The 56,789-nt window shown below is 61.0% G+C and carries 54 protein-coding genes and 2 pseudogenes (2 of these 56 only partly in view); 41 read left to right on the forward strand and 15 right to left on the reverse strand.

What is annotated here, in order from left to right; genetic code table 11:
* Nucleotides 1-1,239, reverse strand: partial view of a dipeptide ABC transporter ATP-binding protein gene (locus SJY36_RS03585; RefSeq protein ID WP_386173023.1) — the 5' portion only. 537 nt of this gene lie to the left of the window's left edge; the window shows 1,239 of its 1,776 coding nt (coding positions 1-1,239); its start codon is at nt 1,237-1,239; the stop codon falls past the left edge of the window.
* 160 nt (nt 1,240-1,399) lie between these two features.
* Here SJY36_RS03585 and SJY36_RS03590 point away from each other — a divergent pair, with 160 nt between their 5' ends.
* The 11 genes from SJY36_RS03590 (at nt 1,400) to SJY36_RS03640 (ending at nt 13,053) form a co-directional block, all read left to right on the forward strand.
* On the forward strand, nt 1,400-1,894 hold the full coding sequence (locus tag SJY36_RS03590; RefSeq protein WP_289084718.1) for a class I SAM-dependent methyltransferase: 495 nt from the start codon (nt 1,400-1,402) through the stop codon (nt 1,892-1,894).
* 165 nt (nt 1,895-2,059) lie between these two features.
* Nucleotides 2,060-3,115, forward strand: coding sequence for a C4-dicarboxylate TRAP transporter substrate-binding protein (locus SJY36_RS03595; protein ID WP_386173025.1), 1,056 nt, complete (start codon nt 2,060-2,062; stop codon nt 3,113-3,115).
* A gap of 27 nt (nt 3,116-3,142) precedes the next feature.
* Nucleotides 3,143-3,676, forward strand: a complete 534-nt coding sequence (locus SJY36_RS03600; protein WP_005851926.1) for a TRAP transporter small permease — start codon at nt 3,143-3,145, stop codon at nt 3,674-3,676.
* Nucleotides 3,676-5,016, forward strand: coding sequence for a TRAP transporter large permease (locus tag SJY36_RS03605; RefSeq protein WP_005851928.1), 1,341 nt, complete (start codon nt 3,676-3,678; stop codon nt 5,014-5,016). The genes SJY36_RS03600 and SJY36_RS03605 overlap by 1 nt, the downstream gene beginning before the upstream one ends.
* Nucleotides 5,013-5,789: an IclR family transcriptional regulator gene (locus SJY36_RS03610; RefSeq protein WP_009826240.1), complete on the forward strand. Its 777-nt coding sequence runs from the start codon at nt 5,013-5,015 to the stop codon at nt 5,787-5,789. The genes SJY36_RS03605 and SJY36_RS03610 overlap by 4 nt, the downstream gene beginning before the upstream one ends.
* Before the next feature lie 28 nt (nt 5,790-5,817).
* The gene (locus SJY36_RS03615; protein WP_386173028.1) at nt 5,818-7,914 is read left to right on the forward strand and encodes an FAD-dependent oxidoreductase; all 2,097 of its coding nucleotides are present in this window, start codon (nt 5,818-5,820) and stop codon (nt 7,912-7,914) included.
* Nucleotides 7,915-7,960: 46 nt separating this feature from the next.
* Nucleotides 7,961-9,166: an acyl-CoA dehydrogenase family protein gene (locus tag SJY36_RS03620; RefSeq protein WP_386173030.1), complete on the forward strand. Its 1,206-nt coding sequence runs from the start codon at nt 7,961-7,963 to the stop codon at nt 9,164-9,166.
* A complete protein-coding gene (locus SJY36_RS03625) occupies nt 9,163-10,296 on the forward strand; it encodes an acyl-CoA dehydrogenase family protein (protein ID WP_074635252.1) in 1,134 nt (377 codons plus the stop codon). The genes SJY36_RS03620 and SJY36_RS03625 overlap by 4 nt, the downstream gene beginning before the upstream one ends.
* Nucleotides 10,247-10,705, forward strand: a complete 459-nt coding sequence (locus tag SJY36_RS03630; protein WP_386173032.1) for a PaaI family thioesterase — start codon at nt 10,247-10,249, stop codon at nt 10,703-10,705. Before SJY36_RS03625 ends, SJY36_RS03630 begins: the two co-directional genes overlap by 50 nt.
* A complete protein-coding gene (locus SJY36_RS03635; RefSeq protein WP_037943576.1) occupies nt 10,702-11,475 on the forward strand; it encodes an oxepin-CoA hydrolase, alternative type in 774 nt (257 codons plus the stop codon). The genes SJY36_RS03630 and SJY36_RS03635 overlap by 4 nt, the downstream gene beginning before the upstream one ends.
* Nucleotides 11,476-11,559: 84 nt before the next feature.
* Complete coding sequence (locus tag SJY36_RS03640) at nt 11,560-13,053, forward strand: class I adenylate-forming enzyme family protein (protein ID WP_386173035.1); 1,494 nt, start codon at nt 11,560-11,562, stop codon at nt 13,051-13,053.
* A 97-nt stretch (nt 13,054-13,150) separates the two neighbouring features.
* Here SJY36_RS03640 and rpe read toward each other — a convergent pair whose 3' ends face one another.
* Nucleotides 13,151-13,840 carry a ribulose-phosphate 3-epimerase gene (rpe, locus tag SJY36_RS03645; RefSeq protein WP_386173037.1) on the reverse strand — a complete coding sequence of 230 codons (690 nt, stop codon included), beginning with the start codon at nt 13,838-13,840 and terminating at the stop codon, nt 13,151-13,153.
* A 241-nt stretch (nt 13,841-14,081) separates the two neighbouring features.
* Here rpe and SJY36_RS03650 point away from each other — a divergent pair, with 241 nt between their 5' ends.
* From SJY36_RS03650 to SJY36_RS03670, 5 genes are all read left to right on the forward strand, one after another.
* Entirely contained in the window at nt 14,082-15,101 is a 1,020-nt protein-coding gene (locus SJY36_RS03650; RefSeq protein WP_278425085.1) for an ABC transporter substrate-binding protein, read from the forward strand.
* Between the two features lie 69 nt (nt 15,102-15,170).
* On the forward strand, nt 15,171-15,938 hold the full coding sequence (locus SJY36_RS03655; protein WP_386173040.1) for an ABC transporter ATP-binding protein: 768 nt from the start codon (nt 15,171-15,173) through the stop codon (nt 15,936-15,938).
* Nucleotides 15,931-16,737, forward strand: coding sequence for an ABC transporter permease (locus SJY36_RS03660; protein WP_174226599.1), 807 nt, complete (start codon nt 15,931-15,933; stop codon nt 16,735-16,737). The genes SJY36_RS03655 and SJY36_RS03660 overlap by 8 nt, the downstream gene beginning before the upstream one ends.
* Before the next feature lie 67 nt (nt 16,738-16,804).
* A complete protein-coding gene (locus SJY36_RS03665) occupies nt 16,805-17,020 on the forward strand; it encodes a DUF2945 domain-containing protein (RefSeq protein WP_037963490.1) in 216 nt (71 codons plus the stop codon).
* Nucleotides 17,021-17,023: 3 nt separating this feature from the next.
* The gene (locus SJY36_RS03670; RefSeq protein WP_386173043.1) at nt 17,024-17,989 is read left to right on the forward strand and encodes a DNA topoisomerase IB; all 966 of its coding nucleotides are present in this window, start codon (nt 17,024-17,026) and stop codon (nt 17,987-17,989) included.
* A 7-nt stretch (nt 17,990-17,996) separates the two neighbouring features.
* On the opposite strand, the gene SJY36_RS03675 is transcribed toward SJY36_RS03670, so the two are convergent.
* Together SJY36_RS03675 and SJY36_RS03680 are read right to left on the reverse strand one after the other, a co-directional pair.
* Nucleotides 17,997-18,314: a helix-turn-helix transcriptional regulator gene (locus tag SJY36_RS03675; protein WP_180829268.1), complete on the reverse strand. Its 318-nt coding sequence runs from the start codon at nt 18,312-18,314 to the stop codon at nt 17,997-17,999.
* Between the two features lie 84 nt (nt 18,315-18,398).
* Entirely contained in the window at nt 18,399-18,785 is a 387-nt protein-coding gene (locus SJY36_RS03680; protein ID WP_386173045.1) for a hypothetical protein, read from the reverse strand.
* Between the two features lie 71 nt (nt 18,786-18,856).
* Between SJY36_RS03680 and SJY36_RS03685 the strand changes: the two genes are divergently transcribed.
* The 15 genes and pseudogenes from SJY36_RS03685 to SJY36_RS03755 all read left to right on the forward strand — a co-directional run bounded on the left by SJY36_RS03685 (nt 18,857) and on the right by SJY36_RS03755 (nt 33,137).
* Nucleotides 18,857-19,597, forward strand: coding sequence for a cytochrome c biogenesis CcdA family protein (locus SJY36_RS03685; RefSeq protein WP_037943593.1), 741 nt, complete (start codon nt 18,857-18,859; stop codon nt 19,595-19,597).
* An 18-nt stretch (nt 19,598-19,615) separates the two neighbouring features.
* On the forward strand, nt 19,616-20,188 hold the full coding sequence (locus SJY36_RS03690) for a SoxW family protein (protein WP_386173047.1): 573 nt from the start codon (nt 19,616-19,618) through the stop codon (nt 20,186-20,188).
* Between the two features lie 119 nt (nt 20,189-20,307).
* Nucleotides 20,308-20,784 carry a sulfur oxidation c-type cytochrome SoxX gene (gene soxX / locus SJY36_RS03695; protein WP_074635260.1) on the forward strand — a complete coding sequence of 159 codons (477 nt, stop codon included), beginning with the start codon at nt 20,308-20,310 and terminating at the stop codon, nt 20,782-20,784.
* 38 nt (nt 20,785-20,822) lie between these two features.
* Nucleotides 20,823-21,242 (forward strand): thiosulfate oxidation carrier protein SoxY, encoded by a 420-nt coding sequence (soxY, locus tag SJY36_RS03700; protein WP_180828840.1) that lies wholly within the window; start codon nt 20,823-20,825, stop codon nt 21,240-21,242.
* Between the two features lie 18 nt (nt 21,243-21,260).
* Nucleotides 21,261-21,590, forward strand: coding sequence for a thiosulfate oxidation carrier complex protein SoxZ (soxZ, locus tag SJY36_RS03705; RefSeq protein WP_005851964.1), 330 nt, complete (start codon nt 21,261-21,263; stop codon nt 21,588-21,590).
* Nucleotides 21,591-21,617: 27 nt separating this feature from the next.
* Nucleotides 21,618-22,473, forward strand: a pseudogene (gene soxA / locus SJY36_RS03710) (sulfur oxidation c-type cytochrome SoxA).
* Between the two features lie 96 nt (nt 22,474-22,569).
* Nucleotides 22,570-24,273: a thiosulfohydrolase SoxB gene (soxB, locus tag SJY36_RS03715; RefSeq protein WP_386173050.1), complete on the forward strand. Its 1,704-nt coding sequence runs from the start codon at nt 22,570-22,572 to the stop codon at nt 24,271-24,273.
* A gap of 24 nt (nt 24,274-24,297) precedes the next feature.
* Nucleotides 24,298-25,560, forward strand: a complete 1,263-nt coding sequence (gene soxC, locus SJY36_RS03720; RefSeq protein WP_386173052.1) for a sulfite dehydrogenase — start codon at nt 24,298-24,300, stop codon at nt 25,558-25,560.
* On the forward strand, nt 25,544-26,569 hold the full coding sequence (locus SJY36_RS03725; protein ID WP_386173054.1) for a c-type cytochrome: 1,026 nt from the start codon (nt 25,544-25,546) through the stop codon (nt 26,567-26,569). Before soxC ends, SJY36_RS03725 begins: the two co-directional genes overlap by 17 nt.
* 72 nt (nt 26,570-26,641) lie before the next feature.
* Nucleotides 26,642-27,079: a DUF302 domain-containing protein gene (locus SJY36_RS03730; RefSeq protein WP_317937755.1), complete on the forward strand. Its 438-nt coding sequence runs from the start codon at nt 26,642-26,644 to the stop codon at nt 27,077-27,079.
* A gap of 183 nt (nt 27,080-27,262) precedes the next feature.
* Nucleotides 27,263-28,147 carry an MBL fold metallo-hydrolase gene (locus SJY36_RS03735; protein ID WP_386173056.1) on the forward strand — a complete coding sequence of 295 codons (885 nt, stop codon included), beginning with the start codon at nt 27,263-27,265 and terminating at the stop codon, nt 28,145-28,147.
* Nucleotides 28,148-28,151: 4 nt separating this feature from the next.
* Complete coding sequence (locus SJY36_RS03740; RefSeq protein WP_386173058.1) at nt 28,152-29,879, forward strand: SulP family inorganic anion transporter; 1,728 nt, start codon at nt 28,152-28,154, stop codon at nt 29,877-29,879.
* 101 nt (nt 29,880-29,980) lie between these two features.
* The gene (locus SJY36_RS03745; protein ID WP_386173060.1) at nt 29,981-31,339 is read left to right on the forward strand and encodes a class I adenylate-forming enzyme family protein; all 1,359 of its coding nucleotides are present in this window, start codon (nt 29,981-29,983) and stop codon (nt 31,337-31,339) included.
* Between the two features lie 31 nt (nt 31,340-31,370).
* Nucleotides 31,371-31,550 (forward strand): hypothetical protein, encoded by a 180-nt coding sequence (locus SJY36_RS03750; protein WP_386173062.1) that lies wholly within the window; start codon nt 31,371-31,373, stop codon nt 31,548-31,550.
* Nucleotides 31,551-31,591: 41 nt separating this feature from the next.
* Nucleotides 31,592-33,137: pseudogene (locus SJY36_RS03755) on the forward strand (acetolactate synthase large subunit).
* Nucleotides 33,138-33,220: 83 nt separating this feature from the next.
* On the opposite strand, the gene SJY36_RS03760 reads toward SJY36_RS03755, so the two are convergent.
* The 5 genes from SJY36_RS03760 to SJY36_RS03780 all read right to left on the reverse strand — a co-directional run bounded on the left by SJY36_RS03760 (nt 33,221) and on the right by SJY36_RS03780 (nt 40,546).
* The gene (locus tag SJY36_RS03760; protein ID WP_386173064.1) at nt 33,221-35,659 is read right to left on the reverse strand and encodes a mechanosensitive ion channel domain-containing protein; all 2,439 of its coding nucleotides are present in this window, start codon (nt 35,657-35,659) and stop codon (nt 33,221-33,223) included.
* 161 nt (nt 35,660-35,820) lie between these two features.
* A complete protein-coding gene (locus SJY36_RS03765; RefSeq protein WP_386173066.1) occupies nt 35,821-37,077 on the reverse strand; it encodes an OpgC family protein in 1,257 nt (418 codons plus the stop codon).
* Entirely contained in the window at nt 37,052-38,830 is a 1,779-nt protein-coding gene (mdoH, locus tag SJY36_RS03770) for a glucans biosynthesis glucosyltransferase MdoH (RefSeq protein ID WP_386173068.1), read from the reverse strand. Before mdoH ends, SJY36_RS03765 begins: the two co-directional genes overlap by 26 nt.
* Nucleotides 38,823-38,987 (reverse strand): hypothetical protein, encoded by a 165-nt coding sequence (locus SJY36_RS03775; RefSeq protein ID WP_162840121.1) that lies wholly within the window; start codon nt 38,985-38,987, stop codon nt 38,823-38,825. The genes mdoH and SJY36_RS03775 overlap by 8 nt, the downstream gene beginning before the upstream one ends.
* Complete coding sequence (locus SJY36_RS03780) at nt 38,984-40,546, reverse strand: glucan biosynthesis protein (protein WP_386173070.1); 1,563 nt, start codon at nt 40,544-40,546, stop codon at nt 38,984-38,986. The genes SJY36_RS03775 and SJY36_RS03780 overlap by 4 nt, the downstream gene beginning before the upstream one ends.
* A gap of 361 nt (nt 40,547-40,907) precedes the next feature.
* Here SJY36_RS03780 and nhaC point away from each other — a divergent pair, with 361 nt between their 5' ends.
* Nucleotides 40,908-42,401, forward strand: coding sequence for a Na+/H+ antiporter NhaC (gene nhaC, locus SJY36_RS03785; RefSeq protein WP_039912237.1), 1,494 nt, complete (start codon nt 40,908-40,910; stop codon nt 42,399-42,401).
* A 66-nt stretch (nt 42,402-42,467) separates the two neighbouring features.
* Here the strand turns inward: nhaC and SJY36_RS03790 are convergent, their stop codons facing one another.
* The 4 genes from SJY36_RS03790 to doeA all read right to left on the reverse strand — a co-directional run bounded on the left by SJY36_RS03790 (nt 42,468) and on the right by doeA (nt 47,787).
* Nucleotides 42,468-44,075: a class I adenylate-forming enzyme family protein gene (locus SJY36_RS03790; protein WP_386173072.1), complete on the reverse strand. Its 1,608-nt coding sequence runs from the start codon at nt 44,073-44,075 to the stop codon at nt 42,468-42,470.
* A 138-nt stretch (nt 44,076-44,213) separates the two neighbouring features.
* Nucleotides 44,214-45,587 (reverse strand): aspartate aminotransferase family protein, encoded by a 1,374-nt coding sequence (locus SJY36_RS03795; protein WP_386173074.1) that lies wholly within the window; start codon nt 45,585-45,587, stop codon nt 44,214-44,216.
* A 27-nt stretch (nt 45,588-45,614) separates the two neighbouring features.
* Nucleotides 45,615-46,607 carry a N(2)-acetyl-L-2,4-diaminobutanoate deacetylase DoeB gene (gene doeB / locus SJY36_RS03800; RefSeq protein WP_386173076.1) on the reverse strand — a complete coding sequence of 331 codons (993 nt, stop codon included), beginning with the start codon at nt 46,605-46,607 and terminating at the stop codon, nt 45,615-45,617.
* Nucleotides 46,608-46,611: 4 nt separating this feature from the next.
* Nucleotides 46,612-47,787, reverse strand: coding sequence for an ectoine hydrolase DoeA (gene doeA, locus SJY36_RS03805; RefSeq protein WP_005852001.1), 1,176 nt, complete (start codon nt 47,785-47,787; stop codon nt 46,612-46,614).
* Nucleotides 47,788-47,905: 118 nt separating this feature from the next.
* Between doeA and SJY36_RS03810 the strand changes: the two genes are divergently transcribed.
* Nucleotides 47,906-48,361: an Lrp/AsnC family transcriptional regulator gene (locus SJY36_RS03810; RefSeq protein ID WP_005852003.1), complete on the forward strand. Its 456-nt coding sequence runs from the start codon at nt 47,906-47,908 to the stop codon at nt 48,359-48,361.
* A gap of 21 nt (nt 48,362-48,382) precedes the next feature.
* On the opposite strand, the gene SJY36_RS03815 is transcribed toward SJY36_RS03810, so the two are convergent.
* The gene (locus SJY36_RS03815) at nt 48,383-48,823 is read right to left on the reverse strand and encodes a PACE efflux transporter (RefSeq protein WP_009826279.1); all 441 of its coding nucleotides are present in this window, start codon (nt 48,821-48,823) and stop codon (nt 48,383-48,385) included.
* Between the two features lie 279 nt (nt 48,824-49,102).
* Here SJY36_RS03815 and SJY36_RS03820 point away from each other — a divergent pair, with 279 nt between their 5' ends.
* The 5 genes from SJY36_RS03820 (at nt 49,103) to SJY36_RS03840 (ending at nt 54,315) form a co-directional block, all read left to right on the forward strand.
* The gene (locus SJY36_RS03820; protein ID WP_386173079.1) at nt 49,103-50,620 is read left to right on the forward strand and encodes an ATPase domain-containing protein; all 1,518 of its coding nucleotides are present in this window, start codon (nt 49,103-49,105) and stop codon (nt 50,618-50,620) included.
* A gap of 8 nt (nt 50,621-50,628) precedes the next feature.
* Nucleotides 50,629-52,086, forward strand: coding sequence for a sensor histidine kinase (locus tag SJY36_RS03825; RefSeq protein ID WP_386173081.1), 1,458 nt, complete (start codon nt 50,629-50,631; stop codon nt 52,084-52,086).
* 48 nt (nt 52,087-52,134) lie between these two features.
* Nucleotides 52,135-52,515 (forward strand): response regulator, encoded by a 381-nt coding sequence (locus SJY36_RS03830; RefSeq protein WP_037954204.1) that lies wholly within the window; start codon nt 52,135-52,137, stop codon nt 52,513-52,515.
* Nucleotides 52,516-52,643: 128 nt separating this feature from the next.
* On the forward strand, nt 52,644-53,033 hold the full coding sequence (locus SJY36_RS03835) for a hypothetical protein (protein WP_386173083.1): 390 nt from the start codon (nt 52,644-52,646) through the stop codon (nt 53,031-53,033).
* Nucleotides 53,014-54,315 carry a mechanosensitive ion channel family protein gene (locus SJY36_RS03840; RefSeq protein WP_386173085.1) on the forward strand — a complete coding sequence of 434 codons (1,302 nt, stop codon included), beginning with the start codon at nt 53,014-53,016 and terminating at the stop codon, nt 54,313-54,315. The genes SJY36_RS03835 and SJY36_RS03840 overlap by 20 nt, the downstream gene beginning before the upstream one ends.
* A 104-nt stretch (nt 54,316-54,419) precedes the next feature.
* Here SJY36_RS03840 and SJY36_RS03845 read toward each other — a convergent pair whose 3' ends face one another.
* The gene (locus SJY36_RS03845) at nt 54,420-54,914 is read right to left on the reverse strand and encodes a ferritin-like domain-containing protein (RefSeq protein WP_386173087.1); all 495 of its coding nucleotides are present in this window, start codon (nt 54,912-54,914) and stop codon (nt 54,420-54,422) included.
* Nucleotides 54,915-55,230: 316 nt separating this feature from the next.
* Between SJY36_RS03845 and SJY36_RS03850 the strand changes: the two genes are divergently transcribed.
* The 3 genes in view from SJY36_RS03850 to SJY36_RS03860 are tightly spaced (each overlapping or abutting the next) and all read left to right on the forward strand, a layout consistent with a single transcriptional unit that may run on beyond the window.
* Entirely contained in the window at nt 55,231-55,791 is a 561-nt protein-coding gene (locus tag SJY36_RS03850) for a hypothetical protein (RefSeq protein ID WP_009826285.1), read from the forward strand.
* Nucleotides 55,788-56,186, forward strand: coding sequence for a phage holin family protein (locus SJY36_RS03855; RefSeq protein WP_005852019.1), 399 nt, complete (start codon nt 55,788-55,790; stop codon nt 56,184-56,186). The genes SJY36_RS03850 and SJY36_RS03855 overlap by 4 nt, the downstream gene beginning before the upstream one ends.
* Nucleotides 56,176-56,789, forward strand: partial view of a DUF3618 domain-containing protein gene (locus SJY36_RS03860; RefSeq protein WP_386173090.1) — the 5' portion only. 610 nt of this gene lie beyond the right edge of the window; only the first 614 of its 1,224 coding nucleotides appear in the window; its start codon is at nt 56,176-56,178; its stop codon lies off the right edge, out of view. Before SJY36_RS03855 ends, SJY36_RS03860 begins: the two co-directional genes overlap by 11 nt.

Raw genomic sequence — 56,789 nt, forward strand, 5'->3', positions numbered from 1 at the left:
GCGGCGGTCTCGGGCGGTGCCGATGTTGTGCACCTCCATCGGTTCGGTCAGGGCTTGCTGCACGCGCATCCGCGGGCTGAGCGAGGAATACGGGTCCTGAAACACCATCTGCGCTTGCCGTTGAAATGCGGTGCGTTCAGTGGGCGACAGATCATGCACGGCCAGCGGTGCGGCGGCGGGGTCGGGGCGAAACAGCACTTCGCCGCCGGCATCGGGACGTTCGGCCCCCATGGCGATGCGGGCGCAGGTGGTCTTGCCCGATCCGCTTTCGCCAACAATCGCCAGTGTCTTGCCACGGGGTAGTTGCAGGTCAACGTGCTGGCAGGCGGATACGGACACTGGCTTGCGCCAGCCGCCTGCCCGCATGGTGTAAGTCTTGGACACGTCGCGCAGATCAAGGATCACATCGTCTGCGGGCTTCGTGGAAGCGGGGGCAGGGGCGGCCACGGCGGGGATCATCGGGGCGGCGGCGAAAAGCTTGGCGGTGTAGGGGTGGGCAGGGCTGCCCAACACCTCTTGCGCATCGCCCCGTTCCATCACGCGGCCCTTGTTCATCACCACGACGCGCTGCGCCATATTCGCCACGACGCCCAGATCATGGGTCACAAGGATCACACCCATACCGGTTTCTGCCTGCAACGACCGGATCAGCCCGAGCACCTGCGCCTGTGTCGTCACGTCCAAGGCGGTCGTCGGTTCGTCCGCGATCAACAGCTCGGGCTTGGCGACCATGGCCATGGCGATCATCGCGCGCTGGCGCATCCCGCCGGACATCTCGAACGGATAGCTTTTCCAGGCGCGCAGTGGATCGACAAAACCGACCTTCTCAAACTGTTCGAGCACGGCACGTTTAGCCGCCGTTCGTCCCATATTGCGGTGCAAACACAGCACTTCGGCGACCTGATCCCCAAGCCGGTGCAGCGGCGATAGCGACCGCATGGGCTCTTGAAAGATCATCGAGATGCGATCCCCCCGAATGGCGCGCATCTTCTTTTCGGGGAGGGACAGCAGGTTGACGGCACCCTCGGCCCCGTTGAACCGGATCGACCCGCCGCGCAACTGTGCCGCATCGGGCAGCAATCGCAAAACCGACCGGCAGGACAGCGTTTTGCCGGACCCGCTTTCGCCCACCAGCGCGAGGGTCTCGCCCGCGTTCAACGCAAAGCTGACGCCGTCCACGACCGACGGGCCGTTGCCGAAACCGATCGATAGATCATTTACTTCAAGAAGGGGGGCCATTGTCATCCCAAGCGGGTCAGAGCGATCATTACCTATCGAGTGAAGCCGATAAACACCCAAGCGTCTAGGGGGCAGCGCAAAAACCAAGCGTCAGCGGTACACAAAGGGGGGCGGCGTCCCCATGTTGCATCAGTACGACCCAACTCGAAGGAGAACCGCGATGAGCCGCCTGGACATTTTTATCGACCGTATGGTGTCACAGCGTGCGTGTATCGACCATGCCGCCGCCCTGACGCAGACAATGACGGGGCCGGTGTTCGAGCTGGGATTGGGCAATGGCCGTACCTTTCACCACATCCGTGAAACGATGCCCGACCGCGATATCTTTGTGTTTGAGCGCGCGGTTGCATCGAATCCCGATAGCACGCCCGAGGACCATCAGCTGATCCTGGGCGATGTGCACGAAACCCTGCCTGCGGCACTGACGCGCTTTGGCGCGAATGCGGCTCTGATTCACGCGGATCTTGGCGGGCATAACCTTGCAAAAAACGATGCTTTCGCGCGTGAAATCTCGCCTTTGATCGAGCCGTTATTGGCCGTCGGGGGCATCATGGTGTCCAGTGACCGGATGTATTTCGACAATTTGATCGAAATCCCCTTACCACCTGAAGCTGTGGAGGGGCGCTGCTTCATGTACCGCCGCGAGAAGTCGTGATCTGAATTAAGTACTTGATACGTAATGGTTAAATATTAAGCGGTGCCGGTATTCCGGCGCCGCTTTAAGTTTCGCTTGCACGTTCCAAATCCCCTCCCTAGTGTGCGCCCGAGACATAGTGAAACGATGTTTCGCATGGTAAAACAATTCTTGGGAGGGAATTACATGTTCTTTTTGAAAAACCTATCTTTCGCTGCTGCAATGACTGTGGCGGCTTCCGTTGCCGGTGCTGAAACCGTGCTGATCCACGGCGAAGCAGGCCCGAATCGCGGTGCCCGTGCAGACGCGTTGCAGTGGTTCGCCGATCAGGTTGCAGAGCGGTCGGAAAACGATCTGCGCCTCGACATCCAGTGGGGCGGCGCGCTGTTCAAGGCGAATGCGGCCGTACAGTCCATCGGTGACGGTGTGGCGGATATGGGGTCGGTGATTGCGGTGTATTACCCGCAGGAAATGGCCGCCTATGGCATCGCTGACCTGCCCGTAAACAACCCGGACGCCTGGGTCGGTATGCGCGCCACGGACGAGCTGATGCGGTCGAACCCCGCGATTGCGGAAAATCTGGCTGAAAAGAACCTCGTGTACATCGGCACATGGACCACCAGCCAGGTGAACATCGGCTGTAAGGGTGATGCGATCCGTTCGGTTGCCGATATCGCCGGCAAGAAAGTACGCGGCACAGGGGCCTACGGTAAGGTCTTTGGTGACGAAGGCGCGAACATGGTCAACATGTCGATCTATGACGCGTACCAAGGGCTCGACACCGGTCTGATCGACTGTAGCCAAGGGTATTCCTACGCTGTTGCCGCGCTGAAGCAGGCCGAAGTCATGGACAACTACACCCTGTTGAACTGGGGCCAGGTTGGCGGCGTCGGCATCTTCATGAACAAAGACATGTTCGATGCGCTGTCCGAAGATCAGCAAGCTGTGCTGCTGGAAACCGGTGCTGATCTGTCCGATGAATTCGGCCGCATGATCACAACCGCGAACGACAACGCCATTGCCGCGATGAAAGAGCAAGGCGTCGAAGTGTTCGAACTGCCCGCGGAAGAGCGCGCCAAGCTGGTCGAAGGCGGCGAGAAGTATCTGGCCGAGTGGGTCGAGACAGCCAACCGCACCGGTCTGCCGGGCGAGCAACTGCTGGAAGACTACAAGGCGCTGATCGCCAAATACACGCAAGAGCGCGACGACAACGGTTACCCTTGGGCAGCTGACAACAACTAAACACAAGCTTTGGGAGGAGCAGGGACCATGTTGGTACCACTTGAGAAAATCCTGTTGGGGTTGGGCGCGGCTGCGGTCATCCTTTTGGGGATCTTGATCACGTCCAACGTGGTCGCACGCGCCGTCTTCGCATCTAGCGTACCCGATAGCGTCACTTTGGTGCGGGAGCTGATGGTTGCGGCCATCCTCCTGCCCCTTGCGGCAGCGACCGCAAACCGCGCTCATGTTAGTGTGGCTTTTGTGTCCGACCGGTTCGGGCCCAAACTCCGGTCCTGGCTTATTGTGCTGGGGTCGGTCATGGGGATGATCGCCTTGGGCGGTCTGATCTATTCCGGCGGCCGCGAATTCCTGAGCGTTTGGGAAAAGGGCAGCTTTTTCTACGGTGACCTGAACCTGCCCAAATGGCCCGGACGTCTGTTGTTTGTGGTCGGTATCGCCGCCTGCTGGCTGCGTCTGGCGGAATTGGCGATCCGCGATGTGCGGACCATCCTGTCCGGGGGCATCGTTTCGGACGAAGAAAACCACACAATCGAGCTCGTTGCCGAAAAAGAGGTGCTGTAATGGATGCGTCGACCATCGGGCTGATTGCCTTTGCTGCCGTTCTGATCCTGTTGGCGCTGCGTGTGCCGATTGCCTTTGCGCTGGCCAGCGTCGCGACGATTGCGACCTTCTTTATCTTTGCCTTTCGCACCGGCACTTTCATGCCTGAACGTGCCATCCGTGCGACAACGTCGATGGTGTTCTCGAACTCCTTTGACCTGATACACTCCTACGATCTATCGATGATACCGCTGTTTGTCGCCCTTGGGCACATCGCCTATCGCGCGGATATCACGACCAAGATCTATCACGCGGCCAAGGTCTGGCTGACGCGTCTGCCCGGCGGTGTTGCCATGGCAAGTGTCATGGGCTGTGGCGGATTTTCGGCCATTACCGGCAGTTCTATCGCCTGTGCCTCGACCATGGGGAAAATTTGTACGCCCGAGATGCTGCGCATGGGCTATGACCCGCGTCTGGCAACAGCGTCGGTCGCGGCAGGGGGCACGCTGGGGTCGCTGATCCCGCCGTCGGTTTTGTTCATCATCTACGGTATCTTCACCGAGACCTCGATTTCGTCGCTGTTCCTCGCGGGTGTTTTGCCGGGGCTGCTGACGCTGGCGGGCTTTATCCTCGTGATTGCCGTCTGGGTCTGGCGTTCGCCCGAAATCGCCCCTTCGACAGCGACACGCTACTCCGCCAAAGAACGCTTTGCGGCGGCGGCTGAAAGCTGGCCTGCGGTCATGTTGTTCGTGTTGATCATCGGCGGTATCTACGGCGGTATCTTTACGGCGACCGAAGCGGCGGCTGTCTGCGTGGTCGCGGCGACGCTGATCGGTTTTGCGCAGCGCAAGCTGACCTTGCAGGGCTTGTGGGACGCGGTGAAAGAGACGTGCATCCAGACCGCGGCGATCTTCTTTATCGCGGCAGGGGCCAAGATCTTTGTGGCCTTTATCGCCCTGACCAACGTTGCCCCGATGATTGTGAATGTCGTGGCCGAGGCAGAGCTGTCCGTCGTGGTCCTGCTGCTGGCGATTGCCGCGATCTATCTGCTGCTTGGCATGTTCCTTGATCCCATCGGCATCATGGTTCTGACCCTGCCACTGATGATCCCGCTGGTGGAAAGCTATGACATGAACCTGATCTGGTTCGGTGTTGTGGTGATTAAACTGCTGGAAATCGGGCTGATCACGCCGCCTGTCGGGTTGAACGTCTTTGTCATCGCCAATGTGGTGGGCAAAGAGGCTCCGATCGACAAGATCTTTGCCGGTATCACGCGCTTCCTCAGCGTTGACGTGATCGTGCTGGTGCTGATCATGTCCTTCCCGATGATCTCGCTGCTTATTCCTATGGCGGCGCGATGAGTGGGGACACCACAGACAGGAAGTTTGCCAACACTCTGGCGCGGGGGCTTGCTGTATTGCGGGCCTTTCGCGCCAGTGACAGCGGGCTGACCCACGCGCAGATTGCCGACCGGACGGGGCTGCCCAAGCCTACGGTGTCGCGGCTGACCTATACGCTGTGCGAATTGGGCTACCTCAGCCACGGCGGGCGCAATGACCGCTTTCGGCTGGGGCCATCGGCCATCGCGCTTGGCTCTGTCGCATCGGTGGCGGTGAACTTTCTGGATTTGGTGTCCGACGCCATGCAAGAGCTGGCCGATAAAACGGGCACGCTATTGCTGGTTGCCGTGCGCGACGACGAGAAAATGATGCTGGTGCGCACATGGCGGCCACAGAATGCTTCGACCATCTGGCTGGAGCCGGGGCACCGGATTCCCGTGTTCGGATCGTCGTCAGGCATGGCCGTCGTGGCGTCACTTGGCGAAGAGCGCTTTGAGCAGTTGACGCCCGAAGCGGATATGCGAAGGTTCCGGGCGGAGGGATATTCGCAATTGATAGAACAAGGGTTCGCCTACGCGTCGGAGGGCACACGATATGCCAGTACGATCAACGCCGTAAGTGTCCCCTATTTTGCCGAAGAGTTCGGCGAACCGGTATCGTTCACCGCCGGGGCCATGCCACATGATTTGCCCGATTCCCGTATCGTGCAAGAGGTCGGCCCCGCGTTGCGTGAACTGGTGCGCGCGCTTGAGCAGCGCACCGGGCGCACCCCCGCGCTCAGCCGCCGGGACTGAAACAAGACTAGACCAAGGAATATGCTAAATGACTGACAAGATTGGATATACCCGCAAAGGCGACGTGGCCGTACTGCGGATCAAGAACCCCCCGGTCAATGCGTTGTCCCATGCTGTTCGTGAAGGTCTGGTGGCCGGTATGGCGCAGGCCGAGGCCGATGACGTCGTCAAAGCCGTGGTTATCGTCGGCGAGGGCCGCGCCTTTATCGCCGGTGCGGATATCACCGAATTCGGCAAAACGCCGCTGGAACCTTTCCTGCCGGATGTGTGCAAACGGATCGAGGATTCTCCGCTGATCGTTGTCGCCTCCATGCATGGTGTGTCCTTGGGCGGCGGGCTCGAGATCGCGCTGTCGGCGCATTACCGCGTGGCGCAGCCGTCGGCCAAAGTGGGCCTGCCCGAAGTGCATCTGGGCCTGATCCCCGGTGCCGGTGCGACCCAGCGTTTGCCGCGTCTGATCGGCGTGGACCCCTCGCTTGATCTGATCACCTCTGGCCGTCAGGTCAAAGCGGCCGAAGCCGAAAGCCTTGGCATCGTCGATCAGGTCACCGAGGGCGACCCCGAGGATGTGGGCGTCGCCTATGCCGAGAACCTGATCGCCACCAACGCACCGCGCCGCCCCGTCAGCGAGATGGCGGCACCCGCGCCGATCGACTGGGATGCCGCTTATGACGGGACGCTGAAAAAGGGGCGGGGGCAAATCTCTCCGGCGCAGGCGGTCCGCGCTGTTCAGGCCGCGGCAGAGTTGCCCTTTGACGAAGGCATGCTGGCCGAGCGCAAGATTTTCATGGAGTTGATGGAGACAGACCAGCGTCAGGGCATGATCCACGCGTTCTTCTCTGAGCGTGCGGTAGGCAACCTGCCGGAACTGAAAGGCGTCGAACCCCGCGCGTTGCAATCCATCGGCATCATCGGCGGCGGCACCATGGGCGCAGGCATCGCCACGGCTGCGCTGTTGGCAGGCTTCAACGTCGTGCTGATCGAGATGAAGGAAGACGCCGCTGAGGCCGCGCGCGGTCGCATCGCGGGCAATCTTTCCGGCGCGCTTAAGCGTGGCAAGATCACGCAGATGAAATACGACGCGATGACCAACACAGCACTTGAGGTGTCGATCAACTATGACAGCCTCGCCTCGGTCGATCTGGTGATCGAAGCCGTGTTCGAGGACATGGGTGTCAAGAAAGAGGTGTTCGGCAAGCTTGATGCCGTGTGCAAACCCGGTGCTATTCTGGCGTCCAACACATCCTATCTGGATGTGGACGAGATCGCGGCCAGCACTTCGCGCCCTGCGGATGTGATCGGGCTGCACTTCTTCTCGCCCGCGCATATCATGAAGCTGCTCGAAGTGGTCGTCGCCGAAAAGACCGCCCCCGATGTGGTCGCCACGGGCTTTGCCCTTGGCAAGGCGCTGAACAAGATTTCCGTGCGCGCCGGTGTCTGCGACGGCTTTATCGGCAACCGTATTCTGGCAACCTACCGCACCGCTGCCGATCACATGGTGCTTGATGGCGCATCGCCGTTCCAGATCGACAAGGCGCTGGTGGATTTCGGCTTTGCCATGGGCCCCTTTGCCGTGGGCGATCTGGCCGGACTCGATATCGGCTGGGCCACACGCAAGCGCAAGGCGGCGACGCGCCACCCTGCCGAACGCGTGCCGACATACCCCGACAAGATCTGCGAAGCGGGCAACTTTGGTCAGAAGACCGGCAAAGGCTACTATATCTATGAGGCCGGATCGCGCGGCGGCGTGCCGAACCCCGAAGTGTCCGAGCTGATCGCCGCCGAACGCGCCGAGCGTGGCATCACCCCGCGTGACTTTACCGACGCAGAGATTGTCCGCCGCTATATGGCCGCGATGGTCAACGAGGCGGCAAAGGTCGTGGGCGAGGGTATCGCAAAGCGGCCCTTGGACGTGGATATGGTCCTGCTCTTTGGCTACGGCTTCCCGCGCTACTGGGGTGGCCCGATGAAATGGGCCGACCTGCAAGGGCTGCCTGCGCTGCTGGCCGACATCGAAAGCTACGCCAAGGAAGACGCCTGGTTCTGGGAACCCGCGCCGCTGCTGAAACAGCTGGTGGCCGAAGGGCGCAGCTTTGACGACCTGAACAAACAAGCCGCTAAGTAAATGAACAAGGGCGCAATGCCCGACAATGTAAACCGGAGGAAGACAAATGGATCTGAGCTATAGCGACGAAGAAAAGGCTTTCCGCGCCGAAGTGCGGGCCTTTCTTGAGGAAAAGCTCCCCAAGGAAATGAGCGACAAAATCCGCAAGGGTGAAGAGCTGGGTAAAGACGGTCAGGAACAGTGGCATGCTATCCTGAACGCCCAAGGCTGGCTGGCCCCGAACTGGCCCAAGAAATTTGGCGGTGCGGAATGGAACGCGGTGCAGCGTCACATTTTCGAAGAAGAAGCTGCTGCCGCCTATGCGCCGCGCATTGTGCCTTTTGGCCTGTCGATGCTGGCCCCCGTGCTGCAAAAATTCGGCTCGCAAGAGCAGAATGACTACTGGCTGCCCCGCATCCTGTCGGGCGAAGACTGGTGGTGTCAGGGCTATTCCGAGCCGGGTGCGGGGTCCGACCTTGCCTCGCTCAAGACCGAAGCGGTTCTGAACGACGAAGGCACGCACTACATCGTCAACGGCCAGAAGACCTGGACCACGCTGGGTCAGCACGCGAACATGATCTTCTGCCTTGTACGCACCGACAAGACGGTCAAGCAGCAAGAGGGTATTTCCTTCCTGCTGATCGACATGGACACCCCCGGCGTCGAAGTGCGCCCGATCATCCTGCTCGACGGCACCCACGAGGTGAACGAGGTCTGGTTCTCGGATGTGAAAGTCCCGGTCGAAAACCTTGTCGGCAAAGAGAACGAAGGCTGGACCTACGCCAAGTACCTGCTGACCCACGAACGCACCAACATCGCGGGCGTCGGGTTCTCGCAAGCGGGTCTGACCGCGGTCAAACGTATCGCCAAGGCAGAGATGTCCGGCGGCAAGCCGTTGATGCAGAACCCGCATTTCGCGGCACGTGTGGCACAGGTTGAAATCGACCTGATGGCGATGAGCACCACAAACCTGCGCATCGTCTCTAAGGCGGCAGCGGGTGCGGCACCGGGCGTTGAATTGTCCATGCTGAAGGTCAAAGGCACGATTATCCGTCAGGAGATCAACGACCTCGCACGTCGTGCGGCGGGTGCCTATGCGATGCCATTTGCATCCGAAGCGATCGAAGGGTCGAACCTGGCCCTGCCTGATCCGTTGAATGCCGGCCCCGTCGCCGCGCAATATTTCAACAACCGTAAACTGTCGATCTTTGGCGGCTCGAACGAAATCCAGCGCCAGATCATTGCCAAAACAACGATGGGAGGTGGAGCATGAACTTCGACCTGACAGAAGAACGCCAAATGCTGCAAGACAGTCTGCGCCGTTTCCTGCGCGACAAATACGATACAGCAGCCCGCAACAAGATCCTTGAAAGCGACACCGGCTTTTCCGCCGATATCTGGAACGGTCTGGCCGAACTGGGCGTCATCGGCGCGCTGTTTACCGAAGATCAGGGCGGCTTTGGCGGCGCTGGTTTCGACATCGCCGTCGTGTTCGAGGAACTGGGCCGCGCAGGCGTGGTCGAACCCTTCCTTGATACCGCCATTCTGGGCGGTGGTCTGATTGCCGACCTGGGCAATGACGACCAGCAGGCCCATGTCGAAGAACTGATCGGTGGCGCGTTGCAGGTGGCTTTTGCCCACGGCGAACCCACCAGCCGCTATGACCTGAACCAGGTGACTTCTACAGCCAAGGTTGATGGCGACAACGTGGTGCTGAATGGTCGCAAGGCCGTTGTGGTCAACGCTGAAAACGCCGACATGCTGATCGTTTCTGCCCGCGAGAGCGGCGAGGCAGGCGACGAAAACGGGATCTCGCTGTTCCTCGTGCCGGCGGATACCAAGGGCATCACGCTGCAAGGCTATGCGCTGCTGGCCGGTGGTCGTGCCGCCGAAGTCACGCTGGATGATGTGTCCGTCCCTGCCTCTGCCCGTCTGGGTGAAGCGGGCAAGGCGTTCAAGGCGATCGAGGCGCGCGTCGCTGCGGCCAATGTCGCGATCTGTGCGGAAACACTGGGTGCGATGGAAACGGCAACCCGCCTGACCCGCGAATACCTGATGACCCGCAAGCAGTTCGGCAAGCCCATCGGCACGTTCCAGGCGCTCGCGCACCGCATGTCCGACCTGCTGATCGAGATGGAGCAAGCGCGCTCTGCCGTGATCGTTGCCGCGGGCAACCTCGAAGCGGAGTACAAGGCGCGCGAGACGCATATCTCTGCCGCCAAGAACCTGCTGGGTCGCGCGGGCCGTCTGGTTGCCGAAGACAGCATCCAGATGCACGGCGGTATCGCCATGACGCAAGAATACGAACTGGCCCATATCGCCAAGCGTATCATCATGGCAGACCACCGCTTTGGTGACACAGACCACCATCTGGAGCGTTTCATTGCCCTTGCAGCAGCCTGATGAAAGCCTGCTGATCCGGGACGAGACCGGCACCCAAACCCTGGTCGGATATGTCGTCGACATATCCGATCCGGCCCACGGGCGCTGCTTTCTTGATCTGGGTCCGCAACACTTCAACCGCCATGGGGTTCTTCATGGCGGTATTGCCGCCACATTGCTGGACAACGCCTGTGGCATGACCGGATCGCTGAGCGTGGATCCCACCGGCCAGCACCCGTTCCTCACGATCTCGTTGACGACGCAGTTTCTGGCCGCGGGGCAGCCCGGGCGCGTGACCGCGACCGGCACGATCAAGGGCGGTGGTCGCAGCCTGCTGTATATCGACGCTGAACTCGTCCACGAAGACGGCACGGTCATTGCGACATCCACAGGCGTGTTCAAGCGCGTCCCACAGGAGAAACTGAAATGAGCGCTCGGATCGAAGACAAGGGTGACCGGATCGTCATCTGGAACGGAAACGCGCACAAGCGGGGGGCCCTGTCGCCCGAGCTTTACGCTTGCATCGGCCAAGCGATTGAAATGGCCGCCGAGCCGCGTATTCGTGCCGTGATCCTCACCTCCGAAGGGGATTTCTTTTGCGCGGGCGGCGATCTGAATGTCCTGATCGCCCGCCGCGACATGCCCAAAGATGAACGTCGGGGCAAGATCAACGAATTGCACAGCCTGATCCGCGGGATCCGGTCCTGTCCGGTGCCGGTGATCGCCGCCGTCGAAGGCGGTGCCGCGGGCGCGGGGCTGTCTTTCGCGCTGGCCTGCGATCTGATCGTTGCCGCCGCCGGTGCCAAGTTCACCGCTGCTTACGTCAAGGCGGGGCTGGTGCCCGACGGGGGGCTGACCGCCTCGCTCGCGCGTGCGCTGCCGCGGCAGCTCGCGATGGAGATGTGCTTGCTGGCGCAGCCCGTCACCGTTGAACGCATGCATGATCTGGGCGTGGTAAATGCCGTCACCGACAAGGGCGGCGCGTTCGAGGCCGCGATGGCGCTTGCCGACCGCTTGGCCGCAGGCCCCCGCGAAGCCCAAGGGGTGATCCGCGGGCTGGTGGCGCAGGGCTATGACGTGTCCGAGGCCGACCAGCTTGAAGCGGAATGTGACGCCATGGCCCATGCCACCGGCGCAGATGAAGCCGCCGAAGGCATCGCCGCTTTCCTCGAGAAGCGCACACCGAATTACGGCGGCTGACCCTCGGCCACCGATTTATTGACCCAACCCGCAGCCAGACGCGCTGACCGGGTTCTGAAAGACTGCGGGGAGGCAGAGAATATAATGGTACGTGTAGAGCAATTTCTGGCGGATCAAGTGGCCGCACGCGGGGACGCGCCCGCGCTGAGCGACAGCACAGGGGTACGCTGGACGTACAAGATGTTCGACAAGGCAAGCGACGACATCGCGCAGGCGCTCAAGGATGCCGGTGTGCAGCCCAACGACCGCGTGCTGATGCTGTCGGAAAACTGTGCCGCCGCCGTGGCCACTGTGTTTGGCACGTGGAAAGCCGGCGCAGTCATCATCCCCGTCAATGCACGCCAAAGCGCGGGCGAAATCCAGCGGATCATTGACCACGCGGCGCCTGCTGCTGTGCTGATGACCTGCCACGCCTCACCGGATGCGACAGCCCATGCGGAACGGCTGGGTGCCGCAGAGATCACCGGTGCCTTTGGCGCGATGCATCTGGCCACGCCGATCGCCAGCAACCCCGATGGGGATCTGAGCGATGTGGCGGTGCTGCTGTATACCACCGGCACAACGGGCGACCCCAAGGGCGTCATGCTGACCCATGCCAACGTGCGCTTTGGCGGCAATGCCTCGGCGACGCTGCGGGGGATCAATGCAGGCGATGTGGTCTATGGCGTGTTGCCCCTGACCCATGTTTTCGGGCTGTGTTCGGTTATGACCGCCTCCTGCTGCGCCGGTGCCGAAATCCGGCTGGAGGCGCGTTTCTCGGCTGAAAAGCTTTATACCGCGCTGACCACGGGGGTGAACTTCCTGTCGGCCGTGCCGCAGATGCACGCGCTGCTGATGCAATACACGAAAGAGCAAGGGCTCACGCAGCTCAACTCCGAAACGCTGCGCTATGTATCTTCGGGGGCAGCGCCGCTGGACCCCACGTGGAAGCGCAAGGCCGAAGCCTTTTACGGCGTCGCGATCCAGAACGGCTATGGCATGACGGAATCCACCGCCGGTATCTCGGCCACCAGTAACCCACTGGGATCGCCTGATATCTCGGTCGGTCCGTCCTTGCCCGGTGTCGAGACCAAGATTGATGATACCGTCGAAGGCGGCAGCAATGGCAAGGGCGAGGTCCTGACCCGTGGGGCCCACGTCATGAAGGGCTACTACAAGAACCCCGAGGAAACCGCTAAAGTCCTCGGCCAGGATGGCTGGCTGCGCACCGGCGATCTGGGGACGTTCGACGAACACGGTCATCTGCATATTCTGGGCCGCTCGAAAGAGCTGATCATCCACGGCGGGTTCAACGTCTACCCGCCCGAGGTAGAGGCCGCGATCAACGATCACCCGCAGGTCATTCAGGCCGCCGTGGTGGGCCGGTCCACCGGCAATGATGAAGAGGTGCTGGCCTTCGTCCAGATCGCCGAGGGCGACACGCTGGACCCGCAAGACCTGAAGGCCTTCGTCAAGGATCGGCTCACTGGCTATAAGCGCCCCAGCCAGTTTATTATCGGAACGGCCCTGCCTGCGGCCCCCACGGGCAAGATCCTCAAGCACAAGCTGATCGAGACATTCAAGGATCAGTTGGCCTGATTGGCTTCTGATTGTTCCCTGTGCGGTGTCAAGCAAAAGGCCGGTCCCCCGTGGTGGGGGCCGGCCTTTTCCTTTGTCGCTGGTGTGCGGCTGGCGCTTAGACGTAGACGCCTTCGGCAGCGGCGCGGATAGCGCGGATGTTTTCGCCGTAGGGGGCAGGGTTGCTGACAGACCCGCCACGGAACACGGCGGAGCCTGCGACCAGCACATCAGCCCCCGCCTGCGCCACGCTGGAAGCGGTGTTTACGTCCACACCGCCGTCAATTTCGATATGCACCGGACGGTCACCGATCATCGCGCGCAGGGTGCGGATCTTGTCGCTCATGTCGATGAACTTCTGCCCGCCGAAACCGGGGTTCACGGTCATCACACAGACCAGATCGGCAACGTCCAGCAGATGCTCTACCGCTGCGGCAGGCGTGCCGGGGTTCAGCGCGACACCGGCTTTGGCACCGGCACCGCGGATCGCTTGCAGCGTGCGGTGGATATGGGGGCCGGCTTCGACATGGGCCGTGATCACATCGGCACCGGCTTTGGCAAATGCATCGATGTAGGGATCCACGGGTGCGATCATCAGATGCACGTCCATCACGCCCTTGAAATGGGGGCGGATCGCGGCGCAGGTGGTTGGGCCAAAGCTGATGTTCGGGACGAAATGCCCGTCCATTACATCGACATGTACCCAGTCCGCGCCCTGTGCTTCGATGGCGTCGCACTCTGCCCCGAAATTGGCAAAGTCGGCAGCAAGGATGGAGGGGGCAATTTTGATCGAACGGTCGAAGGTCATGGGATCGGGCCTTTTGTGAAAGGGAGGGGGCTGATGCAGCGGTGACGCCCATATAGGCAATGTCGTACGCGCTGGCAATCTGGGGAGCCTTCGGCGAGGATTTAAGGCCATTTGGAAGCGGGCGAGGCTGGGCGCCACAGGCGGTGACGCTTCGTTCTTGAGGGTGGTTTTCGGGGGGCGTGCGCTTGACACTACGTCATGCCACGACCCATTGTGCGCGCAAATTCAAGGGGAGGATATCATGACCACATTCAACCGCCGCCAGACATTGGCGACCATGGGGGCCGCTGCCGCGGTCGGGCTTGCTGCACCGGCTGTTGCGCAGGGCAAAAAGATCACTCTGGGCGCGCTGCGTTTCACCAGCCACTCCGGCACATTCGTGGCCTATCAGCGCGAGTATTTCAAGCAGGCCGGTCTGGATGTCGAGCTCAAGTTCTTTCAGGCCGCCCAACCTATGGCCGTGGCGATTGCCAGCGGGGATGTCGACTATGCCGTGACCGCGATCTCGGGCGGGCTGGTGTCGCTGGCGGATAAGGGTGCGATCAAGGTGATCGGCGGTGCCTTGTCTGAAGAGAAGGGCATTGACGGGCAGAAGTTTCTGGCCTCGGACGCGGCCTATCAGGCGGGTGTGACCGCGCCTGCGATGCTGGACGGAAAGAGCTTTGGCATGACCACGGCGGGATCGTCGTTCCACTATATGGGGTCAAAGATGGCGCAGGCCGAGGGGATCGAGCTGTCGTTCAAGCCGTTGCAGAAGGTGGGTGCCATCATCGGGGCGCTGAAGACCGGCCAGATTGATGGCTGGTCCATCGTGCCCCATATCGCCAAGCCACTGGCGGGCTCGGGTGCCGTGCATATTATCGGGAACGTGTCCGATTATCTGCCCGACTATCAGGTCACCACGGTCTTTACCTCGACCAAGAACGCGCGTGAGGAAAAGCAGCAGACGCAGGATTACCTTGCGGCCTATGCAAAGGGCGCGGCTGACTACAACGCAGCGATGATCGAACAGACCGCCGGTGCGGAAGGCGTGGCCGAGATGGTCAAGCTGATCCACAACTACGTCTACACCGACAAAACGCTCGAGGCCGCGACGCCGGGGATTGTCAACGGCACCATGCGTCTGAACGAGGGGGCCGCGTTGAACGTCGCCTCTGTGCGTGACCAGCTGAGCTGGTTCCAGTCCGAGGGGCTGGTGGATGCGGATATCACGCTTGAGACGTTGATCGACACGTCTTTCGTCGACACCATCGGCGCCTGATCGCGCCATCTATACCAACGACAGGTCGGGCAAGCTTTGCCCGGCCTTTGATATTTCAGGACGTTTCTCATGGATCTTAGGTTAGCGAGGGTCAGCCATACCTATGGCGAGACCGAAGTGCTGCGCGATATCAACCTTGATATCCCGTCAGGGCAGATTGTCTGCATCGTCGGGCCTTCGGGCTGTGGCAAGTCGACCCTGCTGCGGATGCTGGGCGGGCTGGAGCAGCCGACTTCGGGCGAAGTGCTGCAACTGGGCACGCCCCCAGCCGGCTGTCTGAACCCGCTCACCTACGTATTTCAGGATTTCGCCTTGCTGCCTTGGCGCAGCGTGCGCGGCAATGTGGCGCTGGTGCTGGAGGATCACGGTCTGGACGCCGCCGCGCGGGCGCGGATCATCGACGACGTGCTGGCCCGTACCAAACTGACCGAATTTGCCGATGCCCTGCCCAAACAGCTGTCGGGCGGGATGAAACAGCGGGTGGCCATCGCACGCGCCTTGGCGGTGAACCCTGCGGTGATGTTGATGGACGAACCGCTGAGCGCCTTGGACAGCCAGACGCGCGAGCTGTTGATGGACGATCTGATCAGCCTGTGGACCCGCCAGCCTTTCACCGCCGTCTATGTCACCCACAATCTGGCAGAGGCCGTACGGCTGGGGCACAGGATCGTGGTGCTATCTCGCCGCCCCGGGCAGATCCGCGAGGTGGTTGAACTGACGACACCGTTGGCAGAGCGTGCCTATGGCGATGCCGCCCTTGAGGCGCAACAACAACATTTGTGGGGGCTGATGCGCGAAGAAGCCGCCGCCGCCGATGCGGAGTTGATCCATGTCTGATGCAGCACATACAAACAGCCGCCCCGTCGCCTTTCGTGGTGGCGGTTTTGCCCCCAAGCAACGACGGGGCATGGGGGTCTTGGTCTTTGTCCTGCTGATCCTGCTGGCCGAATGGGGCACGCGCAGCGGCTTTATCTCTAACCTAACATTGCCGCGCCCCTCGGATGTGGCGATGACCTTTGTCGAACTGTGGCAATCGGGGATGCTGTTCAAACATCTGGCCCCCTCGCTCAGCCGCTTGGCTGTGGGGGCGACGCTCGGGGCTTTGGTTGGTGTCGGCGTCGGGGTGATGATCGGGCTGTTCAGCTATGTGCGTGCCGGGCTGGTGCCCCTGGTTGCGGCGCTGTTCCCGATCCCCAAGATTGCGCTTTTGCCGTTGTTCGTGATCTGGTTCGGCATTGACGAGGGCAGTAAATACGCGCTGATCGCCTTTGGGACATTCACGCCGACGGTCGTGGCGACCTATGCTGCGGTGGACAATGTGGACCGCGGATTGATCCGCATGGGGCAGAGCTTTGGTCTGTCGTGGTGGTCGATCGTGCGCAAGATCGTACTGCCGGGGGCGATGCCGGGCATCCTGTCGGGGCTGCGCATCTCTTTGGCGATTGCAATCATCCTGTTGGTGGCAGCTGAAATGCTGGGCGCGGAATATGGCATCGGGGCTTATATCCTTGAGGCCGGCAGTCTTTATGATCTTGAACGTCTGTTTGCGGGGGTGGTGATCCTGTCGGTGCTTGGGGTTTGCGTGAGCGCCGTGATTGCCGCCATCGAAACCCGCGTGCTGCGCTGGCGGGTCTGACCGGAGGGAACCCGTTTCGGGCATAGATCGTTATCCTTTCACACCAAACAGTGCGGAGGGGACGACGATGTCAGGCATATCCAAGGGCACCAAGGTCAAATGGGACTGGGGGCAGGGCACTGCCAGTGGCAAGGTGACGGAACGCTTTACCAAAAGTGTGACCCGTACGTTGAAAGGGTCCGAAGTCACGCGCAACGGGTCCGATGATGATCCGGCGCTGCTGATCGAGCAAGACGACGGGGATGAGGTGCTCAAGCTGTCGTCGGAAGTCGAGGCCGCCTGACATATGGGCGGCGCGGGGCTGACCTATTATGGCGATGACCGCCCCGGCATTTCGCGTCAGCGGCGCGGGCGCGGGTTTACCTATAAGGCACCGGACGGCACTACCATCGCCCGCGGGGAGGAACGCGCGCGGCTGGAAACGATGGCGGTGCCGCCCGCCTATGAAGACGTGTGGATGACGCCATTGGTGAACGGGCATTTGCTGGCCACGGGGCGCGACACCCGCAATCGCAAACAATATCGCTATCACGAAAAATGGTCAGAGGCGCAGGCAGAGACGAAATTCGCGAGCCTGGTGGATTTTGCGCATGCTTTGCCGCGTCTGCGCCGCTTTGTCGCCCGCGATCTCGATCAGCAGGCAGGCCAGCGCAGCTTTGCCTTGGCCAGCGCCGTCACGCTGATCGACCGCGCGTCGCTGCGGGTGGGGAATCCGGACTACACGCGCGAGAATGGCAGCTATGGCACGCTGACCCTGCGGTCGAAACACGTAAAGCTCGACGGGAATGTGATCCGGCTGCGCTATACGGCCAAAGGCGGCAAGAAGGTGCGGCGGCAGATCAACGACCGGACGCTGGCCAAAACGCTGGAGAAAATTAACGATCTGCCGGGGGCGGAGCTGCTGACATGGGCCGATGCGCAGGGCGAGGTGCATCAGTTGAACTCAGCCGGATTGAACGCCTATATCGCCGAAGCATCGGGGTGCGACGACTTTACCGCCAAGACCTTCCGCACATGGGCGGGCACCGTTGCCGCCTTCGAGGCCGCCGAGAAGGGGCAGGCCACCATCAAGCAATTGGCCGAAGCCGCTGCCGCGCAGTTGAGCAATACGCCAACCGTGGCGCGTAACAGCTATATCCATCCGGCGGTGATTGATCTGGCGGGCGAAGCCCCGCCCGAGATCAAGGTCGGGCGCAAGACCGGGCTATTCGCCTCGGAAGCGCGGCTGCTGACGTATCTGGAGCAGGTCTGAGCCGCGTTTACCCGTCGCTGTCCGGTTTGCAGAACATATCATAGACGACTTCCATGATCTTTTGCGGACGGTCATCGGCCAGCCGGTAATAGATCGTCTTGCCGTCGCGGCGTGGCGTTACCAGGCCTTCAAGCCGCAAGCGTGACAGCTGTTGGGATACCGCCGCCTGACGGGCTGACAGTAGCTCTTCCAGCTCGGTGACGGATTTTTCGCCTGCAGAGAGGTGACACAGGATCATCAACCGCCCCTCGTGGCTGATCGCCTTGAGGAAGTTAGAGGCACGTGCGGCGTTTTCGGCCATACGGTCCCGATCGGCTTGGCTCATCTCTGTGTCGGAACCGGGGTTACCCACTGGTTAACATCCTTGGCTGAATAAAAGGGGATTGGCGTGCGCATATCGCAGGGGGCGCTAGCTTTTGGCGGGGTATGGCATCAATTTGGCGTCGGATAGCATTTTTTCCAGCACGCCCCAAAAGAAATCTTCGCCCGGGTAGCCTTCGATGCGCGACACCTCATGGCCGTCGACCATCAACACGAACGTCGGCGTGTAATGCAGGCTGCGGGCAAAGTGCAGATCGGCGGGTTTGTCATCGTTGATATCAACGCGGCGCAATGGGGCTGCCTTGCCCGCTTGGGTCTTGGGATAGATCGGGGCGATCTGGTCATCCCAACGGGCACACCACACGCAGCCCTGTTCCTCGACCATGATCAGCGCGGTCTGGGCCGCTGCGATCAGGGGGGAAACCGCAAGGCCTGTGGCCACCGAAAGGGACAAGAAAGCAGTGCGCAACCGCATAGGGAATTCACCTGTTGATTTCAAAATACTTAATGTGAATATGTGAATGGCACAAGATAAAGGCAACCTGCATGCTTGAAATCACCTTTCTGGGCGCGGCATTTGCCGGGCTTTTGTCCTTTTTGTCGCCCTGCATCCTGCCGATCGTGCCCTTTTATCTGAGCTATCTGGCGGGCGTCGGCATGAACCAGATCACGGCAGACGGGCCGGTGGATGCCGCCGTGCGCCGGCGTGCGGTCATCGCGGCGCTGTTCTTTGCGGCGGGGGTGATCACGATCTTTGTCGGGCTGGGGGCGGTGGCCACGACCTTTGGCCAGATCGTGCGGGACTATTTCGATATTTTGCGATGGGTCGCTGCGGCTGTTATCATTGCGATGGGGCTGCATTTTCTGGGCGTGATCCGTATCGGTTTTCTATATCGCCAGTTTCGTGCGGATGCGGGGAACACGACGGCGACCAGTTTTCTGGGGGCCTATGTGATCGGGTTGGCCTTTGCCTTTGGCTGGACCCCTTGCGTCGGGCCGGTGCTTGCGGCGATCCTGTTCACCGCCGCGGGGGCCGAGACGGCGGGCTCGGGTGCGCTGTTGCTGCTGACCTACGGCGTGGGCATGACCGCGCCTTTCGTGCTGGCGGCGCTGTTCATCGGGCCGTTCATGCGCTGGATGGCGGGGTTCCGGCAACATCTGGGCACGGTAGAAAAGGCGATGGGAGTTCTGCTGATTGTCTTTGGCCTGCTGATCGCCACCAACTCGATCAACTATATTGCGCAGTGGATGCTTGAAACCTTCCCTGTTTTCAGCGCCATTGGCTAACAACCGGAGGGACTTTTGATGAAGATGATCCGAAACGCTTTGGCCGCGCTGGCGGCTGTCGCTTGTATGGTGACTGCGGGCAGTGCCGCGACCTTGGGTGATGACGGTTTGCACAAGACCGCCTGGATGCGCGAGACCTTCAAAGATCTGCGCGACGATCTGGCCGAGGCGACGGAGGAGGGTAAGCGCCTGATGGTCATCATCGAACAGCGGGGCTGCATCTACTGCAACAGGATGCACGAAGAGGTTTTCCCGCTGCCCAAGATCGATGCCTACCTGCGCGAGAACTTCTTTGTCGTGCAGATCAACATGTTCGGCGATGTCGAGGTCACCGACTTTGACGGAGAGACATTGCCCGAGAAGGACATGGTGCGCAAATGGCGTCAGATGTTCACGCCGACGCTGATGTATTTCCCCCAGACCGTGGACGAAGGGCAGACGGCCGTTGAAGCGGCGGTCGCGACGGTGCCCGGTGCCTTTGGTCCGGCGACGACCTTTCACATGATGAACTGGGTCGTAGACAAGGGATATGAGGGGGACGAGACGTTCCAGAAATATCACGCGCGTATGCTCATTGAAGAGCAGGAATAACGGCGGTAGGATCCGCTAAATGCCGTGCTGCTATAAGAAATTCAATAAATTGAATTTATAGTTGCGTCATTTTGGCGCGGGCAGTAGGGTTTTCAAAATAGATGTCTGTGGGAGGACGCATGAAAGTTTCCGTATTTGCCCTGGTGGCCTCTGTCGGCTTTGCCGCGGCGGCGCATGCGGCCGACGTGGCCCCCGGTGACGTGGTCTATGATGAGTATGGCGCGGTTGAACAATCGCTGACCGGCACCCCCGGCAACCCCGAAGAGGGGGCCAAGATTGTGGGTAGCAAAAAGCTTGGCAACTGCATCGCCTGCCATCAGGTCAGCGCTTTGCCCGATATCCCGTTCCAGGGCGAAATCGGCCCGATGCTGGATGGCGCGGGGGACCGCTGGACCGAGGCTGAATTGCGCGGCATCGTGGCCAACGCGAAGATGCTGTTCGAGGGGACGATGATGCCCGCGTTCTACAAGGACAGCGGCTATATCCGTCCGGGCAAGGGCTATACCGGCAAGGCGGCTGACGACACGCTGGGGCCTATTCTGGCCGCCCAGCAGATCGAGGATGTCGTGGCCTATCTTGCCACGTTGAAAGACTAAGAACCCCACCCAGCGGGATCTGATCAGGAGTGATGATAATGGAATTTACACGACGTAGTGCGATTGCGATGGGGGCAGGTGCCTTTGCCGCACTGTCCTTGCCCAAGCTGGCCGTGGCCGCTGCCGGGGATGACGCGATTGCTGCCTTCACCGGCGGTGCAGAGATGGCTGATACCGGCGTGACCCTGACCGCCCCCGAGATTGCGGAAAACGGCAATACCGTCCCGATCGAGGTCGACGCCCCCGGTGCCACTGAAATCATGGTGCTGGCGCTTGGTAACCCCACGCCGCCTGTGGCGAACTTCAAGTTCGGCCCGCTGGCAGCAACGCAGCACGCCTCCACCCGTATCCGCTTGGCGGGCACGCAGGATGTGGTGGCGATCGCCAAGCTGGGCGACGGCTCTTTCGCCAAGGCGACCAGCACAATCAAAGTAACAATCGGCGGCTGCGGCGGCTAAGGCGAGAGGAAGAAAAACATGGCATCTGGTGTAAAACCCCGCGTCAAAGTCCCCAAGTCAGCAGCGGCTGGCGAGACCATCACGATCAAGACCCTGATTAGCCACAAGATGGAATCCGGCCAGCGCAAGGACAGCGACGGCAACACGATCCCGCGGTCGATCATCAATCGTTTCACCTGCGATTTTAACGGCGAGAATGTGATCGATGTCGCGATGGAGCCCGCGATCTCGACCAACCCGTATTTCGAATTCGACGCCACCGTGCCCGAAGCGGGGACATTCACCTTCACGTGGTATGACGATGACGGCGATGTCTACGAGGAAACCAAAGACATCACGATCAGCTAAGCGTCCGCATCCTTGGGAGGAACAGGAATGAGCAATTTCACAAAAGGTCTGGGCGCGTGCCTTGCTGCGGCGCTGATGTCGACGGGGGCCTTCGCCGATCCCGTGGATGATACGCTGGTGATCAACGAAGAGATCGACATCGTGACCCGCACTGCCGCCCCCGCGCATATGGCGGACGCGGTAGACGAGGTCATGTCGGGCTGGCTTTTCCGCGGCACCGAGACCCGCGCGATGCAGGCCGATGATTTCGACAACGCGGGCATGATCTTTGTGGAACAGGCCGAAGACGTCTGGAACACCGCCGACGGGTCAGAGGGGAAGTCCTGCGCGGATTGTCACGGGGCCTCGGCCGAGATGGCAGGCGTGCGTCCGGTCTATCCGAAGTACGTCGAATCTGCGGGCGAGGTGCGCACGCTGGAAATGCAGATCAACGATTGCCGCGAGAACCGCATGGGGGCGGAAAAGTGGAAATACACTGGCGGCGACATGGTGAACATGACGGCGCTGATCTCCTTCTGTCTCGCGGGGGATGCCGGTGAACATCGCCATCGACGGTCCGGCCCAATCCACATGGGAGCAGGGCAAAGAGATCTACTATACCCGTTTCGGCCAGCTTGAACTGTCCTGTGCCAATTGCCACGAAGACAATTATGGCAACATGATCCGTGCCGACCACCTGAGCCAGGGCCAGATCAACGGCTTCCCGACTTACCGTCTGAAAAACACCAAGCTGAACGCGGTGCAGGCCCGTTTTAAAGGCTGTGTACGCGACACCCGTGCCGAGACCTTTGACCCCGGCAGCCCCGAGTTTGTCGCTCTTGAGCTGTACGTCGGCTCGCGCGGGAACGGGCTGTCGGTCGAAGGGCCCTCTGTCCGGAACTAACCTGAAAAGACCCGTTTCGCCGATGCGAGGCGGGTCTTTTTATCATATTATTATTCAAATATGCGCATATGAATTGCGCGTCGAAAAGGCCAGCCTATGATCTCTCGTCGTGATTTCCTTCAGGCCAGCATGGCTGCAACGGCTTTGTATGGTGCGTCGTCCTTTGGCAACTGGGGCAAGCTCGCCGCGCAGCAGGCGTTGACGCAGGACAAGTTGCTTGAATTCGACACCTTCGGCAACGTCAGCCTGATCCACGTGACCGACATCCACGCGCAGTTGAAACCGATCTATTTCCGCGAACCTTCGGTCAACATCGGTGTGGGCGAGAACCGCGGGAAGGTGCCGCATCTGACCGGCGCGGATTTCCGCAAGCTTTACGGGATCGCGGACGGCAGCCCCTCGGCCTATGCGCTGACCTATAACGATTTTTCGGCGCTGGCGCAGGGCTATGGCAAGATGGGCGGTCTGGACCGTGTGGCGAGTGTGATCAACCAGATCCGCGCGGACCGGCCCGATGCGCTGCTGCTGGATGGCGGCGACACATGGCACGGCAGCTACACCTGCTATCACACGCAAGGTCAGGACATGGTCAACGTGATGAATGCGCTCAAGCCTGACGCCATGACCTTTCACTGGGAATTCACGCTCGGCTCTGACCGCGTGGCAGAGATTGTCGAGGGGCTGCCCTTTGCCGCACTGGCGCAGAACATCTTTGACGCCGAATGGGACGAACCGACAGAGCTTTTCCCGCCATACAAGTTCTACGAGACAGGCGGCGTTAAAGTCGCGGTGATCGGGCAGGCTTTCCCCTATATGCCGATCGCCAACCCCGGCTGGATGTTCCCCGAATACTCGTTCGGTATCCGCGACGAGCGTATGCAGGAAATGGTGGACGAGGTCCGCGCTAAAGGGGCTGAACTGGTCGTCTGCCTAAGCCACAACGGCTTTGATGTGGACAAGCAGATGGCGGGCGTGGTGACGGGGATCGACGTGATCCTGTCGGGCCACACCCATGACGCGCTGCCCGAGCCTGTGCTGGTGGGCGAGACGATCATCGTCGCCTCGGGGTCGAACGGAAAATTCGTCAGCCGCGTCGATCTGGACGTGCGCAACGGCCGCATGATGGGCTTCCGGCACAAGCTGATCCCGATCTTCTCTGACGTGATTGCGCCTGATCCGACGATGACCGCGCTGATCGACGCACAACGCGCGCCCTATCTTGACCAGCTGACAGAGGTGATCGGCAGCACCGCCGAAGACACGCTGCTGTACCGGCGCGGCAATTTCAACGGCACCTGGGATGACCTGATCTGCGACGCGCTGCTTTCCGAGCGCGAGGCGGATATCGCGCTGAGTCCCGGTGTGCGGTGGGGGCCGTCGATCCTGCCGGGGCAGGAGATCACGCGCGAGGATATCTGGAACGTCACCTCTATGACCTACCCCGAAGCCTACCGGACCGAGATGACCGGTGAATTCCTGCATGTCGTGCTCGAAGACGTGGCCGACAACCTGTTCAACCCTAACCCCTATTACCAGCAGGGCGGTGACATGGTGCGCACAGGCGGGCTTGGCTACCGCATTGACGTGACCCAGCCCCAAGGCAGCCGCATCACTGAACTGACCCTGCTGAAAACCGGTGAACGTATCGATCCGGCGAAGACCTATCAGGTTGCAGGCTGGGCCAGCGTGAACGAAGGCACCGAGGGCCCCGCGATCTGGGACGTGGTCGAAAGCCACATCCGCAAGCAGGGCAGCGTGTCGCTGGACCCCAACACCAGCGTCATCGTCAAGGGCGCGTAACAGGGCAGCATGAAAGGCAAGGCCATGGCACCACGGAAGACAGCGAACAGACGGGCCTTCTTGCGTGGCGCGGCGACTGCTGGACTAGGGGCGATGGCGGCTCGTAGCGCTGCCGCGCAATCGCCCGACCCCTTGATCGTTGAGCCGCAACCCTGGGCGCAGGGCTTGGGCGATGGGGTCGATGTCACGCGCTACGGTCTGCCAATCCGGTTCGAGCAAGACGTGGTACGGCGCAATGTGCCTTGGTTGACGGCGGATACCATCAGTTCGATCAACTTCACCCCGATCCACGCGCTGGACGGTACGATCACCCCGCAGGGCTGCGCCTTTGAGCGGCATCACTCGGGCGCGATCGAACTGTCGAAACAGGATTACCGCCTGATGGTGAACGGGCTGGTGGACCGCCCGCTGGTGTTCACCTACGCCGATCTGGAACGTTTCCCGCGCGAAAATCACGTATATTTCTGCGAATGTGCGGCCAATTCGGGAATGGAATGGGCGGGCGCGCAGTTGAACGGGGCGCAGTTCACCCATGGCATGATCCATAATATGGAATACACCGGCGTGCCCCTGCGGTTGCTGCTGGAGGAAGCCGGCTATGACCCCGCGGGCAAATGGGTCTATGTCGAGGGCGCCGATGCTTCGTCGAACGGGCGGTCGATCCCGATGGAGAAGGCGCTCGACGATGTGCTTGTCGCGTTCAAAGCGACTGGCGAGGCGCTGCGCAAGGAACACGGCTACCCCGTGCGGCTGGTCGTGCCGGGGTGGGAGGGCAACCTCTGGGTCAAATGGCTCCGCCGGATAGAGGTCACGGACGCGGCCGTCGAAAGCCGCGAGGAAACGTCGAAATACACCGATACGCTGGCCGATGGCTCCAGCCGCAAATGGACGTGGGCGATGGACGCAAAATCCGTCATCACCGCACCAAGCCCGCAATCGCCGGTGCCCCATGGGGCGGGGCCTTTGGTGATCACCGGGCTGGCATGGTCGGGGCGCGGTGCGATCACCCGCGTGGATGTATCGACCGATGGTGGCGCAAGCTGGCAAACCGCGCGACTGGCCCAAAAGGGCACGCCGATGGCGCTCACCCGCTTTTACCTCGATGTGCAGTGGGACGGCACAGAGATGCTGCTGCAATCGCGTGCGATGGATGACACGGGCTATGTCCAGCCGACCAAAACGCAACTGCGCGCGGTGCGGGGGCTAAACTCTGTCTACCACAACAACGGCATCCAGACATGGTGGTTGCACGCGGACGGGAGCGTTGAAAATGTCGAAGTTTCTTAACACCATTGCTACATGCGTCATCGCCACGGCCACGGCTTTGCCCTTGGCGGCGGCCCCCTTCGGTCTAGGCCGCGCCGCGCTGCCGGAAGAGATCGCGGCCTGGGATGTGGACGTGCTGCCCGATGGGCGCGGTCTGCCCGAGGGGCAGGGCGATGTGCTGACGGGCGAAGCGATCTTTACCAAAAAATGCGCCGCCTGCCACGGGGACTTTGCCGAAGGCCGCGGGAACTGGCCTGCGCTCGCGGGTGGGCAGGACACGCTGGCGGATGCTGATCCGGTCAAGACGGTCGGGTCCTATTGGCCGCATCTGTCGACAAGCTTTGACTATATCCGCCGATCCATGCCCTATGGCGATGCGGGAACGCTGACGGCGGATGAGGTCTATGCCATCGTGGCGTATATCCTGTATTCCAACGATCTGGTGGCAGAGGAATTTACCCTGTCCAAAGACAACTTCGCCACGGTCCGGATGCCCAATGCCGACGGTTTCCTTCGCGATGACCGCGACACTACGGAATTGCCGGGCTGGCAGATCGATCCGTGTATGGAGGACTGCAAGGAAAGCGTGAAAGTCACCATGCGCGCGCTGTCACTGGATGTGACACCCAAGGACGCCGCCCCCGCGACTGTGCCGCAACAAACGCCCGTTGCTAATGTCGAGCCAGCGTCAGAGCCTGCTGCCGACCCTGCCTTGCTCGCCGATGGAGAGTTGGTGTTCCGTAAATGCAAAGCCTGCCATCAGCTAGGCAAACGCGCCAAAAACCGCGCGGGCCCGGTCCTGAACGGGATCGTCGGTGCGCCTGCCGGTGGGGTCGAGGGGTTCAAATACTCGCGCGCCCTGATGGCGCAGGCAGAGGATGGGCTGATCTGGACACCCCAGACGCTGGACGCTTTTCTGGCATCACCGCGCAGCTTCATGAAGGGCACCAAGATGGGGTTTTCCGGCTTGAAAAGCGATGCCGAGATCAAGGCGGTGATCGCCTATCTTAACAGCTTTCCGGCCCCGTGACGGTGCGCATGATTGGCGACGCGCGGCGAGGGTGATAGGATAGGCCCGCGCCCGTTTGTGAAAGGACCAAGGATGAGACCGTTACAGATTGCCGCAGCACTGTGCCTTTGTGCCGCGCCGCTCGCCGCTCAGGATCAGGCCGTGACCTACGCCTATGACGGGAGCTTTGACGATGCGACCTTCGCGGTCGAGAACGCGATTGTCGGCAAGGGGCTGGTGATCGACCACGTCAGCCACACGGGCGAGATGCTGGCCCGTACCGCCAGCGATGTCGGCAGCGATGTCGAGATCTTTCGCGCGGCAGATGTGTTTCTGTTCTGCTCTGCCGTGGTGTCGCGCAAGGTGATGGAGGTGGACCCGATGAACATCGCCCATTGTCCCTACAGCATCTTTGTCACCGACATTGATGGCGCGGTCTCTGTCGGGTATCCGACCTACCCCGAGGGCCCCATGCAAGAGGTGCAGGCTCTGCTGGACGAGATCACGCAAAGCGCGCTGGACGGGTTTTGAATGCTGCCGCTGTTGCGTAGAAAAGGCGGCAGGCACAGGACGCTTTGTCGCGGCGGCTGTGGCGGTCCGGCAGCACAATCCGCTTCCTTGATAAAAAATTCCATAGTATGAATATGTTCGACTCGACGACGGGGCGCAGGCTTCAGATGTCGGGCGAAAAAAGCGCAAACGGAGCAGGTGACCATGACTGAATACCCCGTGAATATGGATGTCGCCCCCGATGTCTCGGGCCACTTTGATCCGGTGACCAATACGATCAGCTATATCGTGCGGGATCCGAGCTCCAACGCCTGTGCGATCATCGATTCCGTGATGGATATCGACTATGCCGCCGGACGGATCACCTATGACCACGCGGACAAGCTCATCGCCGAGGTCGAAGCGCAGGGGCTCGCGCTGGAGTGGATCATCGAGACACACGTCCACGCCGACCACCTGTCTGCCGCGCCCTATATCCAGCAAAAGTTGGGCGGCAAGATCGGCGTCGGAGAGCAGATCATGACCGTGCAGGACACTTTCGGGAAAGTGTTCAACGAGGGGACAGAATTCCAGCGCGACGGGTCGCAGTTCGACGCCTTGTTCAAGGATGGCGATCGCTACCGTGTCGGGGGCATGGAATGTTTTGCTATCTACACCCCCGGTCACACGCCCGCATGCATGGTGCATGTCATGGGCAACGCTGCCTTCACGGGCGATACACTGTTCATGCCCGACGGCGGCTCTGCCCGCGCGGATTTCCCCGGTGGCGACGCCGGAGAGCTGTATGACAGCATCCAGAAGGTCTTGTCGCTGCCGGACGACATGCGCCTGTTTATGTGCCATGACTACGGGCCCAATGGGCGCGATATCCAGTGGGAAACCACCGTGGGCGAAGAGAAGGCGCATAACATCCATGTGGGCGGCGGCAAAACGCGCGAGGAATTCATCGCCTTTCGCACTGAACGCGACGCGCAGCTGTCGATGCCGAAGCTGATCATCCCGTCGCTTCAGGTCAACATGCGCGCCGGGCATATGCCGCGTGACAAAGACGGGAACCTGATGCTCAAGGTGCCGGTGAACGGGTTGTAATCGGGTGCGTATCCCTGCCGCTGCCCGCCGCTATCTGCCCGTCCTCGACTGGGGGCGCGACTATGACAAGGCGGCCTTGTCCAATGATCTGATCGCGGCGGTGATCGTCACCATCATGTTGATCCCGCAATCGCTGGCCTATGCGCTGCTGGCGGGGCTGCCGCCCGAAGCGGGGCTCTATGCATCGATCGCACCGATCCTGCTTTATGCCGTCTTTGGCACCAGTCGCGCGTTGGCGGTGGGGCCGGTGGCGGTGGTGTCGCTGATGACAGCCGCCGCCTTGGGCAATATCGCCGATCAGGGCACGATGGGCTATGCCGTCGCCGCGTTGACGCTGGCCTTGCTGTCTGGGGTGATGCTGCTGGTGATGGGCGTTTTCAAGCTGGGGTTTCTGGCGAATTTCCTGTCCCACCCTGTGATCTCGGGCTTTATCACCGCCTCTGGCGTGATCATCGCCGCCAGCCAGATCAAGCATATTCTGGGCATCGATGCCTCTGGCGGCAATCTGGCAGAGCTGCTGATGTCGATCTGGGCCAATCTGGGCACGGTGAACGGGACGACGGTGGTGATTGGTGTGTCCGCTACGCTGTTTCTGTTCTGGGTGCGCAAGGGGCTGAAACCTTTCCTGCGCGCGCGCGGCGTGGGGCCGCGGGCGGCGGATGTGGCGACCAAGGCGGGGCCCGTGGCGGCGGTGGTTGTCACCACATTGGCGGTCTGGGCCTTTGATCTCGCGGGGCAGGGCGTCAAGATCGTGGGGGCCGTGCCGCAAAGCCTGCCACCGCTGACCCTACCGGACCTGTCGTTCGATCTGATGGGCAGCCTGCTGCTGCCGGCCTTTCTGATCTCTGTCATCGGGTTTGTTGAATCCATCTCTGTCGCGCAAACGCTTGCCGCGAAACGGCGTCAGCGGATCAATCCGGATCAAGAGCTGATCGGTCTGGGGGCGGCCAATATCGGCGCGGCCTTTACGGGGGGCTATCCGGTCACGGGCGGGTTTGCGCGGTCTGTGGTGAATTTTGACGCAGGGGCGCAGACACCGGCGGCGGGGGCCTATACCGCCGTGGGTCTGGCCGTGGCCGCACTGGCGCTGACGCCGCTGGTCTTCTTTCTGCCGCAAGCGACCTTGGCCGCGACGATCATCGTGGCCGTGCTGACACTGGTGGATTTCTCGATCCTGAAAAAGGCATGGGGCTATTCCAAATCCGATTTCGCTGCCGTGCTGTCCACCATGCTGATCACCTTGGGCAGCGGGGTCGAATTGGGGGTGACCTGCGGGGTGGTGCTGTCGATCTTTCTGCATCTCTATAAAACCACGAAACCGCATATTGCCGAAGTCGGGCTGGTCCCGGGCACCGAACACTTCCGCAATATCAACCGCCACGAGGTAGAGACCTGCCCCACAGTGCTGACCCTGCGCATCGACGAGAGCCTGTATTTCGCCAATGCGCGGTTCCTGGAGGATTGCATCTACGACCGGCTGGCGGGCAACACCTGTCTGCGCCATGTCGTGCTGATGTGCTCTGCCATCAACGAGATCGACTTTAGCGCGCTGGAATTGCTTGAAGCGATCAACGCAAGGCTGCGCGACATGGGGATCAAACTGCACCTGTCCGAGGTCAAAGGCCCTGTCATGGACCGTCTGAAAAAGCAGCATTTCATCTCGGATTTGACAGGCAGCGTGTTCCTGTCCCAGCATGCCGCCTATGTTGCCTTGGGAAAAGCTGCCGCATAGTCACCCATCGTTTGCAAGTTTCTGTTTGATCGTTACAACTGCTGTCAGGGGCTGCGGAACGGCGTTCCGCAGCGGGGAGAGAACTATTTCAGGACAGTGATATGATACCGATCAATCCGCCGGCACCGGCGACGACACCCACGAAAACCATCGTCGAGGTCGTGCGCGACAACGCCAAAGCGCATCCGGAAAAACTTGCGCTGGTCTGTGACGGGCAAACCGTCAGCTGGGGGGCATTCGACCAGCGCATCAACAAGATCGCCAATCTGCTGCTGTCGATGGGGGTGAGCAAGGGCGACAACATCGCGATCATCTCGCCCAATTCCATCCCCTATGCAGAGCTGTTTATGGGCATCTTGCGGGCAGGGGCCTGCGTGACGCCGCTGTCGACGATGGCCTCGCCCGATGCGCTGCAAAAGATGCTGTCCGACTGCGGCGCGCGCGCGATCTTTGTCGCGGCGCAATATCTTGAACTGGTCGATGGCTTTATCGCCGATCTGGAACTGGCGCGCTTTGCCATTGATTTCGACCATCCCGCATTTCAGCCTTATGGCGCTGCGGTTGACGGGGCTTCGGACTCCGACCCCGAAATCCAGATCGAGATGTCGGATGCGTTCAACCTGATCTATTCCTCGGGCACGACCGGCACGCCCAAGGGCATCTTGCACAATCACTGGATGCGGTCGGCGCAGATGGACCGCGTGTCGCCCAACGGCTACGACGATAATGCCCGCACGCTGCTGTCGACGCCGCTGTATTCCAACACAACGATCGTGTCCTTCCTGCCGACGCTTTACGGCGGCTCGACCGTCTATCTGATGCCGAAGTTCGACGCCCGGGGGTACCTCGAGATCGTGCAGCGTGAAAAGATCACCCACACGATGCTGGTGCCGGTACAGTACAAACGCATCATGGATGTGGATGACTTTGACGCCTTCGACCTGTCATCGATGCAGGTGAAATTCTCCACCTCCGCGCCGCTGCGGGCCGAGGTCAAGGCGGATGTGCTGGCGCGCTTCCCCGGCAAGCTGCTTGAATACTACGGTCTGACCGAAGGCGGCGGGGTCACGGTGCTGAATTCTGCCGAACACCCCGACAAGCTGCACACGGTGGGACAACCCGCGCCGGGCAATGAAATCCGCCTGATCGACGAGACCGGTGCAGAGGTTCCCAAGGGCTCCGTGGGCGAAATTTGCGGCCGCGGGCCGACGATGATGGCGGGGTATTTCGGGCGCGATGACCTGACGGCTGACTACATCTGGCGCGACGCAGCGGGCAACGTCTTCTTCCGCTCGGGCGATATGGGCCGTTTCGACGAGGACGGCTTTTTGATCCTGTCGGACCGCAAGAAAGATATGATTATCTCGGGCGGGTTGAACATCTATGCCGACGATCTTGAACTGGTGCTGCTGGCCGACCCCGATGTGACGGATGCCGCCGTGATCGGCGTGCCCTTCTGACGCTTGGGGCGAAACGCCTTACGGGTTGGTGGTGCTGCGCGAGGGGGCGACGCGTTCGGGCGATGATATCTGCGCTGACGCCAACGCCAAACTGGGTAAAAGCCAGCGTCTGTCGGCGGTGGAACTGCGCGACGAGCTGCCGCGCAGCTCTATCGGGAAGATCCTCAAGAAAGAATTGCGCGCGCCCTTCTGGGCGGCGGTGTCTGCGTGAACAAGGAAGATGACATGAGCAACCAAGACGATACAGACCAGATGAACGGGGCCGATAGCCTTGTGCAGACGCTGCTCGATAGTGGGCTTGATACCTGTTTCACCAATCCCGGCACGTCGGAAATGCACTTTGTTGCCGCGCTGGATCACGTGCCCGGCATGCGGTCGATCCTTGTCCTGCAAGAGGGCGTGGCGACGGGGGCGGCGGATGGGTACTACCGTATGGCCGGCAAGCCCGCCTGCACCCTGTTGCACCTTGGGCCAGGGCTCGCCAACGGGTTGTCGAACCTGCACAACGCGAAAAAGGCAGGCTCGGGCGTGGTGAATATTGTCGGCGAACATGCGGTCACCCATATCGAGCTGGACGCGCCGCTGACCTTCTGACATCGAAGGGATCGCGCGGCCCGTGTCCCATTGGGTGCATACATCCATGTCGGCGGCGGATGTGGGCGCGGATGCGGCCCGTGCGGTGCAGGCGGCAAATGTGGCACCGGGGCAGGTGGCGACGCTGATGCTGCCCAGTGACACCGCCTGGAACGAAGGCGGCGCTGTCGCGCCCGCGCGAGAGCCTGCACAGCGCCCTGCCTTTGACGAGGCGGCGTTGGAGGAAGCCGTCGCCGCGCTGTCCGGCCCCGACAGCCTGCTGCTGTTGGGCGGTGCCGCGCTGAGTGCCGAGATGCTTGAGATTGCGGGGCGGATCGCGGCCAAGACGGGCTGCAAACTGCTAAGCGAATGGGCCAATGCGCGGCAGGAACGCGGGGCAGGGCGTGTGGTGGTCAACCGCGTGCCCTATCCCATCGATCAGGCGCTAGAGACGCTGGCCCCGTTCAAGCGCATCGTTCTGCTGGGCGCACGCGCACCCATCGGCTTTTTCGCCTATCCGAACAAGCCCGCGATCCTGACCGCCGAGGGCACACAGATCACCAACCTGTGCACCACTGCGCAGGATATCGCAGGGGCGCTGGAGGCGCTGTGCAGCGGTGTGGGTGCGGCGGACACTCCGCCCGCCCATGTGGCCGAAGCCGCCACCGCCGACAAACCCAGCGGCCCGTTGGAGCCGGGCGGCATCGCGCAAGCCCTAGCGCGCACCATCCCCGAGGATGCGATTGTCATCGACGAGGCGATCACCACAGGCCGCGCGTTCTTCCCCGCAACAGCAGGGGCCCCGAAGCACACTTGGGTGAACAACTGCGGCGGGTCCATCGGCTATGGCATGCCCGTGGCGATTGGGGCGGCCGTGGCCTGCCCTGACCGCAAGGTGATGGCGCTGATCGGAGATGGCAGCGCGATGTACACGGTGCAAGCGCTTTGGACGATGGCCCGCGAGGGGCTGGACATCACCATCGTGATCTTCGCCAACCGCGTCTACAAGATCCTGCGCGGCGAGCTGACCAATGTCGGCGTCAGCAATGCGGGCCCCAAGGCGATGGATATGCTGTCGCTTGACCAGCCGACGCTTGAATTTGCACAGATGGCAAAGTCGATGGGGGTAGAGGCAACACAGGTCACAGATTGCGAAGCGCTTGAGCTCGCGATCGAGACAGGGCTGGCGCACAAAGGTCCGTATCTGATCGAAGCGGTGATGTAGCACCCGCGCCAACCACCCGAACCAAAAAGGCCCCCGATCAGCGCTGATCGGGGGCCTTTTTGTATTTCAGTCATCCGCGTCTGTTAGCGGTCTGCACCACCGTCGCCGTCGGCATCATCGCTGTCCGGCACGTCGTCCGCCTCGATCGGCTTGGACACGGTTTTGGTCTGCGGCAGGCCTGTGTCCTGCGCGGCGGGGCCTTCGATCTTGAACGGCTGGGTGGTGCCGTCCTTGTTCTCGCCCAGCCATATGGTCTGCTGCGGGAAGGGGATCTCGATCCCGCGCTCGTCAAAGACCGTCTTGAGGTATCCGTTATACATACGCCCGATGCCCCATTGCTTGCCGGGATCGGTCTTGATCCGCACACGCAGTACCACGGCGCTGTCACCAAGGGATTGCACGCCGAACCATTCCAGCTCTCCCATGATGCTATTGGCGATGTCTGGTTCGTTTTCCATCATGCGGTCGAAGGCGTCGAACATGGCCTGCTTGGCCTCTTCGACATTCTCGCGGTAGGCGATGCCCATGTCACAGACCGTGTAGGAGAAGCCGCGCATATAGTTGCTGACCACATCAACGGTAGAGAAGGGGATCATGTGGAATGCGCCTTGCACATCGCGCAGCGAGACAGAGCGCACCGACAGCTTTTCGACGGTGCCAGTGGTGCCGCCCACGGTGATCACATCGCCCACGTTGATGACGTTCTCGAACTGGATGAACACACCGGTGATGATGTCTTGCACCATCTTCTGCGCGCCGAAACCAATCGCCAGACCCAAGACCCCGGCAGAAGCGAGCAGTGGCCCGATATCCAGCCCGATCTCGCTCAGCACGAACATCAGCGTGAGGATGATCAGCGTAATGGTCGCCGCATTGCGCAGCAAGGTCAGCAGGGTGGTTTCCCGCGAGGTTGGCACAGCCCCGTATTCTGGGTTCAGTTTGTAGTCGACAAAGGATGTCAGCGCGAGCCAGATGCCGAAGGCCACCGTCAGGATCAACCCGACAGAGATCAGCGCCTTGGTCACTGCCAGCCCGACCTGCCCCTCAAGCCAGCTGCGCATGTCGATCGTGCCGATCACGTCCAACGTAAAGAACAGCACGCAGATCAGCAGGAACAGCCGCAAGGCGCTGAAGGCGCGGGGGACAAAGGTGTTGATGCGACGTTCCAGCAGCGGCAGCTTGGCGTTCACGTCCTCGGGCAGTGAAATGCCGCGGTGCACGGCCTGTGCCAACCAGCCGGACAGCAGGGCGGCGATGATGATCGCGGCAAGGATCTTGCCCGACCCGACAATTGCGTTCAGCGTGACCTCGGCGGGCTGGGTCATAACCACGATGAACATCACCGCGATATAGGCCAGCGCGAACCAGTGCCAGATGCCTGCCAACCCGTGCAGCGTGCGCGCGATAAAGCCGCGCCGCGCCTCTGCGATGGTGGCCGGATCGACACCCTCGGCGGCTTGCGCCTCGCTGGGGTCAGCCTCGCTTTGCAGCCAGCGGGTGACGGCCTTGCGACGGCGCAGCACGATGTAGACAAAATAGAGCAGCACCAGAACCGACAGAAGGGCCGACACGCCAGCGCCCGCGGCCGTGTTGACGCTTTGGTTGACGATTGGCACGACCAGCAGTTGCCCGTAGCCCAGAACACTGACCACGATGCTCAGATAGCGCGTCAGCGCCGCGGCGGCCTTGTCACCGACGGGCACCAGACGCAGACCCGACGCAACCGGCGAGAGGAACGACCGGATGACGACTTTGGTCATTTCGACCAGCAGGAAGGCGTTGAGATACATCGACTGGCGGATGCCGATCTGCCCGACTTCGCCAACAGCGAGGATGGTGATCAGATAACCAGCGGCCCAAGCCACAACAACGATAAAGGCGTCCAGCAGGTTCGACCCCAGAAACAGCCCGATAGAGCGGAAGAGGCCCACATGTTCAGCCGTGCGCCCCATGCGCGCATACAGCCCCCGCGCAAGGTAGCGCAGCACCACAAAGAGCGCGACGGTGATCGCAATGACCGCAAGCAGGCCGGGGATCGCTTCCAGCAATACGGTCAGCTCCGCGCCGCTGAGGCCAGAGAAGACCTTGCCGCCGCGTTCGAACCCGTTCCAGAAAGAGGTGAGCGTGCTGACCGTGTCTTGTCCGATCTGCTGGGTGATCAGGGCGATTTGTCGCCCGACCGATACGCCTTCGGCATCCGCGGCTTCGGTGATCGTTTCAATCGCGGGGTTTTCATCACCCGCAGGGTCGCCCGAGGCATCCAGCGACTTTTCAAGGTCCGCGATCAGCGCGGCGCGCGCGTCGTCGTCTTTGAGCACCTCAAGCAGGGTATCCAGCGGTGCCTTCGCCTCTGCCTCGGGTGTCGTTTCGGTCGTTTCCGTGTCGGAAGACCCGCCACCGGTGAACAGCGATTGCGCCTGCGCCGCGAAAGGGGCGAGCGTCAGGAAGAGTGCCACCACAAGCCCCGTCAGTACGTAGAGCCACCCTTGGGTTGGCATCGCGATCTTTCCGGTTTTTGACATGGGGGCCTCTTTCAACACACTAAATTACACTACGAGATAGGGGAACATTCCCTATTTCCACTGTTTTTCGCTTATGGGCGGTCTTGGACGTAAAGAAAACCCGATGGCAGGGCAAGTCTGCGCATCGGGCGGTCTTTCGGTCATGGCGAGAACGGGCTTGTTTACGCCGTGGAACTGCCGGTGATCACCTCGGCCCGCGGTGCCTCGGCTTTGGTCGGGGCGGGCTGCTTTGGCTGCGGCTGTTTGCGGGCGGCTTCGGCCAGCAGGGCGGCGGCATAGCACACAGCGATGGCGGCCAGCGGCAGGGTCCACGGCAGGGCGGTGACCGTAGGTTCGATATCCATCATGATCTGTCCGGCCAGTGCAAGGATCGTCCCTAGCCCAAAGACCAGCAGGCCGTGGCTGCCCATCAGACGCAAGGGGGCCGCATAGCGGTGCGCGCAGATGCGGGTCACCACGGGAAGGCAAGAAAGCACATAGACCAGCGCGAGGATATGCACCAAGCGCGGCAGCGCGAGCATCGATTTGTTGTGCGTCGTGATGTTGCTGGGCAGGCCAAGCCCGCCAAGCTGCGCCATCTTGTGATTCATGAACGATCCCAGACCAGGCACGTAGCGCCAGGCAAAGATGAACAGCAGCAGACCGAGCGCCAGCTTGAGCAGGATCGGAGAGGTGCGGACCAACCGTTCGTCCTTGCGATGACGCACGCCAATGGCAAGGCCGATGACAAAGATGAACTGCCAGGTAAGCGGGTTGAAGAACCAGCCGCCGCCACCGGGGTGGTTCGGGATGGTCAGTCGGGTGGCTCCTGCATAAAGCCAGAACGCCCCCGCGACGGCCAAGGTCGTGCGCGGCGCGTAAAGTACAGCGGCGATCAGCGCAGGGCCTGCCAGCAGCAAGACGGTATAGGACGGCAGAATATTCACATAGCCGATCTGGTATCCCAGCGTGACCAGCCCCGCCATTGCAGCACCGGTCTGGTCATACAAGAGGGCAAGGTTGTGCATCACACGAAATTCCGAGCGCACAAACGTATCTGCCGCCCAGGCATAAAGACCGATGGCCGCGACCGTCAGCACGATATGCACGATATACAGCTGCCACGCCCGTCGCCACAGCGGGGCCATCGCATCCCAAAGACGCAGCTCGCCCGACATCCAGCGGCCAATGGCGGGGGAATAGGCGATGCCCGCCGCGATGCCCGACATGATAAAGAACGCCTCTGCCGCGTCGGAGAACCCGATATTGCGGATGGTCAGATGCTCCCACGGGTTGCCGGGCATGTGGTCGATGATGATCATGATCAGCGCCAGCCCGCGAAACGCATCGATGCGCGGATCACGCGCGCGGCGCGGCAGGTCGACCCCGCGCCGGATGGGAATAAGCTGGGCGTCAGGCCGGTTGGACGATTGTGTCATGCGACGATCCTTCTGGGGCGGCACCCGATCTCAGGTTGTCGCGATAAGCTGCAATGACGGCGGGCGTGGCCCTTTCTTGCGGCGTGGTAAAGACTTGGCCGGTGCTCTCGTGCGAGGTCACGGCGATCAACAGCGGCGCGATGGACATGGGCAGCGTCACCGGCAAGAGCCAGAAGATCAGGTTCGGCACCCAAAGATAGACGGCAACAGTCACCGCGACCCCGAACAGCGATACCCAACGGCTGGCACGCCAGCTTTCGGCGAGGGTAAGCCGCCCTTCGCCGCGTGCGGTTGCAGGCCAGCCGCCATCCTTGCCCGCAAAGACCTCGGCGACGGCGCGGCTTTGATACATCAGCATGACGGGCGCAATCAGCGCGGTCAGCAGGATTTCAGACAGGACAGAGCCAAGCGCGCGCAGCGACCCGCCAAACCCCTTGGCGCGGCCCGTTGCAGCCGCTTCGCCAAAGATCGCGAGCTTGGGCAGCAACAGCAGCCCACCGATCCCAAAGGCAAGCGCCACGATCTGGAAGGTCTTGTCATCGGGGAAGACGGGGAAAAGCTGATAGGCGTTGGGGAAATAATCAGGGCTGGCATTGGTCGCAGCGGCCAGCAGCGACACGATCAGGAAGGCCCCCCAGGCGACCGATACCAGATAGGCCATGATCCCCTGGACAAAGACGAACCGGCTCCACCCGTGCAGCCCGGGGGCACCGACCAGACGCATGTGTTGCAGATTGCCCTGACACCAGCGGCGATCACGGCGCGCAAAGGCGAGCAGATTGTCGGGGCCTTCCTCGAAGGAACCGGCGATGCGGGGGTCCATCTCGACGCGCCAGCCGCCGCGTACCAGCAGGGCGGCTTCGACATAGTCATGGCTCAGGATGGTGCCGCCGAAAGGGGCGGGGCCGCTGAGTTCTGGCAGGCCGCAGCATTGCGACAGGGCGCGCACACGGGCGATGGCATTATGCCCCCAGAACGGGCCCGCGCGCCCCTGCATACGGGCCAGACCGCGTGCAAAAACCGGCGAATGAAAGCTGGCCGAGAATTGCATCGCGCGGCCAAACAGCGTCCCCGCGCCAAAGATCTTGGGCAGGGTTTGCAGCAGGCCAAGGCTCGGGTCTGCCTCCATCCGTGCGACAAGATGGCGGATCGTGTCGCCCTCCATCAGGCTGTCGGCGTCAAGGATCACGACGTATTCATAGGCCCCGCCGGATTTGCGGATGAAATCCTCGACGTTGCCCGCCTTGCGGCCATATCGGTCAGTACGGTTGCGGTAGTAGACCGGGTTCGCAGGACTTTCATCGCCCAAGAGCGGGGCCAGCGCCGCGCGCTCTGCGATCAGGGCGTCGGGGTCAAAGGTGTCGGACAGAATGGCGAAATCAACGGGCACGTTCGCGGCCTGCATGGATTGGCGCATTGCCATAATGCGCGCGCAAACCTCTGTCGGGTTTTCGTTGCAGATCGGCACAAGGATCGCCGTCGGGGGGAAATCCGCGTTGCTCAGGTCCAAATCCGGAAGGGGATCGAAAGAAGGCACGCCCAAAAACGCCTGCCCCGCCCCCCAGGCCAACCAAGCCGTCGTCAGCGCGATAAGCGCCACGGCGAAGCCGTCCCAGATATCAAATCCGGTATTAAGCCCTGCCTGCGCCAGCGTCGCGGCTGCCGCTGTTGCGCAGAGCAGGGCAAAGCAAATGGAGCCAACGCGGCTGACCCGCGTGGCACCATCGCGTAAATAAGAGGGCATGTCAGGCATTACGCATGAAGATGCGGCTCACCACCTCGAACAGGGAGGGGCGGGCATCATGCTCTAGCACCTGCCGCGGCATATCCAGCGGGGCAGGGCGAGGCGCATAACGGTCAAAGTCGGTCATTTCTTCGGTGGTCGCAGGTGATGTCACAGACGTATTCATTCTTTCAGCCATTGGTATACCCAAGTCTCGGTCAAGCTACGGTCGCCCGCGACCAGATCGGCGCGCAGTTCAACCGTTGCATCAGTTTCGGCGACGACCTCTAGAACCAGTCGCCACATGTGATCGTGGCCGTCGATCTGCTGCAGTACTTGTCCTGCAACTGTGCCGCCGGCGATGTTTACATTGGCTTCAACAACGTTCTCGGCGTTTGGTTCCCCTAAAGTTGCACCTTCGAAGTCGATGACAAACTTTCGGCGATCATTGCGCGGTTTTACGCCCGCGATGCCCCCATTTCCGGCAAGAGTGCGCGATACTTGGGCAAGTGTCGAAGACGCGCCGGGCGGGTTCATCCCCCAGTTCAGACGGTAGGAAATGCTTTTGCTATCCCCCGCCGCGAACCCGTTCTTGTAGGTCCAGAAGGCGACGATATTGTCGTTCCCCTCCAGATCCGACGGGATCTCGATCAAGCGGACCATGCCTTCGCCCCAGTCCCCTTTTGGTTCGACCATCAGCGTCGGGCGCAGCTCGTAGTGGGCTTCGGCGTCCAGATAGTCGTCAAAGGCACGGTGGCGCTGCACAAGGCCAAAGGATTTCGGCGATTGCGCCCCAAAGTATGAATTGGCGAGCTTGGGCGGGTTGTTCAGCACGCGGAACAGCGTGTCTTGGCCGGTGTTGACCACCAGCGCCTCACTGTCGTGGACGCGGGCACGGTAATCGTCAAAGCCACCCTGATCGTTCAGGCCGAACAGATACATCGATGTTAGCGGCGCGACGCCCAGTTGCTGCACGTCCTGACGGAAGAACAGTTCGGTGGTCACATCCATCGTGGTGGTGGCACCGGGGGTCACGGTGAACTTGTAGGCCCCCACGACCGACTGGCTTTCCAGCAGGGCGTAAAAGGTCATCTTCGTCTCGCCGGGTGCGGGACGCTGCAGCCAGAAGGCGCTGAAGCGGGGGAATTCCTCGGGTTCGGAGGTGGCAGTGTTCACCGCAAGCCCGCGCGCGCTCAGGCCATAGCGGTTGCCCGCCCCCAAGGCACGGAAGTAGCTCGCCCCGAGGAAAGACACGATCTCGTCGAACTGCTGCGGATCGTTCAGCGGCGCATTCATGCGAAAGCCCGCGACGCCGGGGAGCTCGGTACCGGTCGGGATCTTTTCAAGCGCTTTGGACTGGTAGATGAAATCATCCGAGGTAAAGCCAAGCGGCTGCGCCTTGTCATTGACGATCTCGTAAAGCGACACGGTGCCGTCAAACAGCCAGCCGGGGTGATAGGCATGTACCACCGCCTGCGCCGCAGGGCCTTTCCAGATCGCGCTGTCCTCGCGGAAGCGGATGTTGCGGTAATCGTCATAGTCCAGCGTGGTAAAAGGCTCGCCCAGTTGCGTCGGCGCGGTGTACTCCTCACCCGCGAGGCTGCGTGCCCGTTCGATCAGAATATCAAAGGAAAAAGGCTCCGCCGTATCACTGGCCTGCGCCCAGGCAGCAGTGTCTTGCAAACCGGTTGCAGCGGCAAAAGCCAAAGCGGCCCCCCCTGCGCGCAATACTGACCGGCGAGACATCGGGCGGGAGCGAGACAAATGATGCATCAAAAATGATTCCTGTTCGTTGCTGCATTGCAGAATTCATATAATTACGCGGGAAGTTCAATAACATGAAGCATGATGCGCAAAATTTTGCTGCACAGTGCGGGGTTTACGCGAAAATTGCGAAATCAGCGCGGCATCATCCGGCAATATTTGCAAAGACATAGCGCCCCTGAGTGCAGGTTTTGTCTAGCCTCTTTGAAATACAGCGGAAAATTGCCGGAAATTACGTTCAATCGCCCTAGAATAAGATTGGTTGGCATCACAGGCCCGCAATGCCACCCTAAAGGGAATCTGTGTGTGTATCAGTAAACAAGAATACAAAAACGAGGACAAAATGGACAATAAAGACCTTCCATCGCTCCCGCTGGCGCTGCTGCCCGTCGTTCTGACGCTTGGCCTTCTGGCGCTGCAACTTTTCTACTATGGCGACTTCACGCCGCATATTCCCCTGATCCTCGGATTGGCCATCACGTCCCTGCTGGGTGTGTTTCGCGGTCAGACGTGGATGGACATCCGCGAAGGCGTGTTCCACGTGATCCACGTGTCGATGCCGTCACTGGCGGTGTTGATCGTGGTCGGCATGATCGTCGGCGTCTGGATCGCGTCGGGCACGGTGCCTACGCTGATCTATTACGGGCTGACCTTGCTGACCCCGTCGATCTTTCTGGCAGCCGCGATGATCCTCTGTGCTGTGGTTTCCCTGTCGTTGGGGACCAGCTGGGGCACAGTCGGCACCATTGGTCTGGCGCTGATGGGGATCGGTGCGGGTTTCGGTATCCCGGCCTATTGGACCGCCGGTGCGGTCGTGTCGGGCGCGTTCTTTGGCGATAAGGTATCGCCGCTGTCGGACACCACGAACCTCGCGCCTGCGGTGACGGGCACGAATGTATTCGACCACATCAAGAACATGCTGCCCACGACCGTCCCTGCGATGATCATCGCACTGGTGATTTATGTGGTCGTCGGCTTTATGCTGATCGAAGAGGGAGCAGGCGACGTCAGCAGCATCAATCAGATCACAACCGGTCTGGAGGAACGTTTTAGCCTCGGGATCATCCCGCTGACGCCGGCCTTGATCGTGATTGTGCTGGCGCTGATGAAAAAGCCGCCGCTGCCGTCGCTGTTTGCCGGTGTGCTGGCCGGAGGACTGGTGGCGATTTTCTGGCAGGGTGCGGGGCTGCATGACGTGTTCGCCTTTGCGCAGTCGGGCTATTCCATCGACACGGGCATCGCCGACATCGACAGCCTGCTGAACGCGGGCGGTATCCAGTCGATGATGTGGACCATTTCGCTGATGTTGATTGCCTTGGGCTTTGGCGGCGCGCTAGAGCGCACCGGCTGTCTGGAGGCGATCATTCTGGCGATCGTCAGCCGCGTGAAAAGCTTTGGCGCGGTACAAAGCTCGGCCATCGGGACGGCCTTTGCGACCAATATGGTTGCTGGTGATCCTTATATCTCTATCGCGCTGCCGGGCCGTATGTACGCGCCCTTGTACCGCGGGATGGGCTATTCGACCCTGAACCTCAGCCGCGCGGTGGAAGAGGGCGGCACGCTGATGAGCCCGCTGATCCCGTGGAACGCCGGTGGTGCCTTTGTGATCTCGGCCCTGGGGCTGGGGGTCATGGACGGTAACCTGACCAACCTGCTGTATATCCCGCTGGCCTTTGCCTGCTGGACGGCACCGCTGATCGGTGTGTTCTATGCGGTGACCGGTCTGTTCTCTCCCAAAGCCACGGACGAAGATCGGGCGGAGTGGGACAAATCCGGCGAAGACATCATGGACCTTGGCGACCATGAGCTCGCCTACGAGCAACCGGCCACGACCTGATCGCGCCTGCACCGACACAGATGAAAGCCGCAGCGCCGATGTGCGCTGCGGCTTTTTTTCATGCCCTCAGGCCTGCGCCTTCAGCCTGTCGCGAAGCGTGTTCTTGACGATCTTGCCATTGGCGTTGCGCGGCAGGGGATCGGGGTCGAATGTCGCGAAATCTGGCGCTTTGTAGTCCGCCATCTTGGTGCGTGCGAAAGCCTTGATCGCATCAAGATCCAGCGCGGTGTCGGTGGTGTGGATGAAAACATGCATCTTCTCCCCCAGCACCGGATCAGGGCAGCCGATGGCGGCACATTCGATCACGGAGGGGTGGGCGGTCAGGGCGTTTTCGACCTCGGCGCTGTAGATGTTATAGCCGCCGCGAATGATCATATCCTTGCGCCGGTCGTGCAGACAGATGAACCCCTCGGCGTCGCGTGACCCCATGTCGCCGCTTTTCCAGTAGCCGTCGTGAAACTCGGAGGCGGTGCGGTCTGGGTTGTCCCAATAGCCGGGCACGGTCATCGCGCCCTTGATCCAAAGCTCCCCATGGGTGCCGTCGGGCACGTCGTTGCCCTGAGGATCGACGATGCGGATGTCGGCGCAGGGCACGGCGATGCCGATGCTATCCGCGCGTTTGGTGCCGAACCCCATAGGCAGGATCGTCACGGCAGAGGTTAGCTCCGTCGCGCCATAGGCGTTCATCAGGCAGAGGTTCGGCAGCTTTTCCGACAGCTCGGTGATGGTGGATTGCGGCATCGGCGCGCCGCCGTAGCCCCCGATCCGCCAGTGTTGCAGGTCGTAGTCATCAACGTTACAGCGCAGTAGGAACAGGTTGTACATCGCTGGCACCATCAGCGTCTGCGTGACCTTTTCATCGGCGGTCAGCGACAGGAATTCATGGGCACCGAAGACCTCCATCATCACGGTGCAGCCTGCGGTTTGCAGCATGGTAAAGACGGTGGCGACCAACCCGGTCACATGGCTTGCGGGCACGCACAGCAGCGACCGTTCACCGGCCCCCAGCTCCATACAAAGCTCGAAGTGCATCGCGGAATGGACGATGTTCAGATGGGTCAGCGTCGCCCCTTTGGGCTGGCCTGTGGTGCCGGAGGTATAGAGGATCACCGCGATGTCATCCTCGTGCAGCGGCACGGCGTCGGTCAGCGGGGTCTGCGCGGGCAGCGTATCAAACGCGTCGGACCCCGCCACTGTGCCGCCAACGCAAAAGCGGTGGGTCAGCCCGGGCAGATCGGTGGGTGCGGGCAGGCGGTCGGCGACATCCATGCCATGCACGGCGATCTTGGCCCCGCATTGACGCAGGATAAACGCCAGCTCTGGCGTGCCTTCGCGGATGTTGATCGGCACGGCAATCGCGCCAAGCCGCAGACAGCCCATCATGGTCGCGATGAACTCCCAGCGGTTCGACAGCAGCAGCGCAACGCGGTCGCCCTTTTCGACCCCACGGGCGCGCAGCCCTGCGGCGATGCGGCCCACGTGCAGGTCAAGCTCGGTATAGGTCAGTCTGGTCTCGCCGCTGACCACGGCCTCTTGATCGGGGGCGCGGGCAAGGGCCGCGGCGAGCATGGCGTTCAGGTCGGCGGGGCGATCCTTGAAGCATTTGATCTCGCGACCGTCAAAATGGGTTTCTGTTTGTATGCGATCCGTGATCGCCTGTGACCAATGTGGCATCTGCGCTCCTCCCGTAGCTTGGGGTAGTCATTGCGCAAACAATCAGGGGCTGCAACGCCCAAGCGCCGTGTTAGCGCCCGCATTATGCCCCACCTGTGGGGGCCGGTTCGCCCTGCGAAACAAGGCGAACCGGGGCGTTTATCCCAGCACGGTTTTTACCGCATCCGCGGTCGCGGCGACGACGGTATCGACCTCGGCACGGGTGATGCAGAAGGGCGGGGCAAAGCCGGTGATGTCGCCTTGGGGCATGGCACGGGCGATCACGCCGCGTTCCAGCATCGCGGCAGAGATCGCGGCCCCCACCTTGGCAGCAGGATCAAGCGGGGTGGCGTCTGCATTGTCGGCCACATACTCAACCGCGCACAGCAGCCCTTCGCCACGGATGTCCCCCACATTCGGATGATCGCCAAGCGCCTCTTTCATCGAGGCGTTCAGATATCCGCCCACCTCGGCCGCGTTGCTGACAAGGTTCAGATCGTCGATGAGCTTGAGGTTCGCGACACCCGCCGCGGCACAGATCGGATGCGCCGAATAGGTCCAGCCGTGACCGATGGGGCCGTTCTCGTCCGTGCCCTGTTCCAGCACCTTCCACATCCGGTCCGATACGATCGACCCCGACAGCGGCGCATAGGCCGAGGTCAGACCCTTGGCGATGGTGATCAGATCGGGTTTCAGCCCATAGTGATCCGACCCGAACATCGTCCCCAGACGGCCAAAGCCGGTCACGACCTCATCCGCGATCAGCAGGATGTCGTGGCGGTTTAACACCTCTTGGATCGCGTCCCAATATCCGGCGGGCGGGGGCACGATGCCGCCGGTCCCCAATACGGGTTCCCCGATAAAGGCTGCGATGGTGTCCGGCCCTTCGGCTTGGATCAGCGCCTCAAGCGCGTTGGCGCATTGCGCGGTGAATTCGGCTTCGGACTGGATGCGGTCCTTGCGACGGTAGTAATAGGGCGCGTCCGTGTGGATCACGGGGTTCATCGGCAGGTCGAATTTATCGTGGAACAGCGACAGGCCGGTCAGCGATCCGGTCATCAGCCCCGACCCGTGGTAGCCGCGCCAGCGCGAGATGATTTTCTTTTTCTGCGGGCGACCAAGGATGTTGTTGTAGTACCAGACGAGCTTGATGTTCGTTTCATTCGCGTCCGAGCCGGACAGACCGAAATAGACCTTGGACATATGCGCCGGTGCGCGGTCCATGATCATCTTTGCCAGCGTGATAGACGTTTCTGTGCCGTGGCCCACATAGGAGTGGTAATAGGCCAGTTGATGCGCCTGTTCGGCGATGGCGTCGGCGACTTCGGTCCGGCCATAGCCTGCGTTCACGCAATAGAGCCCGGCAAAGGCGTCCAGCATCCGGTTGCCATCGCGGTCCTCGATATGGACGCCCGACGCCCCTGTGATCACCCGCGTCGCGGATTCACCCCGCGCATGCTGTGATAAATGCGTAGAGGGATGGAAAAAGTTTTCGCGGTCCCATGTGGCGAGTTGATCATCATTGCGAAGCATAGGTCAGGCTTTCTGTTTAGGAGAGTTTCAGGTGAGTTCGGTGGCCAGCACAGCAAGGCAATCGCCCGGCTGTGCCAGTCCGGGGTGGTGGCGGGCGATCACGATGCCCCCCATCTGGGCGCGGATTTCACGCGGGGGCAGGCCCGTATGCTGGCTGTCCCATAGACGCGCGATCAGGTCGCCTTCGGCCACTGTGTCGCCAAGGGTGACGTTGAAATCGACCAGCCCACCGTGGTTGGTGACGTGAAAACAACGGTCGTCGTCTTGCGACAGCATGCGCGACGGCGCGGTGACGGGCTGGCCTTGCAGGATACCGGCGTGGATCAGCAGATTGCGCACCCCTTTGCGGGCGATCTGCGCGGTTTCAGGCGTGGCAGTGCCGCCGCCGCCCAATTCGGTGGTGACGAATGTCTTGCCCATCACCTCGGCCGCGTCGTCATACATGCCAAGCGCGTCGATCTCGCGCATCTCGACACTGAAAGGCGCGTTGAACGCATCGCGCGCGGCGCGGCAGCGGGCCTGCTGGTCCGCATCCTCCAGCGTGTGACAGGCGGCGAAGGGCAGAAAATCCAGCGTCTTGCCACCCGAATGGAAATCAAGCACGACATCCGCCAGCGGCAGCAGCACCCGTTGAAAGTAGTCAGCCATCTTCTGGGTGGGGGTGCCATCGGGGCGGCCGGGGAAGCTGCGGTTCATGTTCACCCCGTCCAGCGGAGACACCCGCGTCCCCGCCATAAAGGCGGGGTGGTTCATGAAGGGGAGGATGATCACGCGACCCGTGACATCCTTGGCCTGCAAGGTCTGGGCAAGCTCGACCAAGGCCAGCGGCCCTTCGTATTCGTCGCCGTGGTTGCCCCCGGTCAGCAAGGCAGAGGGACCGTCGCCGTTTTTCACTTGGGTCACCGGAATTTGGATCGCCCCCCAAGCGCTGTCATTGCGGCTATAGGGCAGGCGCAGATAGCCGTGCTGCACGCCGTCGCACTCGAAATCGATGGTGGCCGAGATAGGATTGTCCCGCATGGCGCTATTCCTTGATCACAAGCGCACGCGGGGTGGTGCATAGGCATTCGACACCGGTTTGCGTGATGACAATCGGCTCTGTGATCTCGATCCCGCCGTCGTCAAGCCAAAGGGCAGGCATGAAGTGGAAGGTCATGCCGGGTTCCAGCACGGTGGTATCTCCTGCGCGGAACGACATGGTGCGTTCGCCCCAGTCCGGAGGGTAGGACAGGCCGATGGCATACCCGCAGCGGCTGTCTTTCTCGAATCCGCGGTTGCGCAGGGTGGTGTTGAAGGCGCGGGCGATGTCTTCGCAGCGGTTGCCGGGTTTGGCCTGCTCTAGCCCGGCATCAATCGCTTCGAGCACGGCATTCTCTGCATGCAGATACTTCTGCGGAGGCTTGCCCAAGAACAAAGTACGCGACTGCGGACATTGATAGCGTCGGTGCGCGCCCGCGATTTCAAAGAACGTGCCTTCGTTGTTGCGCAGGGGGGCATCGTCCCATGTGATATGCGGCGCGGTGGCATCCAGACCCGAGGGCGTCATGGGCACGCAGGCGGGGTAGTCGCCCCAATGCCCTTCAGCTCCGCTGACGGAGGCGTGATAGATATCCGCGATCAGATCGTTCTTGCGCATCCCGACCTCGGCCTTTTCGCGGATCACCTCGTGCATCCGTTCCACGATCCGCGCAGCGCGGCGCATATATTCAAGCTCGGTCGGGGATTTCACCGCGCGTTGCCAATTCACCAGCGCCGTGGCGTTCTGGATATTGACGCCCGGCAGCCGCGTTTGCAGCGTCAGGAATGCCGAAGCGGTAAAGTAATAGTTGTCCAGCTCGAACCCGATGCGCGCATTCTCTAGCCCGCGGTCCGCGATGAGACGGGCGAGATCCTCCATCGGGTGTTTGTCGGGGTTCTGGACGTAGGTGTCATCGTAGCCGACGATATTGTCATCATCCAGATAGGTGGTGCGCTGGGCACCGGCGCTGTCCATGGCGCGCCCCCACCAGACGGGCTGGCCTTCGTGGGTCAGCAGCACGCCTTGATGCACGTAGAACGACCACCCGTCATAGCCCGCCAACCACGCCATATTGGACGGATCGGTGACAAACAGCGCGTCCAGCCCGCGGTTGGCCATTTCGGCGCGTGTTTTCGCCAGACGTGCTGCATATTCGTGCTGTGTAAAAGAATGGTCGATCATGTGGGGATTCCTGCCAGGGTATTGTGCGAGTTTAGCTTTTTCGCGCTGTGCATTTATGCGAATAATGCGGCTAAGCGGGTAAAAGCTGCAAACTTTTGTAAGATATGGGGAATTTGGGATGATTGACGCGATAGACCGGAAAATCCTGCATCACGTGCAACGCGACAATCTGCTTACCAGCGCGCGCCTTTCCGAACTGGTCGGGCTGTCGCAAACCTCGGTCCAGCGGCGCCTTGCGCGGTTGCGTGCAACCAAGGCGATCGAGGCCGATATCGCCGTCGTCTCGCCCGAGGCCGTGGGCCGTCCCCTGACCATGCTCATCGCGGTGGAACTGGCGCGGGAACGGTCCGATATCATCGACCGTTTCAAGCGGGCGGTGCGGGAGCGGGCAGAAGTGATGAGCGCCTACTACGTGACCGGAGAGACGGACTTTATGCTGATCGTCAGCGCCAAGGACATGCAGGATTACGAGGCGTTCACCCGCGATTTTTTCTACAACAATCCCGATATCAAAGGGTTCAAAACCACCGTGGTGATGGACCGGATCAAGGCGTCATTCACCTTGCCGGTCTGATCACCACAATGGGTTGGTGGGCTAGGCGCTTTCTGCCTGCTTTTGCGACCATTCGGGCAGCGGAAAAAGCGTGTCGTAGATCAGGTTAAACACATAGGAATAAACGAGGTAGAATGCCGCCAGTGCGATATCCAGCACGAAGGCATCCCACAGGCTGATCCCCAGATACCACGCGATGAAGGGCAGCAGCACCATCAGCAGCCCCGCCTCGAACGCCAGCGCGTGCAGCACCCGGACGATGCGCGATTTCAGGGTGGTTCCAGTCAGCCGTTGCAAGGCCAGGTCGAAAAGCACGTTATAGCCAAGGTTCCAAAGCGTCGCGAGCGTGGCACTGACAATGCCCACGACACCAAAGTCATGTAGGGGCACGTCAAACAGGATCGCGCCAGCGGGGATCACAAGGATCAGCGCGATGATTTCAAAACTGATGGCGTGGCGAAGACGGTCAAATGCAGAGCGCATGTTATACCTCATTGAAGGGCCGGGTCGTCCCGACAGTTTTCCATTCAGGGGAGGTCGTCCTCACACTGCCATAGGTGGCAAAACCGCACGGCTTTTTCAAGAGCAATCGGGCCGCCGCCCTTTTTCCGAACAGTCCCGCGGGGCATCCGGCACTCTGGCGTTCTATCGATACAAATCGATTTGCTTGAATATACATCATTGCGTAAAATACGGCGGATACATGGGCCCACTGCTGGAGTAAGGGCACCGTAAGAGTATGATACGAGTGGGGTGCAAGTAATGGGCGATCGTACCACTGGGGCGGCGCAGACGCGGCTGTCGACAGGGACGTCTGGTTTGGATGATGTGCTGTGTGGCGGGTTGACCCCGCATCGGCTGTATCTTGTCGAGGGGACGCCGGGGTCCGGCAAAACAACGCTTGCGTTGAAGTTCCTCATGAATGGTCGCGAAAATGGTGAGCGCGGGCTTTATATCACGCTTTCCGAAACGGTTGATGAGCTCACGGCTGTCGCACAGTCCCACTCCTGGACGCTAGACGATATTGATCTGTACGAGCTGGTCGCGGAAGACGAGTACAGCTCTGATCGGGAGCAATCCTTACTGCACCCAAGCGAAGTCGAACTCGGGGAAACCGTGCGTGGTATCATCAATCTGGTGGAAGAGAATAATCCGACCCGTGTCGTTCTCGACAGCCTGTCAGAGCTGCGCTTGCTGGCGCAGAATCCGCTGCGCTACCGTCGTCAAATCCTGGCGCTAAAGCACTTCTTTGCGCGGCGTAATTGCACGGTCTTGATGCTGGACGACCGCACGGCTGAACCGGGCGATCTACAGCTTCACTCCATCGCGCATGGCGTCGTCTCGCTTGAACAACTGGCCAATGATTTCGGGTCGGAACGGCGCCGGTTGCGTGTGATCAAGATGCGCGGCCTGAAGTATCACGGCGGCTATCACGATTTTACCATCGAAAAGGGCGGGCTGTGCGTCTACCCGCGCCTGATCGCGGCGGATCACGCGCGCGATTTTTCGGCTGATGCGGTGACAACGGGGCTGGACGAGCTGGACGCTTTGCTGGGCGGGGGGCTTGTGCCCGGCACCAACGCGCTGCTGGCCGGTCCTGCTGGCGCGGGCAAGACAACGACGGCGGTGCGCTGCATGCTGGCCGCGCTGAACCGAGGCGAGAAAGCCGCGTATTTCCTGTTCGACGAGCGGCTGTCGACGTTGCTTACCCGCTCGCGGGCGCTTGGCATGGATGTGCAGCCGTTCATCGACAACGGGCAGTTGGAAATCCGGCAGATCGATCCGGCGGAACTGTCGCCCGGTGAATTCGCCAGCGCGGTGCGCACCTCGGTTGAAAAAGACGGGGTAAATGTTGTCGCGATCGACAGCCTCAACGCCTATTTGCACGCCATGCCAAGTGATAATTTCCTTGTGCTACAAATGCATGAACTGCTCAGCTATCTCGCGCAGCAGGGCGTGGTGTCGCTGATGATCCTCGGGCAACATGGTGTCACAGGGGAGCTGCGGACCGACATCGATATCAGCTATCTTGCCGATACCGTCATGATGCTGCGGTTTTTCGAGGCCGAAGGCGAAGTGCGCAAATCCATCGCGGTGATCAAGACCCGTACGTCTGACCATGAACGCAGCATCCGTGAATTCAAGATCGACGCGACTGGTATCGTGATCGGCGAACCTATCCGCAGTTTCTCGGGTGTGTTGTCAGGGACGCCGGTGTTCACGCAGCGCACAGACGCGCTTTTGCAGCTCGATCCTCAAACCAGCGACGGTGCCAAGTGACACCACAAATGGCATCGTCATCCGAGCCAGAGACCCCGGATGATGCGCTTTTGGTCTCTGTCGGTATTCTCGCGCCACGCGGACGGGATGCGGCTGTCGCCGGGCAGTTGCTCGACCAGCATGATATTGCATCGACATCCGTCGCCTCCCTTGGGGAGCTTGCAGGCCTCATCGGGCGGCAAATAGGCGCGGTTTTGGTGACCGAAGAGGCGCTGGCAGGCGTCGGGGTCGATACCTTGCAAGAGGCGTTGGCCGCGCAGCCCCCGTGGTCGGATGTCCCGTTTATCGTGCTGGCCAATGGCACGTCCTCCAGCCGCAGCAACGACGCAGCGGCAAGGATTGACCAGCTAAGCAACGCGGTGCTCTTGTCGCGCCCGTTGCACGCAGAGGAGCTGGTACGCTCGGTGCGCTCCGCGCTCAAGGCGCGGCGGCGGCAGCATGAGGCGCGCAAACATCTGGAGCAGCTTGAACTGCGGGAACGTCAGCTGTTCGAGAGTGAGGCAAAGTTCCACGCGATTGCGAATTCGGTCGATCAGATGATCTGGTCCACTTTGCCGGACGGGTTTCACGATTATTACAACGACCGCTGGTATGAATTCACCGGTGTGCCCGAAGGATCGACCGACGGCGAGGGCTGGAACGGCATGTTCCATCCCGACGATCAGGAAAAAGCCTGGGCGCGTTGGGGTCACAGTCTTGAGACGGGCGAGCACTATGAAATCGAATATCGCCTGCGGCACCGCACGGGGCAGTATCGGTGGGTGCTGGGGCGTGCCCAGCCTGTGCGCGACGAGGCCGGACGGATCACGCGCTGGTATGGCACCTGCACGGATATACACGAGATCAAGGTCGCCGAAGAACAGCGGCAGTTGATGCTGGGCGAGATGAACCATCGGGTGAAAAATACCCTTGCGATGGTCAATGTCATGGTGTCGCAGACGCTGCGTCAGTCCGAAAACCTGAAGGATGCGCAGGTCGCTATCCAATCGCGGATTGGCATGATGGCGCAGGCGCATGACCGTTTGATCAAGGCCGCATGGGCACAGACCCGCATCCTCGAGGTGATCGAGGCCGCGTTGGCCCCTCATCGGACGGGTGAGGGACGGTTCGCGATAGAGGGGCCGGACGTGCCCATCGGGTCCAAACAGGCGCTGGCCTTGACGATGGCGTTGCACGAACTATCGACCAACGCCACGAAATACGGCGCTTTGTCCGGTGACGGGGGCGACGGCAAGATTGCGGTGCGGTGGAAGGTCGCTCGGGCAGGCGATGGGGCAGAGGAGTTTCACCTTAGCTGGACCGAAAGCGGCGGCCCATTGGTGACATCGCCAAGCCGCAAGGGCTTTGGCAGCCGGATGATAGAACAAGCGCTTGCCGGATATTTTAACGGATCGGCGGAACTAAACTACGCGCCAGAGGGTTTGAGCTTTATGCTACAAGCTCCACTGGCAGGTTTGACGATCTAAGAATGGTGCTCTGCAAGCCCATTGATCATTAATGAAAGCTGTCCAAACGTGGATTATCAGAACCTACCCGCCGTGCTGATCGTAGAAGATGAACCGCTGATCCGTATGGGGGCCGTCGATATGATCGAAGAGGCCGGCTTTAAGACCTATGAAGCCGGATCGGCCGATGAAGCCATAGAAGTGATGCAGACGCATTCTGATATTGGCATCCTATTTACCGATATTGATATGCCCGGCACCATGAACGGGCTCAAACTGGCGGCCTATGTGCGCACAACCTGGCCTCCGGTGGTGATCATGATCGCATCGGGCGTGATCGAGCTTGACGAAGCGGACGTGCCAAGCGGGGCTGCCTTTGTGCCCAAGCCCTATGCCACGAACCATGTGACCAAGATGTTGCACGAAGCCACAGGGCAGGTGGGGGCCTGATCTTGCGGTCACAGGCGTCTGGCTGCACGAATTCCCCGGATCAAAACTGGTAGAATGCGGCAGCTGCACTAGCTCAGTCACAACCCCGACATGTCACGTGATTTCGTGACGCCGGAATGGAGAGTGATTTGAGCAAACTACGATACCTCGCGGGTCTGATGGCCACCCTTTTGATCTTTGCGGCACCGCTTTGGGCGCAGGAGGAAGAGGAGGCCTGCGATACCGCCCGCTGGTATTGCGTCGAGGCATTGAACAGCGGTCTGCCCGCAGTCACGCCGGAAATCGACCGCGAAACACCCCGTGCAACGATGGAAAGCCTTGTGCGGGCCGTGCGCCGCGATGATTGGGTCGGTGCCGCGCATCTGCTTGACCTGTCCGATATTCAGCAGGATCGCCAGCAGGACGTGGGGACATCGCTGATCCGACAGCTTGAAACCGTGATCAGCCGGAAAACTGTGATCAACTGGGACAACCTGCTGGACCGGCCCGATGCGCTGGATGCGACATCCACCTTCTGACACGGCGATGGCGGGCACGCCGCGCAAATCGCTGTTGCTGTGGACGCTTGATATGGACGACTACCCCGCGTCCATCCGCCTAAACCGGATCAAGCCCGAAGGGGGCGACCCTGTCTGGGTGTTCTCGCGCCACACGGTGCAGAATATCCCGCGGCTCTACACCCGTTACGGGCCGGGTCGGCTTGAAACCATGCTGCCCGATGTGCTGACAGAAAACACGGTCGTTGATCTTGCGCTGTGGGAACTCATCGGCCTGCCGGTGCTGATCGCGCTGGCGATCTACGTGGCGCGACTGGTCTGGTTGCTGACGGGGTGGATCGCGGAGCGTGTGCCGTCGCAGCTGGCGCGGCAGATATTCCGATCGGTGCGCGGCCCCGCCTGCGTGGGCGTGTCGACCCTGTTTGTGATGGTGGTCGAGGCCAAGATTTTCTCTTTCTCGGCAGAGCTTACGACAGTGCTGGTCCCGACCGCATGGCTGGGGCTGATCGGGGCGGGGCTATGGTTTGTGGTCAATTGCGTCGAGGTTATCCTGGATCACCTGACGCAGGTCGAGGAAACCGATCTGACCCTCAAGGAAGAGGTGCACAAACGTACCACCGCAACGCGGATCTCGGCGGCGCGTCGGGTTTTTGTTGTAGCTGTCGTGCTGGTTGGCGGCGGTATATTCCTGTCGCAGACCAATGTGTTCCAGAACCTCGGGCTGACATTGCTGGGGACAGCTGGGGCGGTCACCCTTGTCTTGGGCTTTGCCGCGCGCAGCATATTAAGCAATATCATGTCGTCGTTGCAGATCGCCTTGAACGGATCAGCCAAGATCGGTGACCGTATCGTGTTCAACGACGCGCTATGCCACGTGGAGCGGATCCATTTCACCTATGTGCAGTTGCGCGACTGGGATGGCACGCGGCTGGTCGTGCCGGTGACCGAATTCGTCTCTACCCCGTTCAAGAACTGGACCATGCAGGAGCCGGAAATGTTGCGCATCGTTAAGATCAAACTGTCTCACACCGCAGATGTGGATGCGTTGCGAGACGCTTTCGACAAGGTGATCGACGCGCTGGATGAGAAATACGTGGGCAATCGGGATGATGTATGCGTGCGGGTCGCGGGGCAGGACGTACTGGGCAAGGACGTCTGGTTCCTCGTGCCCTGTGCCGACCCCAACACCTCGTGGGAGGCCGCCTGCGACGCGCGTGAAGGCATCATGGCAGAGATCCACAAGCTCGCCGAGAAAGAGGGGGTCGATTACTTCCCCCAAGCGACCGCGGCAGAGGCGAGCTGAAGTCGCGTAACGGTTTGTTGAAATAGGCTAACATGAGAAAAGCCCCGCTGATCCAGCGGGGCTTTTGCACATTGGTTGGGGGCTACGCCCCAACTGCCGCAAACTTAGGCCGCGGCTTTGTTCACGCCACCTGTCGCGATGTCTGTCATGCGGCGGTCACCGTCATAGGTCTGGTCCAGACATTCCTGCAGGATGGCACCGTCTTCGTCTTTGCCCAGACGGTTGGCAAAGGCGACAAGGCAGCCGTATCCGGCCAGCGCGTAATGCACCATGCGCTGATACTGCGTGATGATCATGGCGTCGCGCACGTCGTCGTCGCCGAAATCCTCTTCCAGCGCGTGGGCCTTCGCCTCGGCCACAAGCCCTTCCATCCCTTTGCAGTGTTCACCAGTGGGCGAAATACCGTGGGCATTGCAAATCTCGGCAATCTTTTCCATGCCGTCGCTGATGCCGTTCGATCCGGCGATCAGAGCTTCGGAAAGCTCTTTATCCTTGGCGGCACCGCCCAGGGCGACGACCACATCCAGCGACTGTTTATTCGCGCTGTACAGGTCTTGGAGTTGGTCATGGTACACGTCTTTAAGGCTGTTCATCGGCATATCGATCTCCTTTGCGATGTGATTTGTATTCCCTGACCAACGCGGCGATGCGCCAATGCGTTCCACGCTGTTTGCGTGCTCGGCGGCTCCGCGCGTACCTTTATATGCACCCCAAAATCACACCCGTTCCGACCCAAGTTTTATCGTCCCCAAGGCCGGAAGCGGGGAACGAAATTCAACTCTGACGGTTGGGTCTTCAATAACAGGAACGTGACAAAAAAGGAGAAATTGAATGCATGGAATTTTCTACCTCATCGGCCTGATCGTGGTCGTTCTCGCCGTTCTCAACCTCATCGCCTAACAAAAGGAGCGCATCATGACTGATACGAAAAATAGCAATCCTGCCGGCGCGCAGGACCTGAATGAAAAAGTAAAAGCCACCGCCGCTTCCGCTACGGATGAAGCCAAGGCGCGGGCGAAAGACGTGGCCGACACCGTTGCCTCCGATGCTGCGCGCTATGCAGACGAAGCCAAAGGTGCCGCCGCGAGCGAAGTCAAAGGCGTGGCCAGCGCATTGCGCACCGCCGCCGACGAACTGCGCAGCGGGTCGCCGCAAGAACGCACCTTTAGCCAGCTTGCAGACGGGCTTGCGGATGCTTCTGACTCCATGCGTGACAAGGATCTGGGCGAGATGGTCGGCGCGGTAACTGACTTTGCCAAACGCAACCCCTTCGTCTTTTTGGGCGGGGCTGCCTTGGTCGGCTTTGCCGCGACACGGTTTGCCAAAGCGTCGAACACTGGCGCACGCGGCGAACGCTATGCCTACGAGGGCCGCGAGATGGAACGCCCCGTACCGGCAGAGCGCGCGCATAACCTTGATACAGGTGATGTCGCCAGCCCCGCCGTAAACACCACACCAAAAGGGAGCACAGTATGACCACCGATCCCAATAAATCCACCGGCAGCCTGCTGAGCGATGCGCTGACCCACGTCAGTTCGCTGGTCCGCAGCGAGGTCGATCTGGCCCGTGCCGAAGTAAACGAAAATCTGAAATCTGCTGGTGCGGCCATCGGTCTGATCGTCGGCGCTGTCGTTGTTGCCCTGACCGCATTGAACGTGTTGTCCGCGGCATTGGTCGCAGCCCTCACCGAAGCAGGCATTCCTGCGGGGTGGTCAGCCCTTATCGTTGGCGTTGCCTTTGCACTGATCGCCTATGTGATGGTCAACAAAGGGACCAATGCGCTAAAGCTCAGCAGCTTGGCACCGACCCGCACCACCAAAAACGTAAAACGTGACGCGCAAGCCGTGAAGGAGGTTTACGATGACAAGTAATAACCGCAGCCCCGAAGAAATCGAACGCGAGATCGAGCGCGAGCGCGCCGGACTGACCAGCACGCTGGATGATCTGCAAGACAAGTTCTCGGTCGAAACCATCGCCCGCCAATTCTCGGATCAGTTCCGCGAACACGGGGGAGACATCGGCCGCTCTGTCACCGATGCGGTAAAGCGCAATCCGATTGCGCTGGCGCTGACCGGTGTTGGTCTCGCGTGGTTGATGGCCGGCGACAAGATGCCTGGCCGCGACCGCTATGTTTCGCGCGATGATCGCGATTATCGCGACACCCGCGGGCGTGCAAACTATTACGGTGTCCGCCACGACGACCACGACCTTCCGGTCAGCGCAGAACAGCATGGCGTTGTTCCAGTGGGCCAGCGTCGTGATCTGGGGCCACAGCCCGGCGATCCGTCCAAACCCTATTACTCGGGCGATGTTGCGCGGACGGGCGATGTGCCCTCATGGGCGCTTACCGAAGATGATGATCAGCCCGGTATCGCACAGCGTGCAGGCGACGCGGCATCGCGCGCCGGTGACCGTGTCTCGGGCGCGGCGTCCAGCGTAGCGGGCTCCGCACAAAACGCAGGCGCGGCCGTGGC

This window comes from Sulfitobacter sp. R86518 (assembly GCF_042466275.1).
Taxonomy (GTDB): Bacteria; Pseudomonadota; Alphaproteobacteria; order Rhodobacterales; family Rhodobacteraceae; genus Sulfitobacter; species Sulfitobacter pontiacus.

Excerpts from the sequence above, each read along its gene's own strand:
- SJY36_RS03590 (WP_289084718.1), top strand. The coding sequence starts at position 1,400 with ATGAGCCGCCTGGACATTTTTATCGACCGTATGGTGTCACAGCGTGCG.
- SJY36_RS03595 (WP_386173025.1), top strand. The coding sequence starts at position 2,060 with ATGTTCTTTTTGAAAAACCTATCTTTCGCTGCTGCAATGACTGTGGCG.
- SJY36_RS03600 (WP_005851926.1), top strand. The coding sequence starts at position 3,143 with ATGTTGGTACCACTTGAGAAAATCCTGTTGGGGTTGGGCGCGGCTGCG.
- SJY36_RS03605 (WP_005851928.1), top strand. The coding sequence starts at position 3,676 with ATGGATGCGTCGACCATCGGGCTGATTGCCTTTGCTGCCGTTCTGATC.
- SJY36_RS03610 (WP_009826240.1), top strand. The coding sequence starts at position 5,013 with ATGAGTGGGGACACCACAGACAGGAAGTTTGCCAACACTCTGGCGCGG.
- SJY36_RS03615 (WP_386173028.1), top strand. The coding sequence starts at position 5,818 with ATGACTGACAAGATTGGATATACCCGCAAAGGCGACGTGGCCGTACTG.
- SJY36_RS03620 (WP_386173030.1), top strand. The coding sequence starts at position 7,961 with ATGGATCTGAGCTATAGCGACGAAGAAAAGGCTTTCCGCGCCGAAGTG.
- SJY36_RS03625 (WP_074635252.1), top strand. The coding sequence starts at position 9,163 with ATGAACTTCGACCTGACAGAAGAACGCCAAATGCTGCAAGACAGTCTG.
- SJY36_RS03635 (WP_037943576.1), top strand. The coding sequence starts at position 10,702 with ATGAGCGCTCGGATCGAAGACAAGGGTGACCGGATCGTCATCTGGAAC.
- SJY36_RS03640 (WP_386173035.1), top strand. The coding sequence starts at position 11,560 with ATGGTACGTGTAGAGCAATTTCTGGCGGATCAAGTGGCCGCACGCGGG.
- rpe (WP_386173037.1), bottom strand. The coding sequence starts at position 13,840 with ATGACCTTCGACCGTTCGATCAAAATTGCCCCCTCCATCCTTGCTGCC.
- SJY36_RS03650 (WP_278425085.1), top strand. The coding sequence starts at position 14,082 with ATGACCACATTCAACCGCCGCCAGACATTGGCGACCATGGGGGCCGCT.
- SJY36_RS03655 (WP_386173040.1), top strand. The coding sequence starts at position 15,171 with ATGGATCTTAGGTTAGCGAGGGTCAGCCATACCTATGGCGAGACCGAA.
- SJY36_RS03660 (WP_174226599.1), top strand. The coding sequence starts at position 15,931 with ATGTCTGATGCAGCACATACAAACAGCCGCCCCGTCGCCTTTCGTGGT.
- SJY36_RS03665 (WP_037963490.1), top strand. The coding sequence starts at position 16,805 with ATGTCAGGCATATCCAAGGGCACCAAGGTCAAATGGGACTGGGGGCAG.
- SJY36_RS03670 (WP_386173043.1), top strand. The coding sequence starts at position 17,024 with ATGGGCGGCGCGGGGCTGACCTATTATGGCGATGACCGCCCCGGCATT.
- SJY36_RS03675 (WP_180829268.1), bottom strand. The coding sequence starts at position 18,314 with ATGAGCCAAGCCGATCGGGACCGTATGGCCGAAAACGCCGCACGTGCC.
- SJY36_RS03680 (WP_386173045.1), bottom strand. The coding sequence starts at position 18,785 with ATGCGGTTGCGCACTGCTTTCTTGTCCCTTTCGGTGGCCACAGGCCTT.
- SJY36_RS03685 (WP_037943593.1), top strand. The coding sequence starts at position 18,857 with ATGCTTGAAATCACCTTTCTGGGCGCGGCATTTGCCGGGCTTTTGTCC.
- SJY36_RS03690 (WP_386173047.1), top strand. The coding sequence starts at position 19,616 with ATGAAGATGATCCGAAACGCTTTGGCCGCGCTGGCGGCTGTCGCTTGT.
- soxX (WP_074635260.1), top strand. The coding sequence starts at position 20,308 with ATGAAAGTTTCCGTATTTGCCCTGGTGGCCTCTGTCGGCTTTGCCGCG.
- soxY (WP_180828840.1), top strand. The coding sequence starts at position 20,823 with ATGGAATTTACACGACGTAGTGCGATTGCGATGGGGGCAGGTGCCTTT.
- soxZ (WP_005851964.1), top strand. The coding sequence starts at position 21,261 with ATGGCATCTGGTGTAAAACCCCGCGTCAAAGTCCCCAAGTCAGCAGCG.
- soxB (WP_386173050.1), top strand. The coding sequence starts at position 22,570 with ATGATCTCTCGTCGTGATTTCCTTCAGGCCAGCATGGCTGCAACGGCT.
- soxC (WP_386173052.1), top strand. The coding sequence starts at position 24,298 with ATGGCACCACGGAAGACAGCGAACAGACGGGCCTTCTTGCGTGGCGCG.
- SJY36_RS03725 (WP_386173054.1), top strand. The coding sequence starts at position 25,544 with ATGTCGAAGTTTCTTAACACCATTGCTACATGCGTCATCGCCACGGCC.
- SJY36_RS03730 (WP_317937755.1), top strand. The coding sequence starts at position 26,642 with ATGAGACCGTTACAGATTGCCGCAGCACTGTGCCTTTGTGCCGCGCCG.
- SJY36_RS03735 (WP_386173056.1), top strand. The coding sequence starts at position 27,263 with ATGACTGAATACCCCGTGAATATGGATGTCGCCCCCGATGTCTCGGGC.
- SJY36_RS03745 (WP_386173060.1), top strand. The coding sequence starts at position 29,981 with ATGATACCGATCAATCCGCCGGCACCGGCGACGACACCCACGAAAACC.
- SJY36_RS03760 (WP_386173064.1), bottom strand. The coding sequence starts at position 35,659 with ATGTCAAAAACCGGAAAGATCGCGATGCCAACCCAAGGGTGGCTCTAC.
- SJY36_RS03765 (WP_386173066.1), bottom strand. The coding sequence starts at position 37,077 with ATGACACAATCGTCCAACCGGCCTGACGCCCAGCTTATTCCCATCCGG.
- mdoH (WP_386173068.1), bottom strand. The coding sequence starts at position 38,830 with ATGCCTGACATGCCCTCTTATTTACGCGATGGTGCCACGCGGGTCAGC.
- SJY36_RS03775 (WP_162840121.1), bottom strand. The coding sequence starts at position 38,987 with ATGAATACGTCTGTGACATCACCTGCGACCACCGAAGAAATGACCGAC.
- SJY36_RS03780 (WP_386173070.1), bottom strand. The coding sequence starts at position 40,546 with ATGTCTCGCCGGTCAGTATTGCGCGCAGGGGGGGCCGCTTTGGCTTTT.
- nhaC (WP_039912237.1), top strand. The coding sequence starts at position 40,908 with ATGGACAATAAAGACCTTCCATCGCTCCCGCTGGCGCTGCTGCCCGTC.
- SJY36_RS03790 (WP_386173072.1), bottom strand. The coding sequence starts at position 44,075 with ATGCCACATTGGTCACAGGCGATCACGGATCGCATACAAACAGAAACC.
- SJY36_RS03795 (WP_386173074.1), bottom strand. The coding sequence starts at position 45,587 with ATGCTTCGCAATGATGATCAACTCGCCACATGGGACCGCGAAAACTTT.
- doeB (WP_386173076.1), bottom strand. The coding sequence starts at position 46,607 with ATGCGGGACAATCCTATCTCGGCCACCATCGATTTCGAGTGCGACGGC.
- doeA (WP_005852001.1), bottom strand. The coding sequence starts at position 47,787 with ATGATCGACCATTCTTTTACACAGCACGAATATGCAGCACGTCTGGCG.
- SJY36_RS03810 (WP_005852003.1), top strand. The coding sequence starts at position 47,906 with ATGATTGACGCGATAGACCGGAAAATCCTGCATCACGTGCAACGCGAC.
- SJY36_RS03815 (WP_009826279.1), bottom strand. The coding sequence starts at position 48,823 with ATGCGCTCTGCATTTGACCGTCTTCGCCACGCCATCAGTTTTGAAATC.
- SJY36_RS03820 (WP_386173079.1), top strand. The coding sequence starts at position 49,103 with ATGGGCGATCGTACCACTGGGGCGGCGCAGACGCGGCTGTCGACAGGG.
- SJY36_RS03825 (WP_386173081.1), top strand. The coding sequence starts at position 50,629 with ATGGCATCGTCATCCGAGCCAGAGACCCCGGATGATGCGCTTTTGGTC.
- SJY36_RS03840 (WP_386173085.1), top strand. The coding sequence starts at position 53,014 with ATGCGACATCCACCTTCTGACACGGCGATGGCGGGCACGCCGCGCAAA.
- SJY36_RS03845 (WP_386173087.1), bottom strand. The coding sequence starts at position 54,914 with ATGCCGATGAACAGCCTTAAAGACGTGTACCATGACCAACTCCAAGAC.
- SJY36_RS03850 (WP_009826285.1), top strand. The coding sequence starts at position 55,231 with ATGACTGATACGAAAAATAGCAATCCTGCCGGCGCGCAGGACCTGAAT.
- SJY36_RS03855 (WP_005852019.1), top strand. The coding sequence starts at position 55,788 with ATGACCACCGATCCCAATAAATCCACCGGCAGCCTGCTGAGCGATGCG.